General features: G+C 67.5%; 46 protein-coding genes (1 of these 46 running past the window's edge). 17 read left to right on the top strand and 29 right to left on the bottom strand.

The window, feature by feature from the left end:
• Positions 1-446: hypothetical protein (locus ABD231_RS35155; protein WP_344162179.1), on the bottom strand; the 446-nt coding region annotated here is incomplete at its 3' end.
• A gap of 167 nt (positions 447-613) precedes the next feature.
• On the opposite strand from ABD231_RS35155, the gene ABD231_RS35150 reads away from it, so the two are divergent.
• The 3 genes from ABD231_RS35150 to ABD231_RS35140 all read left to right on the top strand — a co-directional run bounded on the left by ABD231_RS35150 (position 614) and on the right by ABD231_RS35140 (position 6,763).
• Positions 614-3,259, top strand: coding sequence for an ATP-binding protein (locus tag ABD231_RS35150; RefSeq protein WP_344162176.1), 2,646 nt, complete (start codon positions 614-616; stop codon positions 3,257-3,259).
• Positions 3,249-6,512, top strand: coding sequence for an AfsR/SARP family transcriptional regulator (locus tag ABD231_RS35145; RefSeq protein WP_344162173.1), 3,264 nt, complete (start codon positions 3,249-3,251; stop codon positions 6,510-6,512). Before ABD231_RS35150 ends, ABD231_RS35145 begins: the two co-directional genes overlap by 11 nt.
• A 77-nt stretch (positions 6,513-6,589) precedes the next feature.
• Entirely contained in the window at positions 6,590-6,763 is a 174-nt protein-coding gene (locus ABD231_RS35140) for a hypothetical protein (RefSeq protein ID WP_344162170.1), read from the top strand.
• A gap of 363 nt (positions 6,764-7,126) precedes the next feature.
• Here ABD231_RS35140 and ABD231_RS35135 read toward each other — a convergent pair whose 3' ends face one another.
• The gene (locus ABD231_RS35135; RefSeq protein ID WP_344162684.1) at positions 7,127-7,441 is read right to left on the bottom strand and encodes a PhzF family phenazine biosynthesis protein; all 315 of its coding nucleotides are present in this window, start codon (positions 7,439-7,441) and stop codon (positions 7,127-7,129) included.
• A gap of 228 nt (positions 7,442-7,669) precedes the next feature.
• Here ABD231_RS35135 and ABD231_RS35130 point away from each other — a divergent pair, with 228 nt between their 5' ends.
• The 3 genes from ABD231_RS35130 (at position 7,670) to ABD231_RS35120 (ending at position 8,751) form a co-directional block, all read left to right on the top strand.
• A complete protein-coding gene (locus tag ABD231_RS35130) occupies positions 7,670-7,810 on the top strand; it encodes a hypothetical protein (RefSeq protein ID WP_344162167.1) in 141 nt (46 codons plus the stop codon).
• Between the two features lie 8 nt (positions 7,811-7,818).
• Positions 7,819-8,130: an AfsR/SARP family transcriptional regulator gene (locus ABD231_RS35125; protein ID WP_344162164.1), complete on the top strand. Its 312-nt coding sequence runs from the start codon at positions 7,819-7,821 to the stop codon at positions 8,128-8,130.
• 204 nt (positions 8,131-8,334) lie between these two features.
• Positions 8,335-8,751 carry a hypothetical protein gene (locus tag ABD231_RS35120; protein WP_344162161.1) on the top strand — a complete coding sequence of 139 codons (417 nt, stop codon included), beginning with the start codon at positions 8,335-8,337 and terminating at the stop codon, positions 8,749-8,751.
• Positions 8,752-8,797: 46 nt separating this feature from the next.
• Here ABD231_RS35120 and ABD231_RS35115 read toward each other — a convergent pair whose 3' ends face one another.
• Both ABD231_RS35115 and ABD231_RS35110 read right to left on the bottom strand, forming a co-directional pair.
• Positions 8,798-9,628, bottom strand: coding sequence for an SAM-dependent methyltransferase (locus tag ABD231_RS35115; RefSeq protein ID WP_344162158.1), 831 nt, complete (start codon positions 9,626-9,628; stop codon positions 8,798-8,800).
• A 573-nt stretch (positions 9,629-10,201) separates the two neighbouring features.
• Positions 10,202-11,179, bottom strand: coding sequence for a hypothetical protein (locus ABD231_RS35110; protein WP_344162155.1), 978 nt, complete (start codon positions 11,177-11,179; stop codon positions 10,202-10,204).
• A gap of 1,211 nt (positions 11,180-12,390) precedes the next feature.
• On the opposite strand from ABD231_RS35110, the gene ABD231_RS35105 reads away from it, so the two are divergent.
• Positions 12,391-13,188, top strand: coding sequence for a tyrosine-type recombinase/integrase (locus tag ABD231_RS35105; protein WP_344162152.1), 798 nt, complete (start codon positions 12,391-12,393; stop codon positions 13,186-13,188).
• A gap of 39 nt (positions 13,189-13,227) precedes the next feature.
• On the opposite strand, the gene ABD231_RS35100 is transcribed toward ABD231_RS35105, so the two are convergent.
• Both ABD231_RS35100 and ABD231_RS35095 read right to left on the bottom strand, forming a co-directional pair.
• Complete coding sequence (locus tag ABD231_RS35100) at positions 13,228-14,439, bottom strand: acyl-CoA dehydrogenase family protein (RefSeq protein ID WP_344162149.1); 1,212 nt, start codon at positions 14,437-14,439, stop codon at positions 13,228-13,230.
• Positions 14,439-15,755: an acyl-CoA dehydrogenase family protein gene (locus ABD231_RS35095; RefSeq protein WP_344162146.1), complete on the bottom strand. Its 1,317-nt coding sequence runs from the start codon at positions 15,753-15,755 to the stop codon at positions 14,439-14,441. Before ABD231_RS35095 ends, ABD231_RS35100 begins: the two co-directional genes overlap by 1 nt.
• Before the next feature lie 171 nt (positions 15,756-15,926).
• Between ABD231_RS35095 and ABD231_RS35090 the strand changes: the two genes are divergently transcribed.
• Positions 15,927-16,859 (top strand): bacteriocin fulvocin C-related protein, encoded by a 933-nt coding sequence (locus ABD231_RS35090; protein WP_344162143.1) that lies wholly within the window; start codon positions 15,927-15,929, stop codon positions 16,857-16,859.
• Entirely contained in the window at positions 16,860-18,128 is a 1,269-nt protein-coding gene (locus ABD231_RS35085) for a peroxidase family protein (protein WP_344162140.1), read from the top strand.
• Here the strand turns inward: ABD231_RS35085 and ABD231_RS35080 are convergent.
• The 14 genes from ABD231_RS35080 to ABD231_RS35015 form a co-directional block, all read right to left on the bottom strand.
• Entirely contained in the window at positions 18,096-19,322 is a 1,227-nt protein-coding gene (locus tag ABD231_RS35080; protein WP_344162681.1) for an RNA polymerase sigma factor, read from the bottom strand. The genes ABD231_RS35085 and ABD231_RS35080 overlap by 33 nt on opposite strands.
• A gap of 2 nt (positions 19,323-19,324) precedes the next feature.
• A complete protein-coding gene (locus tag ABD231_RS35075; RefSeq protein WP_344162137.1) occupies positions 19,325-20,359 on the bottom strand; it encodes a DUF4037 domain-containing protein in 1,035 nt (344 codons plus the stop codon).
• A 53-nt stretch (positions 20,360-20,412) separates the two neighbouring features.
• Complete coding sequence (locus tag ABD231_RS35070; protein ID WP_344162134.1) at positions 20,413-20,814, bottom strand: TIGR03668 family PPOX class F420-dependent oxidoreductase; 402 nt, start codon at positions 20,812-20,814, stop codon at positions 20,413-20,415.
• Positions 20,811-22,406, bottom strand: a complete 1,596-nt coding sequence (locus ABD231_RS35065) for a phytoene desaturase family protein (RefSeq protein WP_344162132.1) — start codon at positions 22,404-22,406, stop codon at positions 20,811-20,813. The genes ABD231_RS35070 and ABD231_RS35065 overlap by 4 nt, the downstream gene beginning before the upstream one ends.
• A 785-nt stretch (positions 22,407-23,191) precedes the next feature.
• A complete protein-coding gene (locus ABD231_RS35060) occupies positions 23,192-24,013 on the bottom strand; it encodes an HpcH/HpaI aldolase/citrate lyase family protein (RefSeq protein WP_344162129.1) in 822 nt (273 codons plus the stop codon).
• Between the two features lie 17 nt (positions 24,014-24,030).
• Positions 24,031-25,218: a CaiB/BaiF CoA transferase family protein gene (locus ABD231_RS35055; RefSeq protein WP_344162125.1), complete on the bottom strand. Its 1,188-nt coding sequence runs from the start codon at positions 25,216-25,218 to the stop codon at positions 24,031-24,033.
• Positions 25,215-27,203 (bottom strand): SUMF1/EgtB/PvdO family nonheme iron enzyme, encoded by a 1,989-nt coding sequence (locus ABD231_RS35050; protein WP_344162121.1) that lies wholly within the window; start codon positions 27,201-27,203, stop codon positions 25,215-25,217. Before ABD231_RS35050 ends, ABD231_RS35055 begins: the two co-directional genes overlap by 4 nt.
• Complete coding sequence (locus tag ABD231_RS35045; protein ID WP_344162118.1) at positions 27,200-28,099, bottom strand: ribokinase; 900 nt, start codon at positions 28,097-28,099, stop codon at positions 27,200-27,202. The genes ABD231_RS35050 and ABD231_RS35045 overlap by 4 nt, the downstream gene beginning before the upstream one ends.
• Positions 28,089-29,378 (bottom strand): ADP-ribosylglycohydrolase family protein, encoded by a 1,290-nt coding sequence (locus ABD231_RS35040; protein WP_344162115.1) that lies wholly within the window; start codon positions 29,376-29,378, stop codon positions 28,089-28,091. Before ABD231_RS35040 ends, ABD231_RS35045 begins: the two co-directional genes overlap by 11 nt.
• Positions 29,378-30,505: an ADP-ribosylglycohydrolase family protein gene (locus tag ABD231_RS35035; RefSeq protein WP_344162112.1), complete on the bottom strand. Its 1,128-nt coding sequence runs from the start codon at positions 30,503-30,505 to the stop codon at positions 29,378-29,380. Before ABD231_RS35035 ends, ABD231_RS35040 begins: the two co-directional genes overlap by 1 nt.
• Positions 30,505-31,782 carry an ABC transporter substrate-binding protein gene (locus tag ABD231_RS35030; RefSeq protein ID WP_344162109.1) on the bottom strand — a complete coding sequence of 426 codons (1,278 nt, stop codon included), beginning with the start codon at positions 31,780-31,782 and terminating at the stop codon, positions 30,505-30,507. Before ABD231_RS35030 ends, ABD231_RS35035 begins: the two co-directional genes overlap by 1 nt.
• 22 nt (positions 31,783-31,804) lie before the next feature.
• A complete protein-coding gene (locus tag ABD231_RS35025) occupies positions 31,805-32,638 on the bottom strand; it encodes a carbohydrate ABC transporter permease (RefSeq protein WP_344162106.1) in 834 nt (277 codons plus the stop codon).
• On the bottom strand, positions 32,635-33,528 hold the full coding sequence (locus ABD231_RS35020; RefSeq protein WP_344162103.1) for a carbohydrate ABC transporter permease: 894 nt from the start codon (positions 33,526-33,528) through the stop codon (positions 32,635-32,637). Before ABD231_RS35020 ends, ABD231_RS35025 begins: the two co-directional genes overlap by 4 nt.
• The gene (locus tag ABD231_RS35015; protein ID WP_344162100.1) at positions 33,525-34,574 is read right to left on the bottom strand and encodes a LacI family DNA-binding transcriptional regulator; all 1,050 of its coding nucleotides are present in this window, start codon (positions 34,572-34,574) and stop codon (positions 33,525-33,527) included. Before ABD231_RS35015 ends, ABD231_RS35020 begins: the two co-directional genes overlap by 4 nt.
• A 160-nt stretch (positions 34,575-34,734) precedes the next feature.
• Between ABD231_RS35015 and ABD231_RS35010 the strand changes: the two genes are divergently transcribed.
• Positions 34,735-36,051 (top strand): MFS transporter, encoded by a 1,317-nt coding sequence (locus ABD231_RS35010; RefSeq protein WP_344162097.1) that lies wholly within the window; start codon positions 34,735-34,737, stop codon positions 36,049-36,051.
• Complete coding sequence (locus tag ABD231_RS35005) at positions 36,048-37,187, top strand: LLM class flavin-dependent oxidoreductase (protein WP_344162094.1); 1,140 nt, start codon at positions 36,048-36,050, stop codon at positions 37,185-37,187. The genes ABD231_RS35010 and ABD231_RS35005 overlap by 4 nt, the downstream gene beginning before the upstream one ends.
• Here the strand turns inward: ABD231_RS35005 and ABD231_RS35000 are convergent.
• The 4 genes from ABD231_RS35000 to ABD231_RS34985 form a co-directional block, all read right to left on the bottom strand.
• On the bottom strand, positions 37,184-38,134 hold the full coding sequence (locus ABD231_RS35000; RefSeq protein WP_380158394.1) for a potassium channel family protein: 951 nt from the start codon (positions 38,132-38,134) through the stop codon (positions 37,184-37,186). The genes ABD231_RS35005 and ABD231_RS35000 overlap by 4 nt on opposite strands.
• Positions 38,106-39,218, bottom strand: coding sequence for a GNAT family N-acetyltransferase (locus ABD231_RS34995; RefSeq protein ID WP_344162088.1), 1,113 nt, complete (start codon positions 39,216-39,218; stop codon positions 38,106-38,108). Before ABD231_RS34995 ends, ABD231_RS35000 begins: the two co-directional genes overlap by 29 nt.
• A 110-nt stretch (positions 39,219-39,328) precedes the next feature.
• A complete protein-coding gene (locus ABD231_RS34990; RefSeq protein WP_344162085.1) occupies positions 39,329-39,733 on the bottom strand; it encodes a hypothetical protein in 405 nt (134 codons plus the stop codon).
• Positions 39,734-39,749: 16 nt separating this feature from the next.
• Positions 39,750-40,244 carry a MarR family winged helix-turn-helix transcriptional regulator gene (locus tag ABD231_RS34985; protein WP_344162082.1) on the bottom strand — a complete coding sequence of 165 codons (495 nt, stop codon included), beginning with the start codon at positions 40,242-40,244 and terminating at the stop codon, positions 39,750-39,752.
• A gap of 81 nt (positions 40,245-40,325) precedes the next feature.
• On the opposite strand from ABD231_RS34985, the gene ABD231_RS34980 reads away from it, so the two are divergent.
• The 4 genes from ABD231_RS34980 to ABD231_RS34965 all read left to right on the top strand — a co-directional run bounded on the left by ABD231_RS34980 (position 40,326) and on the right by ABD231_RS34965 (position 44,296).
• On the top strand, positions 40,326-40,775 hold the full coding sequence (locus tag ABD231_RS34980) for a pyridoxamine 5'-phosphate oxidase family protein (RefSeq protein WP_344162079.1): 450 nt from the start codon (positions 40,326-40,328) through the stop codon (positions 40,773-40,775).
• A gap of 37 nt (positions 40,776-40,812) precedes the next feature.
• Positions 40,813-41,418: a hypothetical protein gene (locus tag ABD231_RS34975; RefSeq protein ID WP_344162075.1), complete on the top strand. Its 606-nt coding sequence runs from the start codon at positions 40,813-40,815 to the stop codon at positions 41,416-41,418.
• A gap of 276 nt (positions 41,419-41,694) precedes the next feature.
• On the top strand, positions 41,695-42,423 hold the full coding sequence (locus ABD231_RS34970; RefSeq protein ID WP_344162072.1) for a hypothetical protein: 729 nt from the start codon (positions 41,695-41,697) through the stop codon (positions 42,421-42,423).
• 91 nt (positions 42,424-42,514) lie between these two features.
• Entirely contained in the window at positions 42,515-44,296 is a 1,782-nt protein-coding gene (locus ABD231_RS34965) for a glycerophosphodiester phosphodiesterase family protein (protein ID WP_344162069.1), read from the top strand.
• Here ABD231_RS34965 and ABD231_RS34960 read toward each other — a convergent pair whose 3' ends face one another.
• Positions 44,297-45,349 carry a carboxylate-amine ligase gene (locus ABD231_RS34960; RefSeq protein WP_344162066.1) on the bottom strand — a complete coding sequence of 351 codons (1,053 nt, stop codon included), beginning with the start codon at positions 45,347-45,349 and terminating at the stop codon, positions 44,297-44,299.
• 43 nt (positions 45,350-45,392) lie between these two features.
• Between ABD231_RS34960 and ABD231_RS34955 the strand changes: the two genes are divergently transcribed.
• Both ABD231_RS34955 and ABD231_RS34950 read left to right on the top strand, forming a co-directional pair.
• Positions 45,393-46,130 (top strand): HipA family kinase, encoded by a 738-nt coding sequence (locus ABD231_RS34955; protein ID WP_344162063.1) that lies wholly within the window; start codon positions 45,393-45,395, stop codon positions 46,128-46,130.
• Entirely contained in the window at positions 46,127-46,510 is a 384-nt protein-coding gene (locus ABD231_RS34950; RefSeq protein ID WP_344162060.1) for a DUF3037 domain-containing protein, read from the top strand. The genes ABD231_RS34955 and ABD231_RS34950 overlap by 4 nt, the downstream gene beginning before the upstream one ends.
• Here ABD231_RS34950 and pgm read toward each other — a convergent pair.
• The 4 genes in view from pgm to ABD231_RS34930 are tightly spaced (at most 50 nt apart) and all read right to left on the bottom strand, a layout consistent with a single transcriptional unit that may run on beyond the window.
• Positions 46,507-48,129, bottom strand: a complete 1,623-nt coding sequence (gene pgm / locus ABD231_RS34945) for a phosphoglucomutase (alpha-D-glucose-1,6-bisphosphate-dependent) (RefSeq protein ID WP_425554236.1) — start codon at positions 48,127-48,129, stop codon at positions 46,507-46,509. The genes ABD231_RS34950 and pgm overlap by 4 nt on opposite strands.
• Positions 48,130-48,179: 50 nt before the next feature.
• Positions 48,180-48,536 (bottom strand): MmcQ/YjbR family DNA-binding protein, encoded by a 357-nt coding sequence (locus ABD231_RS34940; protein WP_344162054.1) that lies wholly within the window; start codon positions 48,534-48,536, stop codon positions 48,180-48,182.
• Between the two features lie 4 nt (positions 48,537-48,540).
• Complete coding sequence (locus tag ABD231_RS34935) at positions 48,541-49,197, bottom strand: response regulator (RefSeq protein ID WP_344162051.1); 657 nt, start codon at positions 49,195-49,197, stop codon at positions 48,541-48,543.
• On the bottom strand, positions 49,172-49,490 hold the final stretch of the coding sequence (locus ABD231_RS34930) for a sensor histidine kinase (RefSeq protein ID WP_344162048.1). 923 nt of this gene lie beyond the right edge of the window; 319 of the gene's 1,242 nt are visible here — the last part of the coding sequence; its start codon lies beyond the right edge, outside the window; its stop codon occupies positions 49,172-49,174. The genes ABD231_RS34935 and ABD231_RS34930 overlap by 26 nt, the downstream gene beginning before the upstream one ends.

Below are 49,490 nucleotides of genomic sequence, written 5' to 3'. Positions count from 1 at the left end.
TTGACGTTGGCTCCTGCGGCGCCGATGGTGATCCGGTCTTTGCCGGCCGTCCCACGCAGTACGACGACCTGGCCGTTGCCGGGCTTGGAGTTCGCGCCGAGATCGATCTTGACCTCGATCTCGTCGTCACCGGCCTCAGCTGTCTTGCCGGGCGCGAGCCCGGGAGCGAGATCGACTGTCTCGTACCCCGGCGTTCCCTTGATGTCGATCGTGTCGGTCGAGGTCACGGTGGCCAAGCCGCACGGGACGCCGTTGACGGTCAGGTTGTTGCCTGACCTACCGATGGCTGCCGTCCCGTCAGTGACCTTGACAGTCATGGTGCTGCCACCGAACATGCAGGTCACGTCGGCCGAAGCCGACGGTGCCAGCACTGCTGTTGCGGTCCCCAGCATCCCCAGCGTTGCGAGACTCGCGGCGAGCCGCCGCCAAGTTGTTGCGTGTTTCATCTTTCCCCCTGGACGGTCACGTTCGCCGCGGTCGGCAATATCGGTGATGACCGTATTGTTGGAAGGATGCGGCCAGGATTTCCGTAGGCTTAAAGTCCGGCCGAGCAGAATGCCGCTGGCCAGATCGGGCGTCCGCTGCCACTCTTGGCCTGAGGAGGACTGCTCTGATGGCTGACCTGGGGGTACGCCGATCAGGCGCCGACATCTTCGTCGGCCGCCGGTCGGAGCAAGCGCAGCTGCACACCGCCCTGCTCGACGTCCGGTCCGGGCGGGGCCGGGTGTGTCTGCTGAGTGGACAGGCGGGAATCGGCAAGACCGGCCTCGCAACACTGCTGTCCACCGCCGCCCGGGAGAGCGGTGCGCGAGTGCTGTGGGGCCGGTGCTGGGAGGACGGCGGAGCGCCGGCGTACTGGCCGTGGGTGCAGATCCTGCGCGGTCTGGTCACCGAGACAGACGAACGGGACCTGGCGGAGTTCGCCGGGACTGCGGTGCCTCTCGCCCGGCTATTGCCCGAGCTGGCCGACTACCTGCCGAGCTCCGATCCCGGACGGAAGGACTCGATCCGTACCGACGACGAGCGCTTTCAGCTATTCGACTCGATCACGAGGTTCATGGCCAGGGCCGCGGCCGGCCAGCCGGTTGTCATCGTCATCGACGACGCGCACGCCGCCGACGAGCCGTCGCTGCTCCTGTTGCGGTTCGTTGCCCGCGACATCTGGAGCGTGCCGATCCTGCTCCTGGTCGCCTACCGCGACGATGCCACGACACCTGACGACCGCCTCGGCCTGCTGTCCACGCTCGAGAAGGAGTGCACGAGTCTGCAGCTCGGCGGTCTCTCCCCCGATGAGGTGCACGAGTATCTGGCAGATACCGGACCCGGTACGCCGTCCGTCGAGCTGGCCGGCGCCGTCCACGAGGCCACCGGCGGCAACCCGTTCCTGCTCGGGCGGATCGCACGGCGGCTGGCCGAAACGGCGGACGAGCGGACATCCGCCGTACCGTTGCCGGACGATCTTCGCGACCTACTCCGTGGTCAGCTACGGCCGCTGCCCAGCGACACGAGGCGCATCCTGGGATACGCCTCGGTCCTCGGGCGGGTCTTCGAGTTGACTACGTTGCGGTATCTGGTCCACCGCTCGGATCATGAGCTCGCCTCCGAACTCCAGTCCGCGGTTGGGGCCGGCATCGTCCACACGGACGGTTCGGGAACCTATCGGTTCGCCCATGGGCTGCTGCAACAGACGGCGTACGCCGATCTGCCCCTGGACCTGCGCGGCAGCCTGCACCGCAGGGTTGGCGAAGTGCTTGAAGGCCGCTATTCCGCTGAGCCCGAGATGCACGCGACCGCGCTGGCGCACCACTTCGTGGCCGCGATCCGTTGCGGGCAACCGACCGAGGCGCTCGCACACAGGGCGTTGGACTACTCGGTGCGCGCCGCCCGGCGGGCCAGTCAACTGCTGGCCTACGAAGAGGCCGAGACACACTATGAACAGGCCCTCGCCGTACTCGACCGCACTCTCTCGGGGACGCCTGATCAGCGCTGCGATCTGCTACTCGCTCTCGGCAGCGCACGGCGCAGAGCCGGTCGGCTGTCGACCGCGCAGCAGGCGTACCGCGAGGCCGCCGTACTCGCCCGCTCGCTCGGATCCGCCGATCGGCTCGTCCGGGCAGCACTCGGATTCGGCGGCGGCCGGTTCGAGTTCGGCACCGTCGACCGGGAGCAGATCGACCTGCTGGAGGAGGCGTTGGCCACGACCCCGGCGCCGGTCGCACGGGTGCGTCTGCTGGCCCGGCTGGCCGTCGCGCTCTACTTCACCACCGAGCAGGAGCGTCGTATCGCTCTCGCCCACGAAGCAGTCCTCTGTGCGGCAGAGCTCAGCGATCCAGCCGTACTAGGCATCGCTCTGTCCGCCCGGCATTTCGCATCGTGGGGTCCGGACACGGCGACGGAACGGCTCGCGGACACCGAACAGCTGATCGCGATCGCGCGGCGCGCTGAGAACCAGCCGCTGATACTGGAGGGCCGAGTCTGGCGGATCGTCGACCTGCTGGAACTGGGCGAGATCCGCAGCGCATTCGCCGAGATGACGTCGTTCGACCGGCTCGCCACCGAGCTACGCATGCCGATCTACCGGTGGTATGCGGACCTGTTCGCGGCACAGCGGGCGCTGCTCGCGAGCGAGAACGCCGAGGCCGAAGGCCTGGCCGCACAGGCGAGGCAGTCTGGCCATCGCGCCGGAGCACGCAGTGCCGACCTGTTCTTCAGCACTCAGATCTATCTGCTGCGCCGCGAGCAAGGCAGGTTGGCCGAGTTGGAGGACGTGGTCGTCCGGATGGTCGACCAGTTCCCCGCAATGGCGAACTGGCGAGCCGCACTGACCCTCCTGTACGCCGAACTCGGCAAGACCGACCAGGCCCTTCGTGAACTCGATGCGTTGTTCACGCGGGAGCTCCAGGACTTGCCGAGAGACGCCAACTGGCCAGTCGTGACGGCACTTCTCGCCGAGGTCTGCACGATCCTCGGGGACGAGGCACGCGCCCGACTGCTGTACGACGCTCTGCTCCCCTTCGCCCACCGGATCGTCGTCGTGGCCTCGGCCGTGGCATGCCTCGGCCCGGTCGCGTACTACCTGGGACGCCTTGCGACCGTGCTCGGGGAGCACGAGAGCGCGGTCGCTCATTTCACGGAAGCCCTCGAGGTTGCGAACGCTGCGGACGCCGGGCCATGGCGCACCGACACACTCCGCGAGCTTGCTGCCTTGAGCCACCCGGCTCCGCCGTACGACGGGTCGGCAGGTCAGCATGTCCGATGAGACGACCGTGGCCATGCTTTCTCGGCCCCGGCTGACGAAGGCCTTGACACACGTGCTGACGCGGAGAATGACCTGCGTCGTGGCCGGAGCTGGTTTCGGCAAGACCACAGCATTGCGGTCCTGGTCCGCAGATGCTCGATGCGCCTGGCACTCGCTGACCGCAGCCGACCGGAACGTCGGTGTGCTTGCGCGCGGCATACTCGACGAACTGACCGAATGCATCCCCGGTCTGAGCGCCTGGCTGGCCGGCACGATCGGCGAAGCCGGCTTACCGGACAACGACGACGACGGACGCGCCGGTGCGATCGCGGCGTTGGTGTGCGACGCCTTGCACACACGCCTTCGAGACGACGTAGTGATCGTTCTCGACGACACCCAACTCCTCGCGCCGGGAAGCGGCTCGGCGCGGTTCGTCGAGTTCCTGTGCCGCCAAGCGCCCGACCGACTGCACGTGGTGCTGTCGGGTCGGGAGGAACCGCCGTTCCACCTCGAGCGACTGCGGGCACATGGCGACGTACTCGATCTCTCGGCGAACGATCTGGCCTTCACCGTGGACGAGACCGCAGAGCTCCTCGCCTCGGTCGTACGACGAGAGCCGGGCGAGCTGGCGCCCACGCTCTGGGACGCGACCCGGGGCTGGCCGGTCGCCGTACGCCTGGCCGCGGACATGATGGCCGAGGCGTCGCCGGCGGATCAGGAGCGAATTGTCGAGGGTGTCCGCCTGGCCGAGGGACCACTGTTCGACTATCTGGCCCGCGATGTGTTCGACCGCGAACCGTTCGTGGTGCGCGAACTGGTGCGGACCGCGGCGGCCTGCGGGCAGATCAGCGCACAACTGTGCGAGGCGCTCGGGCAGCCGGAGACAGCAGGCCACATCAACTCACTCCTGCGTCGAGGTCTGCTCGTCGAGCATCGCGCGGCGGGCCGACGGGCAGGCAGCGCTTTCGCTCGCTATTCCCTGGTCCCGCTGGCCCGTGAGTTCGCACTGCGGCATTTCCCACTCGATCAATGGGAACTGCGTGAGCTGAGCGAGCGAGCAGCCGCATGGTTCGTCGAGCAGAACGACCTGGAGGTAGCGCTGAACCTGCTGCTCGATGCCGACTTGCCGAACCGCGTCGTCGACCTACTTGCCGACCATGGGTCCGAGCTGCTCGGACGAGGTGCAGTCGCTGCGGTGATCCGCGCCGCGGACTCGGTGCCCGCGGACGCGCTCAGGCCGGCTCACTGGCGTCTGCTCGGGGAGGCGCTGCAGGTGCGCGGCGATTGGGAGCGTGCGCTGTCCTGCTTCCGCAGGGTGGAGACCTCGCTCGGCGAACTCGACACCGGGCTGGCCTGGCGGATGGGTGTCATTCACTACCTGCGCGGCGATCTCGACGATGCACTTGAGGTCTACCGACGGGGTCTGGTCACAACGTCCGGCGACTCATCCAGTAGCGCCGAGGATGCACGACTACTGGCATGGATGGCCACCGCCTATTGGGCCAAGGGCGACGCATCGACCTGCCGCGAGCTGACAGACCGCGCAATGCGGGTCGCCACGAACGCAGCCGACGACCGCGCCCTCGCCGCCGTACACACGACCATCGCCATGCTCGCTGTGCTCGAAGGAGACCGGGCGGCCAACGACCAGCACTACGCCACTGCGTTGGAGCACGCCGAACGCGCCGGCGACGTACTGCAGATCATCCGGATCCGCGTCAACCACGCATCGCACTGCCAGGACGAAGGGAACTACGAGGACGCCCTGGCCGAACTGGAGGCTGCGATCCCGCTGGCCGACCTCGCCGGCTTCGCCACGTTCCAGGCACTCGGCCGGAACAACCGCGGTGACGCCTACCGTTGCCTGGGGCGATTCGAGGAGGCGATCGTCGACTTCGAGGCCGCCAAGCTGTACTTCCAGCGAACCGGATCGCGGGATGTGTGCTACCCGATCTGCGGACTCGGTGACGTCTACCTCGCCCGGGGCGATCTCGCGCTCGCCCGGTCAGCCTACGAACAAGCAGTCACGCTGGCCGAGGACGGACCAGAGCTGCAGAACCTGGTGCCCGCCCTGTCAGGGCTGGCGCGCGTGCTGGCCTCGGACGATCCAGCCGCAGCCGGAAAGGCAGCCGAACGCGCACTGTCGTTCGGACCGGTCTTCGGGCACGTCGGAGCCTTACTCGCGGCGGCTCGGGTCGCGCTGCTCTCAGCTGAGCTCACGCGCGCCGACGACCTCGCTACGCAGGCTGCCTCCGAAGCCCGCCGCCAGCGAGATCGCGCCAGCCTCGCCGAGGCGCTCGAGATACAGGCCCACTGTGCAGACTCGCCGTACCTCCTGGAACAGGCCGCAGGATCTTGGCGCGACCTGCGCGATCCGATCGGCACACTGCGCGTCAGTCTCCTGCTCGCGGGGCAACTCGGGGGCACCTCCGGGCGTGAGCTGGCCGAGGATGTCGCACGCCAGGCGGCCCAACTCGGCGCGCACGGCTACAGCCGGGCCGCGGCCGACCTGCTCGCGTCGTTCGAATGCAAGCCGCAGCCCAAACTGGCCATCCGCGTACTCGGCACCTTCACGGTGCTTCGCAACGGCGTATCCGTCACCGCAGCCACGTGGCAGAGCAAGAAGGCACGCGACCTGCTGAAGATCCTCGTCTCCCGACGCGGCCGGCCCGTCGCCCGGCTGGCGCTGATGGCAGCGCTCTGGCCCGACCAGCCACCGGAACGCCTGTCGAACCGGCTCTCGGTCGCACTCTCGACTGTCCGCGGCGTACTCGACCCGGACAAAGAACTCGGGCCGGCCCCGCTGATCGATGCCGATCTGGAGAATGTGCGCCTCGACATCAGTCAGCTCACGATCGACGTGGAGAGTTTCCTTGCCGACGCCAGTACAGGTTTGGCTCACTGGCGGGCCGGACGGACGTCAGAAGCCGGCCGCCTGCTGGCAGCAGCGGAAACCACCTACACCGGCGACTTCCTCGACGAGAATCCGTACGACGACTGGGCTACTGCCCTCCGCGAGGAAGCCAAAGCCGCCTATCTGGAGGTACTGCGCGCACTGGCAGACGAAGCCGCCGCCGCAGGCGACAACGGAACCGTCGCCCGCTACCAATTGCGCATCCTCGAGCACGACCCGTACGACGAGCGCGCCCACCTCGACCTCGTACATGTCCTCGAACGCACCGGCAGTCACGGCGAAGCCAGACGTCGCTACCAGGCCTACCTGGAACGAATGGCAGAAATCGACGCAGAGGCTGCCCCGTTCCCCAAGCCTTAAGACCACCGAAACCCCGCCAGGCACCATGAACCTGCACGTCAGCCGCCCCGCTCATCCACGCAGCCGAGGGGTGATCCATGCAGACCTTCGTCGTACGAGTCTGGTCACCGGCCGACGGCCCACCCGGCGACGAACTGCGCGGCATCGTCCAGCACATCGCAACCGGCCAGTCGATCCCGTTCCGCACCCGCCTCGAACTGATCCACGTCATCCGCACCTGCATGACCGACCGAACCCCTCCAGCGACGTAGCCAACGGCGTGCAGCCTCGAGCAAGCCTGAGCCCGGTTCCGCCCGGCGGCGCGACCATCAGGCGGCCTGATGCAACTGGCTCAGCGGACAGCCGTGTCCCAGTTGCTCCGCAACGCCCTACCTACCGGGCCCATCGACCCCGACGCCCTGTCCGACCCCGTCTTCGTCACTTTCGAAGGCACCTTCCTCCTCTGCCGTTCCGCCAACACGCCCACCTACACGCGCGCCCAGCTAACCGTCCTCCGCCAACTCCTCGAGTCCCTACTCGACACCAACCCCGCATCCGGCCCGCGCTCGCCCGGCCGGGCGACTGCCGGGTCATCCTCTGCTGGCGGTGATTGGGTCCAATTAACACCTAACGGCTCATAAGGCTCTGGTCACAGGCCGGGGCCTGTCAGACGATGGCCGTGCTGCGGAACAGGGTGTTCGTTGCTCCACCGACCCAGACGCTGCCATCGGTCGCCGCGGTGATCCTGATGTCACCAGCCCTGCCCAGCCGTTGGCCTTGCGAGACGCGGTAGCTGCCCGGCACCGCGCGGTGCGGGTGAGCCACTGGCCGACCGAGGCGTTCATGCTGCCGCAGACCGGATCCTCCGCCACTCCAATGCCCGGTGCGAACGTGCGCATCTCGAAAGCGTGCTCCGGCCCCTCGGGATAGGCGCCGATCGCGCCGACCATCGCAGTCGGCATCCGCGGAGGCGGGCGTCAGCACGAACGTCGTCTCGGACAGATTCGTCCACCGGGCGACCCGCTGCATCGCGTCGGTGTCCAAGTCATCCGCGTCAAGGATCACCGCGACGGGATTGCCGAGGTAGGGGGCGGCGAGAACACATCGACCTGCGCGAACGGACGTGAGCGTGCCATGACGCGAACCATTCATTCCGTCGTCGTCTTGCGCGGCGTCAGGTGACGATTCGCTCGGCGGCCGGTACGACGCCGATGACCACCATCGCAGCACCGGAGATCGCGCAACTGCAGGGGTGGGGGACGGCCAGGCCCGTGCAGACCTCCCGCGACGGGCCTGGCGCTGCTCCGTCTGTGAGTTAGTCCGCCTGATGGAGATCCGGCTGCTGGGTAAGGTCGAGGTCAGGGTCGGCGACTCGGTGCTGGATGTCGATTCGTCGAAGCAGCGTCTGGTGTTTGCGGTGCTGGCGGCGACACCGGGTCAGGTCGTGCCGCTCGAGGTGTTGATCGATCGGGTCTGGGGTGAGGATCTTCCCGCCCGTCCGGCGGCGACGCTCTACGCCTACTTGAGTCAGCTTCGCGGCGTGCTGAGCACGGTTGGTGGCTCGGTCGTACGGCGCTCCGGCGGCTATGCCTGTGAGGTTCCACCGGAGTGCGTGGACGTCTCTCGCTCCGCCAACTAGTCGCCATCGTTCGTCGGCGTGGAGCAGGCTGATTGCGGCGATCCAGGATGACTTGCCAGCGCTGTTGGAGTCGCTCGGTCCTTGGCCAGCGACGGTGATGAGCCCGCGGTGCGCGGTCGGCGCGGGGTGGGTGGACGGAAGCGAGATGTCGATGACTTGTACTCCGACCAGCACTCGGTGACCGATGGTATCTCGGCTCGGGCAATGGCTGGGCCACGCCGCGACCTTCTGGCCGGCCTTACTGTTGCGATCGTCGCGCTCCCGCTCGCGCCGGCGGTTCGGTATCTTGTCCGGGCTCGGCGCCGCCGCGGGCCTCACCACGGCAGTGGTGGCTGGCATAGTGGCTACGGCGTACGACGGGCCGACCTGCAGGTGTCGGGACCGACCGGTGCGATGGCTGTCGTCCTGGTACCGATCATCCACGCATACGGCGCCGGTGGAATGTTGACCGTCGGGCTGCCGGCCGGGCTGATGCTGATCGGCCAGGCGGTCGCGAGAGCCTGCCGCTACATGGCGTTCGTTCCCGCCTCCGTAGTCGAAGAGTTCACCCTTGGCATCGCCAGGCGTCATCGGCCTGCAACAGTTGCCGCCCGCTCTCGGCGTCGCGCCGCCCGAAATTGACGCCCGGAACCACGTTCGGGGATCCGGGCGCCTCGACGGACCGGGCTCAGAGCTTGTGACCGACGCCGCCGACAATGCACTCCTCGACCTGGTTCAGCGGCATGACCCGGGGGCCGTCCGGCCACCACTCGTCGCACAGGACCAGGCCCGGCGTGACCAGCTCCTGGTCGGGGAACAGCTCGAGCAGCTGCTTGCGGGTCCGGAAGACGCCACTGCCCATCGGGCTGTGGGTGAACTTCTCCTCCATCTTCCGGGCGATCTCGGAGTGCTCCGGGGTCTCCGGGTCGAAGAAGTGCGCGATCACCGTGTAGGAGCCCGAGACCACCGCGTCGACATACTTCTGCATGATCTGCGGGCCGTCGTCACCGATGTAGTGGTGCAGGGTGCCGTTCTGGATGACCGCGATCGGCTGCGTGAAGTCGAGGAAGTCGACCGCCTTTACCTGTGCCAGCACCTCTTCGGGCTCGAAGATGTCGGCAGCGACGAACAGCGTGTTCTCGTTCTCCTCGAGCAGCGCGCGGCCGTGCGCGAGCACCACCGGGTCGTTGTCGATGTAGAGCACCTTCGCGTCCGGCCGCAGCCGCTGCACGACCTGGTGGGTGTTCTCGGCGGTCGGCAGACCGGAACCACAGTCCAGGTACTGCGTGATTCCGGCCTGGCCCGCAAGGAAGCGGCAGGCCCGGATCAGGAAGTTCCGGTTCGACCAGGCCAGGTCGTTGACCTGCGGCGCGACAGTGGCCACCTGCCGCAGCACCTCGCGGTCGACCTCGAAGTTGTCCTTACCGTTCAGCGCGGCGTCGTACACCCGGGCGATACTGGCCCTGGTGGTGTCCACCCCGACCGGAACCGAACTGGGAGCCTTGCTGATGTCAGGCATACGCGAACCTCTCACCATCTGTCGGGCAGCTATAAGGAAACACTACTGAGAGTAGACCCAGGTTGAACACGTCGTGCACGCCACCCGGACTTCCCCGCCGTTCGAGTTCATCGGCTATCGATCCCTACCGGCCGGCGCCAAACGAGGTCGCCGGCTACCTACGCACCATCACCAGGCCCTGTTCCGCTGCCCAACCGGCAGACCGCACTCGATCGCTGCACCAACGCAACGCAGCCCGACCCTCGCCGTGAGCCAGCCTCCTCAGCCGAAGCGGCGTAGGGGCGGAAGAGACCACGGCGATCGTTGCCGACGTGCGCCGGAGAGCTGCCCGGCTTCGCTGCGGTAGATGAAGAAACCCGACGGACCATTGCTGCGCCGTTCTTCGAGGACGTCGCACACTACCGGCCGCACGAGGCACCGCCGTTCATGAAGGCTGCCGTTGCTGTGACCGCGCGAAACAGCCTGCTCGTGCAGGTCCAAGACCACTCGATCATAGATTCGACCCTCCAGAGACTCGGCCACGATGCACCGCTCGCACCCTCGACCATGGCCGGGCCTTACCCCCTGGAGACGTTAGCGGCGCTTCTTCCGCTTCGCTGCTTTGGCTGCGCGGCGCTTGGCCTCCTTTGCGCGCTCCTTCACACGCAGCGATCTGCGAAGGACCTGCAGTCTTGACCGCTCGTCGGCGATCCATTTCCCGAGCGCGACCGGCAGTTCTGAACGACTCGCGAACCATCGACTCGCAGCGGCAGTGGCAGAGTCTACGGACTCACCGAAGTCCGCCAACTTGTCGGGCTCACGCAGCAAACCCGTAGCGATAGCTCGATAGGGACTGTCCCCCTTGAAGAACCGTCCGAGCCCGACCACCTGCTCGACCCCCGGACAGAAAGCCGCTCCGATCATCAACGCGCCGCCGGCCACCACTCCTCCGGAGTCCTCGCCTTCCTTGGTCTTCGCGGCCAACAGATCGAAGACCCGCTGCTCGTGTTCGTCCAGGACGAGCTCCGGCTCCTCTGTCAGACACCGTGCGTACGCTGTCCGGGCATCCTCCGCGTTCTCCAGGACGTGGGCGCGTGCCGCCCCGGCAACAGTAAACTCGAGCACCCGTTTGCCAGGCTGAAGCTCGCTGGCAGCGGCTTTGACCTCGACCACTCGCTCGAAGCCGATCAGCGCGAGCACATCGGGACGCCGTTGCCCACGACGGTGATCGTCACCGAGCCGCGCGAACGGTGAGGAGACGAAGGGGCAGACCTGCGCCGCGTAGAGCGCGCACACCTCGTGCACTGGAGCCTCGGTCGAATCGATCGCAGACGCCCCGAATGACTCCCAGTCCCGGTTCCCGGTTACCAGCCAGCGCAGCTCATCGCGGAACGGCCGGGCGCACACCCCGCACAAGTCGTAGGTCGCGATCGCGAGTTTGCGATCCTCCCCGATCCGACCGAAATTGATGCCCTCCGCGTCTTGTGGCACCGTCGCGATCACCGGATATCCCCGCACATCGCGCGTCAGTCCATCGAATCGCTTCGGAACCACGACTTCACTCGGCCGCATCCAACCCTCCTTCGCCGGGCCACAGGTTCAGCGGTGGAATGGTTCGGCTGCCACCGTGTTACTGCCGCCCGTTGTCTTGACAGCGTCCAACCTAGCCCAATCGTCGTGGCCACTTACCGACCGAGCAGACCAAGCGATGGGCTTGGTGCCCCCGCGTGCGCGGCTTCACCGCGGCCACGTCATCGGCCGGCGTAACAGTCATCGTTGCCCGGGGACGCGCAGTATGGCGGCCGAGCAACTTTCTCGATGGTGTGGGCCGCCCTTGGTGTCGGCAGATCTGCTGACGCCGACCCTGTAGACGCTCGGCGAGACACACCCTCTTTACACACCTCAATCAGCGCGAGCGGATGACCAGCGATGGCAAACCTATGCACGCCAAGAAAGCATCGAACCCCTTGCCAGTAAGGGACTTCACTCAGATGACGGCAACGGTCAGCCTCGGGTACAAATCAGCCGTTCAGGGTTCAGTCGACAGCCCTTGCCTAGTCTTCGCGGTGCCGCGGCATTGACGAGTGACCTGACCTGACTGGGACCGTCGTCGGTTCCGCGGCGCAATCCAGGCAGATCGCGCTGCTCCGGTATCCCGATTACGTCGCCACGCAGCGCGTAGCTATGTCTCCCGCTAGGTCTCCGGCGTTCGTGCTTCAAAGTTCCTTCTCTCAGGCGTTGAGCGTTGTCGGCTCGATGACCTGGAGGTAGTCGGTGGCGTATGCGAGAGATCAGTGGACTCGGGCGGTTAAGCAGGCGGACGGGACGGTGACGCGGGAGCGGAATGAGAAGCGGTGGGGCGGGAGAAGCGGTGGTTGGGGGTTTGGATCGATCCGCAGGGCGACGAGAAGTCGAGGGCATTTGCGACGAAAGCTGAGGCGCTGCGGTTTGCGACCGGGAAGGAGACCGATCGGGATCGGGGGACTACCTCGATCCGAATGCGGGGAAGGTGCGGCTCGAGGAGATCTGGGAGCGGTGGATCAGGTCACGAACAATCGACCCTGCCAGCGAGATCCAGTACGAGTCTAAGTGGCGCCTTCATGTGGGGCCGACGTTCGGCAAGCGGATGGTCAAGAGCATTCTGCCGTCGGAGATTGCGGTGTGGCTGACTGAGTTGATGGGACGGGCCCTCGACCGCTCGGGGTGCGTTCCTGGTGCTGAACGGGTGTCTTGAGTTGGCCGTTGCCGATGAGCTGATCAAGCGGAATCCGGGGCAGACGAAGGTGGTGAAGAAGCCGCCTCGGCGGTTCTCGCAGGTGGTTGCCTGGGCGGACGAGACGGTTGAGCAGGTCATTGAGGCGCATCCGGAGGAGTACAGGCTGATACCCACCATTGGGTCGGCGGCGGGACTGCGGCAGGGAGAGCTGTTCGGGCTGGCGCTCGAGGATCTCGACTTCGACGAAGGCGTGATCAGGGTCCGGCACCAGATCAAGCGACTGGGACAGACGTGGATCTATGGGCTGCCGAAGAACGACAAAGAGCGGATCGTGCCGATGCCATCACGTCTGGCCGAGCTCGCCAAGGAACACATCGCCACCTTCGGCACGCAGAACATCAGGCTGCCGTGGGAGCGAGTCGACGGTGAACTACGGCCGTATGAGCTCCTCTTCACGTGGGGAGACGACCGAGCGATGCGCGCCGATCTCTACAACCTTGTCATCTGGAAGCCTGCCATCGCTGCCGCAGGTGTCATTCCACCTCCGGTGAAGGATCAACGAGGCCGTAAGCGCTACGTGTCCGACTACACGGCCGGCATGCACGCGCTGCGCCACTACTTCGCCAGCATCACTCTCGCGGATGGAGTCAACATCAAAGAGCTCTCCGAGTACCTCGGTCACTACGATCCGGGGTTCACTCTGCGGATGTACACGCATATGCTCCCTTCGTCCCACGACCGGGAGAGTCAGGCCGTGAATCGCCGGCTCGAGCGACTTGGTTTGCGGCTGACGGAGCAGCGACGGAGCAGGGCCGAAAACAGCCCTGGATACGACGATCCCGACTTGGGCCCGGGGCTGGCCTGATGCCCGCACAGGCAGCCCCGATTCCCCTTACCTACAAGGCTATTTCAGCTCCGCTGACGTCTTCCCCAGAAGCCTTCGCGCAACGATCAGTTGCTGGATCTGTTGCGTACCCTCAAAGATGTCGAGGATTTTGCTGTCTCGGGACCACTTTTCGAGCAGGTGGTTTTCTGAGTACCCGAGGGTGCCGGTGAGTTCTACGCAGCGGAGGGTGATGTCGTTGGCGGTGCGGCCGGCTTTGGCTTTGGCTATGGAGGCTTCGAGGGAGTTGGGGCGGGCGTTGTCGGCCATCCAGGCGGCTTGGAGGGCCAGGAGGTGGGCGGCTTCCCAGTCGGCTTCCAGTTGGAGGTAGGTGGCTGCGGCGGCTGGTTGGCGGTGGGTGGGGCGGTCGTAGTCGATGTCGACGCCGGCCTCGGCCAGGAGGTCCTTGGTGAGTTCCAGGGAGGCTCGGGCCACGCCTACCGCCATGGCGGCGACCAGAGGGCGGGTGTTGTCGAAGGTCTGCATGACGCCGGCGAAGCCTTTGCCGGGGTCGATGTCGGGTGAGCCGAGGAGGTTGGCGGCGGGGACGCGGCAATTGTCGAAGCGGATGGTGGCGGTGTCGGAGGCGCGGATGCCGAGTTTGTGTTCGAGGCGCTCGACTGTGACGCCGGGGGTGTCCTTGGGGACGACGAAGGACTTGATGGCGGCGCGGCCGGCCGACTTGTCCAGCGTGGCCCAGACGACGACGGCGTCGCAGCGGCCGCCGGCGGTGACGAAGATCTTCTCGCCGTCGATGATGTAGTCGTCGCCGTCGCGGCGGGCGGTGGTGCGGATGCTGGCGGAGTCCGAACCGCACTCGGGTTCGGTGATGGCCATGGCCGCCCAGACGCCTTCGAAGCGGCGGAGTTGTTCGTCGGAGGCGACCGAGGCGATCGCGGAGTTGCCGAGGCCCTGGCGCGGCATCGAGAGCAGCAGCCCGACGTCGCCCCACGACATCTCCATGATGGAGAGGACCGAGGAGAGGTTCGAACCGTTCTTGACGCCGGTGTCTTCAGTGCCTTCGGTACGGCGGACGCCCGCCGCGCCGGCGCCGGAACCGGTGCCCGAGGCCCCCAACCCGTCGACCATCGCGGCGAGCATGTCGAGTTCGACCGGGTACTCGTGCTCGGCGAGGTCGTAGCGGCGCGAGTTCGGCCGGAGCATCTCGGCGGCGACCTGGTGAGCTTGGTTGACGAAGGCCCGGAACTTGCGGGGCGTCTCGAGGTTGATCATCAGACCAGCACCGTGCCTTCCATGATGCCGATGGCGCGCAGGTCGCGGTACCAGCGTTCGACCGGATGTTCCTTCACGAACCCGTGCCCACCCAGGAGTTGTACGCCGTCGGTGCCGATCTGCATGCCCTTGTCGGTGCACAGCCGGCGGGCGAGCGCGACCTCGCGGGCGAACGGGAGTCCTTGCTCCGCACGGGATCCGGCTCGGTAGGTCACCAGGCGCATCCCTTCGAGCTCGATCGCGATATTCGCGACCATGAAGGCAACGGACTGGCGATGACTGATCGGTTCACCGAAGGCGATGCGCTCATTCACGTACGGCGTGACGTAGTCGAGCACGGCCTTCGCCGTACCGAGGGAGAGCGCGCACCAGCCGAGTCGCGAGAGCCGGACGCACTCGACGTAGTCGTCGAAGGTACCGAGCTGAACCGCCGGTACGTCGTCGAAGATCACCCGACTGAGTGAGGCGGCCCGCAGACCCATCGACGGCTCGGCCTCGATCGTGACACCGGGGTGACCGGATTCGACCAGGAAAAGCGCCGGGCCGCGGTCGTCGAGCTGGGCGGCGATGACGAAGAGCTCGGCCTCGGCTCCGCGCGGCACGAGCGACTTCACGCCGGTCAGCTTGCCGCCGGTCACTCGGGTGCGGAGGTCGAACGGGTCGAACAGCGGTCGCGGCTCCAGGATCGCGAGCGCGGCAGCCGGGGCCGACTCGCCAGTGAAGGCCGGGAGGTAGGTCGCCTGCTGGGTCTCGTCTCCCCACAAGGAGATCGCCGTACTCACGGCGGCCGGTGCCAGGCACGCGACGGCCTGCCCCATGTCCCCGTGAGAGAGCGCTTCCGCGACGAGTACGCCGGTCATCGCGGATCGCTCGGTGACGATGCCGCCGAGCTCCTCCGGGACCTCGATCAGGCTCAGCCCGAGATCCGCCGAGGCGGACAGCACCTTGGGTTCGGTCGCGCAGTCGCTGTCCGCGACCGCGGCGGCCGGGCGCAGCACCTCGGCCGCGAACTCGCGCACCACCTCGACGACCGTCTGCTGGTCCTCGGTCGGCGTCAGGTCGAACTTCCCGGTCCCCCGCGCCGCCGGCAACCGCGACGGTTTCGCGAGCTTCGAGGCGGCCGAGAAACTCCGGGAGAGCGCTCCCGCCGTTCTGAAACCGCTCTTCGTCGCCTCGAACACCACGCGCTCGGTCTGCTTGCGCCACCCGAACCGGTCGATCGTGCGCGACTTCGCCAGCCGGTTCAGCCAGGCGACCCCGACCCCGATGACATCCCGCCGCCGCTCCCGACCACGCGTCCGCTCCAGAAGGCTCATACCCGCCACTGTAAACCGAAGTTACAACCGGAGTCACGTGACCCAGACCACAGTCCACTTCGGGACTCCCCGAAGCCGGGGTTCGGCGTTCGTCGAACGCCTTGCCGCCTCCCCGGCCGGTCCGCCACGGTGATCTGGTCTACTCCACAATGAGATCGGATGGAGCTCTCGATGCCCGACGAACGCTGGATCCTCGCCTTCGACGCGTCCTGCGGAAACTGCCGAGCCATCGCCACTGCCACCCAAGAAGCCTCGGCCGGCCGGCTCGACGTACTGCCGCTGCAGAACGACGACGTGACCCGCTGGCGGAACGAGACGCTGGGCGCGGATGCGCCGTGGCGGCCGACGCTGCTCCGAGTGCGGACGGCAGCCGGCCGGGAGTCCGCCACCGCCTGGACCGGACCTGCCCTGGTCAGGCCACTGGTTCGCGCGCTCGGCGTCCGGGCGACGCTCGCCGTACTCCGCGGTCTCGGTCAACTGCAGCAGTCGTCGCGGCCTGCCGCGGGGTTGAACCGCAAGCAGTTCCTGCGGCTCGGGGCCGGTGCCGGAATGGCTGCCGGCATCGTGCTCACCGGCCGTGCCCCCGCGTTCGCGACCGGCCGCGCCGCCGACATTCCCGCCTGGATCGCGGCGAACAAGGACAAACTTCCGCGCAGCTACGACAAGTTCACGAGCTTGCCGATGGCCTATCGGAAGGCCGTGTACGGCGAGCTGCCGGTGTCCGTCCGCCAAGACCTCTGGCTGGAGCAGATCCGCCGCCACCGCGCGGCCGCCCGAGTCGTCTCGCGCGACCAAGCGACAGCTCTGGACGAGTTCGAGGCGTTCGTACGGCGTGGTTTCGAGTACCCCGCCGAGGACTTCGCCGGCCGGGACCGCTTCGGCGAGCTGGTCAACTCGGCGTACGAGAAGCGCGAGGCCGGCAAGCTGTTCCGCACCCTCGGTCCGTCCGACAACGCCGGGATGGCTCCCGCCGGCGACTGCTCGTGCTCAACCTGGGACGACTGGTGCGACGGTACGTGCTGGTTCCGGGCGAACAACTGCACGCGGACGAGGTTCGGTTGCGGGGACGCCTGGTCGTACCACTGCGACGGGCACTGCGGCTGAATGACGCCGTACAAGAGAGCGTTTGCTCTGCCGCCGTTCGCAGAGAACACGCCCGAAGTCGTCGCGGCGCTGCTCGAGCTCGGCCGTCCGAACGGCCCGCTGGACGCCCGCGACGACCTCACCCTGAGCGCGGAGGTCCTCGCCGACCAGCCGGGAACGGGCGTTCAGAACGCAGAGAGCGCTTTCTTCGGACAGTTCATCAGCCACGATCTGTCCCTCGATCCGCGCTCACGGCTCGGCCGCCCCGCCGATCCGCGAGTGGTCACCAACCAGCGCACGCCGGGATTGGATCTCGACTCGGTCTACTCCGACGGCCCGCCCGGACTGCACTTCGACCCAGCCGACCCCGACAAACTGCTGGTTGGGCACGGCGGTCGGTACGAAGACGTGCCGCGCGCCCCGGACGGCACGACGATGACCGTGGACCTGCGGAACGACGACACCGTGATCCTCGCTGGACTGCATGCCGCGGTGCTGCGCTTTCACAACCACGTCGTCGATCGACTCCGGTCCGCCGGTGTCAGGAGTTTCGGCGAGTACCGCCGCGAGGTCGTCTGGCATTACCAGTGGATCGTCCGGCACGAGTACCTGCCGGCGCTGACCCAGCCCGGCAGCTGGGCCCGGGTGTCGCGGCGACCGGCCGATGCGTTGCCGATCGAACTCCAGATCGCGCTCCGCATCGGCCACGCCCAGCTGCGGCCGGCCTATCGAGTGAATGACGACCTGGCCTGCTATCTCTTCCACCCTGACGGGTCAGACCTGCGCGGCGGCCGCAGCGATCCGCAACGCTTCGTCGATTGGCGACAACTGCAGGCCGCACGAGGGCAGAGGCTGGATCGCTCCATCTGCACCCCGCTGTTCCAGCTTCCGCGAGAGGCGTTGCCGAGCGGCGATGCGCCCGTCTCGCTGCCACAGCGGGATCTGTTGCGCCACCTCACCTGGCAGGTACCGTCCGGCCAGGCGATCGCCGAGACAATCGGCGTACCGGTCCTCGCGCCCGCTGACCTCGCAGAGCTCCAGCCTTACGGCCTCGATCGCTCCACTCCCCTGTGGTACTACCTGCTCGCCGAAGCCGAGGTCGTGACCGCCGGTGCCACGCTCGGGCCGCTGGGCAGCCGTCTGCTCGGCGAAGCCCTGCTCGCACAGCTCACCATGCCGGACGACTGGCGTCCCGCCCTGCCCAGCCACGAGTCGGGGTCGTTCACACTGACCGACCTGTTCGATCTTGCCGGCGTACTAGATCGTGCAGGCGTCAGCCTTGGCGGTTAGGTAGCGCTGCTCGGGGAGGCTGGTGGTACGGCGGGCAGCGGCGAGGTAGAGGTCTCGGGCCTCGGTGAGGTTGCCGGCGCGCTCGTGCAGGTGGGCGCGGACGGCGTCCAGGCGGTGCGATTCGGTGAGGCTCTTGTTGCCGTCCAGGGTGGACAGCAGATCCAGACCGGCTTGCGGTCCTTCGACCTGGGACAAGGCGATCGCTCGGTTGAGCGTGATCATCGGGTTCGGCGTCAGCTGCTCGAGGATCAGATAGAGAGCGTGGATCTGCGGCCAGTCGGTCTCTTCGGCGCTCGGCGCCTCGGCATGCACGGCGGCGATCGCGGCCTGCACCTGGTACGGGCCGACTCCCCCACGCGCCATCGTGGACAGGATGAGCGTGGTGCCCTCGTCGATCTGAGCGCGATCCCAGAGAGCGCGATCTTGTTCGTCAATAGGGATCAGCGAACCGTCGGCCGTGCTTCGCGCCGTACGGCGGGAGTCGGTGAGCAGCATCAGCGCGAGCAGACCCGCGACCTCGCCGTCGTCGGGCAACGCCGTTCGCAGCATCCGGGTCAGGCGGATCGCCTCGGCGGTCAGCTCGACGCGTTGCAGCGACTCACCGGAGCTCGCCGTGTAGCCCTCGTTGAAGATCAGGTAGAGCACCTGCCGTACGACGCGCACCCGGTCTGCGAGTTCGTCCGCCGGTGGCATTTCGAAGGAACTCCCGGCCTCCTTGATGCTCTTCTTCGCGCGGCTGATCCGCGGCGCCATCGTTGCCTCAGGCACCATAAACGCGTGGGCGATCTCGGCGGTGGAGAGGCCGCCGACCGCGCGCAGCGTGAGCGCGACCTGTGACGCCGGCGTGACGGCCGGGTGGCAACACAGGAGGAGCAACGTGAGCGTGTCGTCCTCATCCGGAGCCTCGACGGAGTCTGCACCGGGCGAGACGAGCTCTTCCGTCCCAGCCATCGCGGCGACCGAGTCCTCGCGCCGCCGCCGTGCGCTCTCACTGCGGAATTGATCAGTCAGTCGCCGCGTAGCGACCGTGATCAGCCAGCCGCGCGGATTCGCCGGTACGCCGTCGGTCGGCCACTGCGTCGCCGCAGCCAGCAACGCCTCCTGGACAGCGTCCTCACACAGATCGAACTGCCCGTAACGCCGAGTCAGGAACCCAAGCACCTGTGGCGTCAGCTCACGCAGCAACTCCTCCATGCTCACTCAGCCGATTCTGCCACCCGGTCGTAAGCCCCGATCAGCCGCCGGTACGCCGATGGGTTGCTCAGCAGATCGGTGTTGTCAGCGAACTGATCCACCGTCCCGATCGACGGCAACTCCAGCAACGCCGTGTCAGTCACCGTCGCCAGGCAGGCGGCCGCGAACCGGCCGGCGTCGAGTACCAGCGCCGGCCGCTCATGGAACGGCCGCCGCGCCGGATCGATCGGTGGTGTGATCGCCAGCGCGTTGTGCCGCTCACCCAGCAAGCGATACGCGGTCGTCAGCGCCCGCTCCCGGGCCGGATAGTTGTCAGCGGCAAGTACATCAGCCAGCACGCGATCCAGCCCATCCGCATGGCTTAGCTGGGCGAACGCCGTACCCAACCATTTCGAGTACGGCGCGTACACCCGCGACTGGAGTAGCGCCAGCCGCATCAAGTCCCGGGTCAGCCGGGCCGCGAGCACGCGTGAGCCCAGTTCATCACCAACCTCGCTGGTGCGCTGGACGAACGTCTCCTCCTGCCCGATTCGCGACCACTGACACGCCATCGACCAGCGCCAGATCTCGTCGGGGTACCACTGCAGCTGCGCCCGAACCGCGTCGAGCCGCCCGTCGTCGGCGTACACCGGTCCGGCGATGACGCCCAGCAACATCTGCTGCGGCGTGATCAGCCAGTCCGAGGTACCAACTCCAGCCGACGCATCGAATCCGAGGAGATCGGTGAGCCAGGAGCTGATCGTCGTCACCGTGATGTGGTGGATCGGCTCCTGCGTATCCCACCCGAACCGCACCGGATGCCCGTCGTACTCGTCGGGCAGCGCCTTCTCGATCGCGTCGCGCACCGGGGCCGGTTCGTCCACGAACACGTGCAGCCGCGGTCCCCACCCGTGGTCCATCGACCGCTCAGTGTCGTACCCGAGGACATCCGATCCCCACCCGAGCAACCCGGCAGCATGCGGTACGTCGACCACCGGCCGAATCACGTCCTCATAGAACGCCGCGCTGAGCTCCCGAGCCGATCTGAATCCAGTCACCCGACTCATCATTCAAGGTCCGATCGCCGGATGTATAGGCAATTTCCGCCTGCTCAGGCGAACGCCCAGCCGCTCCAGCGATCGACCCGTACGACGATCACCGGTCCCCGCGGCGGATCGTCGGCGTACTGCGGATACTTCGCGACCAGCAACTCGACCGCCTCGTCCTGCACGTGGGCGGTTCCGTCGGCACGGACCCACCACAGTCGGGTCCAGTCGTCATCGTCGTACTCGTCGACCAGCAGCGTGACCGCGGGGTTGGCGGCGATGTTCCGCAGCCGCCGCAGATTCAGCGTGGTCTTTGGCTTCTGGTCGATCGCGATGAAGACCTCGTCACCGGCGACCGCGAACGTGACAGGAACCAGGTGCGGTACGCCGTCCGCCCCGACCGTCGCGAGCCGAGCCACCCGCGCGGCGGCGAACCGAGTACGGCAGGTCGACTCGGGCAGTTTCACTTCTGCAGGCGACGCAGCGCGGCAGCCGGGATCGACCGGGTGACCGGGCCGAGCAGGGACGCGTCGCGCAACGCCGTACGGGCCGCGAGGTGACCGCAGGCACCGTGGACTCCGCCACCTGGGTGGATCGCCGAGCTGCCGAGGTACAGACCGGTGACGAAGGTGCGCGGGCTGCCGAGTCCGATGGTCGGCCGGAAGATCAGCTGCTGTTGAAGCTGCATCGTGCCGCCGCCGAGCGCACCGAACCCCAGCGCCGCGTTCCCCTCCTCGAGAGCACTCGGCCGCTGCAACTCCCGATCGATGATCAGTTCACCGAAGCCCGGCGCGAACCGCTCGATCGCGCGTTCCATCCGCCCGGCCAGCTTCCCGGCAGCCTCATCGTCGGCGATCCCGCGTGGCAGATGCGCATACGCCCAGACCGCCTCGGTACCCGCGGGCGATCGCGACGGATCCGACTTCGTGGTCTGCCCAACGAGCAGGAACGGCTGTGTCGGCACCCGCCCGGTATCCAGGTCGGCCGCCAGATGCACCAGCTCGTCCGCCGTCCCACCGAGATGGACGACCCCGGCCGAGTGTGCCTCGGCGGCCTTCCACGGGACCGGCCCGCTGAGCCGGAAGTTCAGCTTCACGGTCGGGTAGTCCCACTCGAACCGCTCATCCAGATCCCGCCGCAACCCGGCCGGAATACTTGCCCCCGACAACAATACGTCGTACAGCGCAGGTGCCGACGTGTCCGCGATCACCGCCCGCTCGACCGCAACCCGCTCCCCCGAAGCAGTCAGTACGGCGGTCGCCCGCCCACCGCTCACCTCGACGGACGTCACCGGCATCGACGCGGCGAACAACACACCCGCCCGCTCAGCCCGAGCCACCAGCGCACCGGAGAACGCACTCGATCCGCCGACCGCCACCGGATACCCGACGTCCTGCGCGAGCATCGCCAGCAACCAGCCCATCGTCCCGCTGACACTGCCCGACAAGGGCGCGTCGGCGTGCAGCGCATTCCCGGCCAGCAATGCAGCACCGCGCGGACCGGCGAACAACTCCTTGCCCATCCGATGCATCGGCATCGCCATGAACCGCGCGAAGCGCAACAACTCACCGGCCGACCCGAGCTTGCGAACCAACTTGATCGCCGGCGACACCGGCGGCCAGGTCGTGAGCAACGACCTCAGCAGCGGCTCGCGAATGGCGACGTACTGCTGGTACAGCCGCAACCACGCTTCGCCATCACCCGGATGCTCAGCGCCAACCGACTTCGCCGTGTCCTCAGGATCAGGGTGGATCGCCACCGCCGTCCCCTCATCCGCATCCAGCAGATGCGCCAACGGCAACGGCGCATGCCCCCACTTCAACCCGAACCGCTCAAGCTCCAGCGCCCGAATCACCGGCGACGCAACACCCAGCGGATAGTTCGAACTGAACCGGTCGCTCACCCACCCGTCACTGGCCGTAGACCGAACAGCACCCCCAAAGGTGTCCGCAGCCTCCAGCACCAGCACATCCCAACCGGCATCAGCCAGCCCGATCGCGCTCACCAGCCCATTAGGCCCCGAACCGATCACCACAGCATCAACACTGCGCGGCAACATGCCTACGACCTTAACTCGCTCCCCACCGGATACAGGTGATCCCCCACCCCTGCACGTGATCGAGCCGTACATGTGGTGTCGCCCACCCGTGAACGCGGTCGACCAGTCGAGTGCGATTACCCCACCCGCCAGCGAGGTCGACGGCGCAGGCGGTTCGCCCACCCGTGCACGTGATCGAGGCGTGGTCTGGCGTCACCCACCCGAGGACTTGGCCGAACCAGACGCATGTGATCGCCCCACCCACCCCTGCACGTCGTCGATGGCTGCCTACCAGGCGACGGCAGCCGACCTACCCAGCCACAGCCCGGGACCACCCGACCGACAGGACGTAGGTGCCTACGTACACGCCGACTCACGCCGGCCGTCAGCTCCGCTAGCCGCGATTCGGCAGACACCTCCTGTCGGTCGTGCAGCTCTTGCCGATCCGGTTTGGGTCGGGCGGCGCGCCGGGTCGAAGTCCTGCCGTCACCCGGGTTGGGGAGCAAATTGAGCGAGGCAGGGCGACTATTGACCCCAACCTGGCGGTCACGTGTCAGGCGACGGCAGTCACCACCCGACCGACAGGACGTGTGCGCCGAACTGCAGCGGCCGGCGCTCGCGCTGAGCGTGCCGGTATCGCCTGGTACACCTATACGTCCTGTCGTTGCGCAGATTGCGCATCCGGCATCGCTCCCCGGGCGCCAACCCAGCCGTGGCTGTGGGCGGGCAACGCCACTCCTGCCGCTCAACCACACCCGCGGGCGGGGTCGACCGCACTCGCCCCTCAACCGCGGTCGCGGGTGGGGTTAACCGCGGCGCTTGATTTCGGTGGCGAGGGTTTTGAGTTCTTGGGCTCGGCCGATCATGGCGGGGTCGGCCATTCGGCCGTCTGGGAGGACTGTTACGCCGCCTGTGGTGACTCCTGCTTTTTCGACTGCGGTTAGCAGTTCGAGGGCTTCGGTGAGCTGTACGGCGGTTGGGGTGAAGGACTCGACGATTGTCGCGAGTTGCCGCGGGTGGATGGCCATTCGGCCGACGAAGCCGAGGGCTCGGCCTTCGAGGCTTGTGCGGCGGAGGCCGTCGAGGTCGTCGACGCGGGGGTGGACCGACATCATGGGGGCGCCGAGGCCGGCGGCTCGGGATGCTGACACGAGGCGTCCGCGGGCCCAGGCCAGGCCCTCCGGACCGTCTACACCGAGAGAGCTGCGTAGGTCGGCCTCGCCTAGGGCGACCGCGACCACCCGGGGATCAGCCGTGGCGATCTCGAAGGCACGCTCCAAGCCTAGGGGTGACTCGATCAGGGCGGTGATTCTTGCCGACGGCACCTGTTCGAGGACGCGCAGGACGTCTGCGGCGCTCTCCACCTTGGGCACGCGCAAACGGATCTCCGGTACGGCGGCCACCGCGGCCAGGTCGTCCGCAAGCCATGGGGTACCCGGCGCGTTCACCCTCAGCTCTGAGCTCGCCTGATGCGCCGCGACCCACGCGACCGCCCACTCCCGCGCCGAGGCCTTCGCGTCGACCGGTACGGCGTCCTCCAGGTCGAACACGACCAGATCGGGGCCAGCGGCAACGGCCTTCGCGAATCGATCCGGCCGATTGGCCGGCACGTACAACCCTGTCAGCACAACATCCCCCAAGAAACCTAGACCACGCCGGCTGCCCTCAGCGCAGCAAGCTGTTCCGGCGAGACCCCGATCTCGGCCAGCACTTCATCGGTGTTCGCCCCATGCCGCCGCCCCGCCCAGCGAATCGCCCCCGGTGATTCCGACAGCCGGAACAGTACGTTCTGCATCTGTACCGGCCCGCCCAGCTCATCGTCGTCAACGGCAACGATCGTCTCCAGAGCGGCGTACTGCGGATCCGCCATGATCCCCCGGATGTCATGCACCGGACCGACCGCGGCCTCGGCCTTCTCAAAGGCATCCATCACCGCAGAAAGCGGTCGCGCAGCAATCCACGACCCGACAGCCTCATCCAGCTCGTCCGCATGCTCAGCACGCTCACGCCCGGTCGCGAACCACGGCTCGGCGACCAGATCCGGACGCCCCACCAAAGTAAGCACCCGCTCGGCAATGCTCTGCGAGCTCGTCGACACAGCCACCCACCGACCATCCAGGGTCCGGTAGACATTCCGCGGCGCGTTGTTCGACGACCGATTCCCCAGCCGCGGCTGCACGTACCCCGTCTGCTGGTACGCCGTGATCCCGCCACCGAGCATCATCAAAATCGGCTCAATGATCGCCATGTCGATCACCTGACCCGCACCCGACCGATCCCGCTCCCGCAAAGCCACCAGTACGGCGTACGCGGTCGCCAGCGCGGTGATCCCGTCCGCGAGCCCGAACGGCGGCAACGTCGGCGGCCCGTCCGGCTCACCGGTCACCGCGGCGAACCCACTCATTGCCTCGGCCAACGATCCGAACCCAGGCCGACCAGACCAAGGCCCGACCTGACCAAACGCCGTCACCCGCGCGATCACCAACCGCGGATTCGCCGCCAGCAACACATCAGGCCCGAGCCCCCAGCGCTCCAACGTCCCCGGCCGGAAGTTCTCCACCAGTACGTCGTTCCGCCGCACCAACTCGAGGAAGACCTCAGCGCCCGACGACAGGTCAAGGGTCGCGAGCCGCTTGTTCCGGCCGAGCGTCTTGAACCACAACCCGACACCGTCTTTCGACGCACCATGGGTCCGCGCCGCATCCGGTCGCAACGGGTGCTCGATCTTGGTGACGTCCGCCCCGAAGTCACCCAGGAACGTCGCCGCCAGCGGGCCCGCGAACAGCGTCGCCGCCTCCAGCACCTTCACCCCGTCGAGAGGAGCAGGCCTCATCCCGCACACCTGAAACCGATGGTCTCCGACCGGTCGAGTCCGCCACCGGTCAAGACCAGCTTGAAGCTCACTTCCGGTTCCTGCGGTCCACCATCGGCGTACCAATCGGAGCCCTGGGCAACATAGTGCGAGCCGCCCTTCAGGATGCAGAACCGGCTGCGGCCGTCGCGGTGTTCGCTCTCGGTCAGGTTCCACACCAACGGCGAGGCGCGAACGAAACCGTCCAGCCCGGCCGCGACCTGCCACTCGTCCTCGGTCGGCAACCGCCCGCCCCGCCACGCCGCATAGGCCCGCGCATCCGGCAGATCGACGTACGTCACCGGCTGATCGAGAGTCCCGGCCACCGGCGCACCATCAACCCAATGCGCAAGGAACCGGTTCGCGATCATTGGTCGATAGGCAGTTGCAGTCACGAACTCGAAGTACTGCGCGTTCGTCACCTCGGACACCGCCACCGAGATCCCAGGCAAGGAGACCTCGCGCGTCACCGTGCGGATGTCATGCAGGCGAGGCGGCAGCGGCTTCCACTCCTCCACGTACGGCGCCTGGTCGTACAGACCGGTCTCGCGCCGCCGGTGCCGCACGGTCAGCACCTGCGGCCCAGCCGGTACGTCGACCACCGGCCCGATCGACGCCGTACCGGGAACCGCGGAAACGGGCAACCGTTCCGCCGGCCGAAGCGGGAAGGCGGAGTCGGAGACGTGCGGTCGCGGCCGAGTGCCGAGCATGCGCGCGGTCGTCCGGCAACTTGCTCCCGCGGTCGCGCCGACTCGGACGATGCCGGTCACGCCACGACCCGGTACGACGAGGTGCACGCCGTCGTCGTTCGCCGTGATCGGCACGCCGGACGTCACGTCGTACCAGTCACCAACCTGATCCTCCGACCGCAGCACGATGCCCTCGAAGTCGTCCTCGTGCCGGTTGATCAGCGTCCAGAACGTGATGTCCTGCAGGTCGAATCGCGAACCGTAGATGCCGTGCACCCGGGCCTTGTCCGGGATCTCCGGGGTCAGCTGGATCCAGTCGCCGTCGATCAGTACCGGCGCGAACGCGCGCTGGGCGGCGACCATCCGGCGCAGGGTCGCGCGGTCGCGGGCGTTCCAGCCGACCCAGCTGGAGAACACCGATTCCCAGACCAGGATGCCGACGCCGTTGATCCACGCGGACTGCAACTCGGCGCTGTGATCGCGGTTCCAGCGGCGCGTGTGGTGCATCATGTGCCGGCGCTCGAACAGATGCGCCCGCAGCACACCAGGCGCCGGTGTGTCGGCGAACCACTGCGCCCAGGACAACGCGTGGTCGCTGACCCTTGCCATCGGCAACCGCGACTCGCCCTCGAGCGCGATCGCCGGATTGGCTGCCCGCAACGCCCGCGTCAACACCGGGTCGCCTTCCTTCAACGTATCCAGGAAGACCCCGTCGACGGCATAGTCCGTCACGAGCGAAGCGAACTCGTCGGCGTCCGAGCGCGCGGCTCGCCGGGTCCCGACATCCCACGGGTTGTAGTCGAAGAACACCTTCAGCCCGAGCCGGTGCAGGTCGTCGATCAGTTGCCGAAGGCCCGGAACGTCGCGATAGAAGTCGAACTGGTTCCGCGAGTCGATCCCGATCACCGGGTACGCGTGCCACAACACGATCGCGTCGTGTCCGCCGAACTGTTCCACTCCGTGCCGGATGAATTTCTCCGGGGTGAACCGCCCGGTCGACACGTCGTACAGCAGGTCGTCCCAGAGCCAGACGAGCGCCACCGAGTACGCCGTCTGGGTCCACTCCCGGCCCGGAGTTTCGTACTGCGAACCGTCGTACGGCGTCCGGTCGTACGCCCCGATCAGCCACTCGGCCAGCTTGGCGCGCCAGCGCGGCAGATCGGCCGGGTCGTCGGGCGCACCAATGATCTTCGCATCGTCGAGGAAGGACAGGTCGGCCCGGAGCCCCAGATCCACCCGGGCGGGCAGGTCGATGGGCCTCGGTTCGTGCGGACTCACAGATACACCTCCGCATAACGCGCGTCGATCGCATCCCCGTGAGGCACCGAGGCAATAGCTCCCGCGGTTTGAACACTCAGTGAAGCAGCAACGTTAGCGCGTCGGACCGCGTTCGTCAGGTCGCGGGGGGTGATCGGCTCGATCGCTGACCCGGCAGACAAAGTTGCCGCGAGCACCCCGCAGAAGGTGTCCCCCGCGGCGGTGGTGTCGACCACGTCGACCGGTACGCCGGGGACCGTGATCTCGTCGTTGCCGCGGGTCAGGATCACCGCGCCATCCCCGCCAAGCGTGACCACCGCAGCGGGAACGAGCTTCAGCAACGCGCTCCGGTCCGGACCAGCGATCACCTCGGCCTCACTCTCGTTCACCACGAGCAGGTCGATATCGGCGAGTAGCGCACCCGGCAGCTCGGCCGCCGGGGCGGCGTTCAGGATGAAGTACGAGCTGGTCGCCGCAGCCTCCTGGACGGTCTCCATCGGGATCTCCAGCTGGGCGAGCACAATCTTGGCGCCGCCGATGGCATGGGCGGCCTCCGGCGTCAGTGCGAGCTCGCCGTTGGCACCCGGGGCGACCACGATCGAGTTCTCACCACTCTCCTCGACCGTGATGATCGCCGTACCGGTCGGGGCGTCTGAGGTCGTCGCCAGCGACAGGTCGACTCCGGCGCGGGTCAGCGTGTCGCGCAGCAGCGCGCCACCGTCGTCGGCGCCGAGCGACACGACCATGGTCGTCTGCGCGCCGGCTCGCGCGCTGGCAGCGGCCTGGTTGGCACCTTTGCCGCCGGGGCCTCGGGTCAGCACGCCCGCGAGCACGGTCTCACCGGGGCGCGGGATGCGCTGCACCGGGAGTACCAGGTCCACGTTCGCACTGCCCACGACGACAACGTCAGGCTCCACCCCGGGCCACCTCCACAGTCCTGTCCGCCAACTCGTCGAATGCGATTCGGTCCATCCCCGGCAGGCTGGTGGCCAACCGGTTCTTCAGTGGTACAGACCACTCTGCCGGAACTCCCCGGATGGCACCAACTACGGCACCGACCGTCGCACCCACGGAGTCCGTGTCCCACCCTGCCATGACCGAGCGGCCAATCGCGGTCGTGAAGTCGGGCGCCGTGAGCGCATATCCGGTCAGTGCCGAATTGTTCACAGCATGTACCCAGTGCAGACCGCCGTATTCCTCGTGCAGGGCATCGAGTGCGTCGTCCAGCGGGTGATCCCCCAGGGCCAGGCCGAAGCGGACCGCGCGCGAGATCGCACCGTCGACCGGGATCACCTCGAGACCGGCCAGCGCCGCCTCGATCGGCGAGTCGAGCACCATCGCCGCGGCCGACATCGCGGCCACCCACAACGCGCCGTCCACACCCGCCCCGGTATGGCTCAGCCGGGCGTCGACCAGCGCGAGCCGGGCGGCCGCCGTACGGTCGCCTGGGTGCGTCCAGCCGTAGACGTCGGTCCGGATCTGCGCGCCGATCCACTCGCGGAACGGGTTGCCGACCACGGCGGCCCGGGCCGGCTCGACACCGTTCAGAAGATTGCGGTAGGCAACGCGCTCGGCGGTGAAGACGCGGGCGGCCGGGAGATCGCGTAACCAGGTTTGAGCGACATCTTCGGTGGTCAGCGCATCGCCGTACTGCTCGAGCATCCGCAGCGCGAGCAGGGCGAAGTTGAGGTCGTCGTCCTCCGGCATCCCGTCGATGACCTCGCGGAGGCTGGTCGGCGCGGAGGTCCGGTTCCAGGGCCAGCGCCGGAGTACGTCGTCCGGTACGCCGACGGCCGTCACGTACCGGGTCAGCGGCCACTGGCCGGACGACTGGAGGATCTCGCGGATCCCCTCGCGCGGGATCTTCTCGACCGGTTTGCCGAGGAGATTCCCGGCGGCTCGGCCGAGCCAGGCGTTCGCGACGCGATCCGTCGACCCGCCGAGCTGCGGCAGCTCCGGGATCGTGGGCTCGATCCACTCCGGAGTCCGCGCGTCCAGCTCGGCCAGGAGGTCTCGCGCCAAGGCGCGTAGTTCCGAACCGGCCGGCTTGTCGGATGCGCCCGAGACCGGCGCCTCGGTCGCCCCACCAGCTTTGCGCCAGCGGGCCTCGACATCTGCGATCTCGATGCCCTCCGACCTCGACTGAACCAGCTGATGCGGCAGCAGGTCCTCCGGCTGCACCCAGGTCAATCTCATCAGGTCAGATTCTCCAGTACTTCGGCCCGTCGCGCCCACCGACGCGTATCGGCTTCATGCAGCTCGCGAGCCACCGACGCCATCAGGACGCCCGGTCGCACGAGGTCGGTTCGGCTCGCCTCGGCGATCTCGCTCGCCCACTCCTCCGGTACGCCGCTCAGTCCGCCGAGGGCACCCGTGATCGCGCCGGCCATCGACGCGATCGAGTCGGCGTCCCTGCCGTAGTTCGTGCCGCCGAGGACAGCCCGCCGTACGTCGCCCTCGGCAACCATCACGAACCCGAGCGCGACCGGAAGTTCCTCGATCGCCATCGTCCGGCTCGGCCGACGGGCATCCAGGGACTGGTCGCGATAGTCCGGACCGACACTGTCGAAGGGCTCGATCGCCTTGCGTAGCAAGGGAATCGCCGCTTCCCAATCGGTCACACCACTTGCCGCTTCGGCCACGGCCTGGATGGCTTTCCGGGTACCGTCCTTGGCCAGTGCCAGCGTTGCTTCGATCACGGTGGCAGTTGTTGCCCCGGGCACCATCGCGGCCGCGACGGCGGCCGCGAACACGCCCGCCGCTTCCCGACCGTAGCTCGACTGATGTGCACCCGCGATGTCGATCGCCTCGGCATACGCACCCTCGGGATCGCCGGCGTTGGCGATCCCGACCGGCGCCATGTACATCGCGGCACCACAGTTGACGATGTTGCCGACACCGGCCTCGCGTGGGTCGACATGTCCGTAATGCAGCCGGGCGACGAGCCACTTCTCGGCGAGGAAGACGCGCTGCAGCAGCAACGCGTCCGCCTCCAGCTCCGGTACCCAGCGGCGACCGGTGATCATCTTCGGCACCAGCGACTCGGCGATCGCGTACGCATCCAGGTGGGTACGGCGTTCGTCGTACACCTCGACCAGTGCGTGCGTCATCAAGGTGTCGTCGGTGATGTGCCCATCGCCCTTGTGGTACGGCGCAATCGGGCGCGCGGTGCGCCAGTCGTCGTACCAGGGACCGACGATCCCGGTCACCCAGCCGCCGTGCCGCTCCCGGATCGCCGCCGGAGTCCAGCCCTCGACGGCACCGCCGATCGCGTCACCGACGGCGGAACCGACAAGGGCACCTGTCGACTTATCTTCGAGCATCAGCTGTTGACCTGACCCCATCCGTCATTCAGTTTCTTGCCCAGGGCACTCAAATCGGTCTTGTCCGCCAGGTATTCCTGCAGCGCCGGAGTCGCGATCTGATCCTTCCACTTCGGGTAGTTCTCCACGCTCTGGAACGGCGCCTTGGTCAGCTCGGCTCCGCTCGCGAGCGTCTGCTGCCAACCGTCCTTGCCGCCGGTCGTCTTCAGGATCGCGTCCCGCGCCGCCTGCGTGGTCGGGATCAGCCAGTCGCCCTGCCCGACAGCGGCCAGGTTCTCCGCCTTCATGAAGTAGTCGATGAACTGCGCCGCCTGCTTGACGTTCTTGCTCTCCGCCGGAACTGACAGCGTCTGCGGATTGGCGGCCTGCTTGGCGGACGTGCCCTTCAGCGGCGGGAGTACCTCCCACTGGAAGCCCTTGGGGGCTTCGGCAACGATCTGCTGCGCGGCGTAGTTGCCACCGACAACCATCGCGTATTTGCCGGCGTAGAACCCCGGCAGCACATCCGATCCGCTCTGCGTCAGCGAGGTCGGGTCGATCGATTTGTCGGTATAAGCCATCGCGTGGATCCGCTTCGGCACCTCCAGCTCGGCGTCCCCGATCGATGCCTTGGCGTCGCGCCCGGTACCGTCGAAGAACTTACCGTCGAAGTTCATCCCGAGGTTGAGCACGGTCGCCGTCGGGCTCTTCAAACCCCACCCAAGGCCGTACTTCCCACTGGCGGTGAGCTTCTTCGCGTTGGCCGCCAGGTCGTCCCAGCTGAGCGAGTCCCCGGTCGCCGTGATCCCGGCCTGCTTGAGCGCCGCGGTGTTCGCGAAAACGACGTACGACTGCAGGAGCGTCGGAGCGGCGTACACCTTGCCGTCGCTGGAGACGGTGTCCCAAACCCCTTGCGGCACGGCGTCCTTGGTCGCCTGACTCAGGTACGGCGAGAGGTCCGCGAGGTAGCCCTGATTGATGAACCCGGTGATGTCGGCGGACTCGTCGTGGATGATGTCCGGCGCGGTCCCGCCCTGGAACTGGGTCACGAGCTGATCGTGCACCGAGTCCCAGCTGCCCTGGACGTACTCGACCTGGATGTTCGGGTTGGCGGCGTTCCAGTCCGCGACGATCTTCTTGGTCGCGGCGACCGTGGTCTTCTGGAAGGCGAGACTCTGGAACTTCAGCGTCACCTTCTCGTTCGAGTCACCGCCATCGCCGCTGTCGCTGTTGCCGCCACAAGCCGCAAGCGCCACCAGAGCGGTTGCCGCGAGCAACGTGGTTACTACTTTCCTCATCTGTTTCTCCTCAGGGGAATCGTCAGCCCTTGACCGCACCGCTCATCAGGCCGGAGGTCAACCGGCGCTGCAGGAAGGCGAAGAAGACCAGGCTGGGCACCGTCGCCAGCACCGACGCGGCGGCAAGCGGGCCGAACTGCACCTGTCCCTCGGCGCCGACGAAGCGGGCGAGGACCAGCGGCAGGGTTTTGAGCTCCGGGTCCTGCAACAGGACCAGAGCGAAGAAGAACTCGTTCCACGCCGAGATGAACGTGAACATGGCGGTCGCGATCAGACCTGGCCGCAGCAGCGGCATCACGATCGCGATGATGGTCCGGATCCGGCTCGCGCCGTCCACCGAGGCCGCTTCTTCCAGCTCGCGCGGGACAGCGGCGACGTACCCCTGGAGCATCCACAGCGCGAACGGCAGGGACCAGACCAGGTAGACCAGCACCACACCGGGGATCGTGTTCGTGAGATGCAGCGGTCGCAGGATCATGAAGAGCGGGATCACGATCAGGATCACCGGGAACACCTGGCTGACCAGGATCCAGCCGTTGGTGATCGGCCGGAGCCGGCTGCGGAACCGGGCCAGCGCATAGGACACCGGGAGCGCGACGATCAGCACCAGGATGGTGGTCAGGATCGAGATCTGCAGGCTGTTGCCGAGCGATCGGACCAGGCCTTGCTCCTCAAGAGCGTTGGTGTAGTTCGAGAAGTCGATGTTCTTCGGGAGCAGGGTCGGGGTGATCGCCGCGAACTCGCGCGGCGACTTCAGCGAGCTGGAGATCAACCACAGCAGGGGGAACGCGAGAAACACCAGGTACGCGAGTACGGCGACGTACTGGAGGACTCGGGCGAACGGTCGCGTCCTCATGCTTGGCTCCGGAGGCGGTTGCGCAGGTAGAAGGCGAGGAACACGATGATCACCACGACCATCACGTCACCCATCGCCGCGGCCATACCGAAGTTCCCGTAGCGGAACGCCTCGTTGTAGGCGAACAGCATCGGCAGCATGGTCTTGCCGCCCGGCCCGCCGGCGGTGAGCACGTAGACGAGGCCGAACGAGTTGAAGTTCCAGATCAGGTCCAGGCTGGTGATCGCGACGATGACGGTCTTGAGCTGCGGCAGCGTGATGTGCCGGAACTGGTGCCAGGTGCTGGCACCGTCGACCGCGGCCGCCTCGTAGAGAGAGCGGTCTATCCCTTGTAGCCCGGCCAGCAGAGTCACGGTCGTCATCGGCATCCCGACCCAGATTCCGACCACGATCACCGCCGGGAGCGCCGTACTGAAGTCGCCGAGGAAGTTGATCGGGTGATCGGTGAGGTGCAGGTCCTGGAGGATCTTGTTCACGGGGCCGTTGGTCGGGTGCAGCAACAGCCGCCACATGATCGCGACCACGACCGGCGGCATCGCCCAGGGGATCAGCGCGAGCGTCCGGGCGACGCCGCGGAACCTCAGGTTGGTGTTCAGGAGCAACGCGAGCCCGAGTGCGGCGACGAACTGCAGGATCGTCACCGAGAGAGTCCAGATCACGCCGATCCGGAACGACTCCCAGAACAGGTCGTTGTGCAGCAGTTTCCCGAAGTTGCCGAAGCCGATGAAGTCGGTGTCGACGCGGAGCCCGGCGCGGGCGTTGGTGAACCCGAGAGCGATTCCCCGGATCAGCGGGTAGACGCTCAGCAGCAGAACCGGCAGCAGCGCGGGCAGGAAGAGGAAGATCGCCTCCCTGTTCTGCTTCGGTCTCGTGACCGTGGTTGTGCTCACGTCGACCGCCGAACGCTCAGCGAAGGGTGCACGATGATCCGCTTCGGGGAGCGCTCTCCGTCCTCGATCCGAGCCAGCAGTAACTCAGCCGCCCGCCGACCACGCTCAGCCGACCCCAGATTCACACTCGTCAACGGCGGGAAGCACTGCTCAGCCAACTCGCTGTCATCCATCCCCACCAAAGCAACATCCCCCGGTACGTCGAGCCCGGCGGCAGCCAGCTCGTGCATCAGCCCCACGGCCAGCAGGTCGTTGGCCGCAATCACCGCGTCAAACGCCGGCCGAGCAGCCGCCGCACCGCGGTCGGCCCTGGCCGCCACCTCGTGAGCGACAGTCCCGCGCCCCAACTCCAGCAGCGCCCGCCCACCCTCGCGTCCTGCTGCGAAGGTGAAGTCCTCCGCCTCCACCTGCGCAACTGCCTGCAGCTTGTGTGCTCGCAGCGCGTCTGCGAAACCTTTCGCGCGCGCCTCGCCGGGAACCGTGTCGGCCGGGCCGTTCAGGAAGGCGATTCGGCGCCGACCCCGCGACACCAGGTGTTCGACCGCCAGCGCCATGCCCTTCGGCGAGTTGGCGCGCACGGTGTCGACCCCGGCCTTCGCCGGGACGTTACCGGCGACGACCACCGGTACGTCGCACTCCTGGATCGACTTGATCAGGTCGTCGTCGACCCGCAGCGGGCTGATCACCAGACCGTCGGCGTACCCACGCGCCATCCCGCGCACCAACGCGACCTCGTCGACGATCTCCGGCCCGGTCGTCGTCACGACCAACCGATAGCCCGCCGCCGAGACGACCTCCTCGACGGCTCGCATCATCGTGACGTAGACGGGGTTACCGACGTCCGCCACCGCCAGGGTCAGCTGGAACGTCCGCCCCACCTTGAGCGACCGGGCCCGCGCGTCCGGGACATACCCGAGCTCGTCGACAGCCCGCCGTACTCGCTCGGCCATCTCCTCGGTCGCCGGCAAGCCGTTCAGCACCCGGGACACCGACGCCACCGAAACCCCGGCCGCCCGAGCGACCGCGGCAATCGTAGGACGGCTCACCAGGGACTCCTGTAATCGTTCTTGTAATCGTTTACAGGCCGACCATAAAGCGCCGCGGCGACGCCGTCAACAGCTCACATGCTGGGATCGCCACCTCACGGAGCGAAACCCGACTAACCTCATCGACTTAGTACCTCTTGCCCACCGCCCGGGAGACGCGATGACCGACCGACCACCGCCCTCGCCGCGCAAGGTCGCGATCGCGGCCTGCGTCGGCGCGACCATCGAGTGGTACGACTTCTTCCTGTACGGCACCGCCGCCGGACTCGTCTTCAACAAACTGTTCTTCACCGGACTGAGCGGTTCGGCCGCCACCTTCGCGTCGTTCGCGACCTTCGCGGTCGGGTTCCTGGCCCGGCCGATCGGTGGGCTGGTGTTCGGGCACTTCGGCGATCGGATCGGCCGCAAGCAGATGTTGCTGCTGACGCTGGTGATCATGGGCGTCGGCACCACCCTGATCGGCGTCCTGCCGAGCTACGACAGCATCGGCGTCTGGGCCCCGATCCTGCTGGTGGTGCTGCGGATCCTGCAAGGCATCGGCGTCGGCGGCGAGTACGGCGGCGCGGTCCTGCTCGCGGTCGAGTACGCGCCACCCGGCCGGCGCGGATTCTTCGGCAGCTTCGCGCATATCGGCGTACCGGCGGGGTTGTTCCTGGCATCGGCCGCATTCTCGCTGGTCGGTCTGCTGCCCGAGGACGCGTTCCTGGCCTGGGGCTGGCGGATCTGCTTCCTGGTCAGCGCCGGATTGCTTGCCATCGGCGCCTATATCCGGTTGTCGGTGCTCGAAACTCCGGCGTTCGCGAAGGTGCGCGAACGCAAGGAGGTGTCGAGTGTCCCGCTGGTCGACCTGCTGAAGCAGCACCCGCGCTCACTGCTGCTCGGGATGGGCACGCGCTACATCGAGGGCTTCACCTTCAACCTGTTCTCGGTCTACCTGCTCTCGTACGTCGCCAACGATCTGAAGCTGCCTCGCAGTTATGCACTCAACGGCATCGTGGTCGGCGCGTTGATCGGCGTCGCGCTGATCCCGATCGCGGGAGCGCTCTCTGACCGCGTCGGCCGCAAACCCGTGTACCGGGCCGGGACCTGGGCCGCGTTGCTGTTCGCGTTCCCGGCGGCAGCGCTCGTCCAGCACGGTACGTCGGTCACCGTGTTCATCGCGCTCGCGGTCGGCGTCGGCGTACTGGACGGGGTGATCTACGGACCGCTCGCGGCGTTCTGGGCCGAGCTGTTCAGCACTCGGGTCCGGTACACGGCGCTGGGAGCGCTCTATCAGCTCTCCGGGATCGTCGCGTCCGGGCTGACGCCGTTGATCGCGGCCTGGCTGGTGAGCCTCGGCGACGGCGATCTGTGGTGGCTGGCGACGTACAACGTGCTGATCGCGATCGTCAGCCTGCTCTCCGCGAGAGCGCTCCCCGAGACTCTCGGCCGTTCTCTCGACTCCGACAACCGCGCACTGGATGGAGCAGTTCGATGACTCTCACCTTCCACTGGTTCCTGCCGACCTCGGGCGACTCGCGCAACATCGTCGGCGGTGGGCACGGGGCGGACGTCGTACACCGGGATCGTCGGGTGACGACGCGGTACCTGCGGCAGATCGTCACGGCGGCCGAGGATCTCGGGTTCGTCGGCGCACTGACACCGACTGGGCTGTGGTGTGACGACGCGTGGTTGTCGACGGCATCGTTGCTCGACTCGACCGATCGGCTGAAATTCCTGGTCGCGTTCCGGCCGGGGCTGCTCTCCCCCACTCTTGCTGCGCAGATGGCGACGACGTTCCAGAACCAGTCCGGTGGGCGGCTGCTGCTCAATGTGGTGACGGGTGGTGAGCCGACCGAGCAGAAGGCGTTCGGCGACTTCCTCAGTAAGGACGAGCGCTATGCGCGGACGGACGAGTTCCTGGCGATCGTGCGCAAGCTGTGGGAGCACGGCGACCCGTTTGACTATGCAGGCAAGCATTTGCGAGTCGAGCAGGCACGACTGGTATCAGTCCCCGACCCGACGCCACCCATCTACTTCGGCGGTTCGTCCGCGGCTGCGGGACCAGTGGCTGCCGCCCACAGCGACGTCTACCTGACCTGGGGCGAACCACCGGCCGCCGTCGCGGAGAAGCTCACCTGGATCCGCAAGCTCGCCGCGGATGCCGGTCGGACAGTCCGCTTCGGTATCCGCCTGCACGTCATCACACGCGACACCTCCGAAGACGCGTGGCGCGAGGCGCGGCGGTTGCTCGACGCTCTGCCGCCGGAGACGATCGCCCGCGTCCAGGAAGGCCTGCGCCGCAGCGAATCCGAGGGGCAGAAGCGCATGCTCGCCCTGCACGAAGGCCGCCCCGAAGACCTCGAGATCTACCCGAACCTCTGGGCCGGCGTCGGCCTCGCCCGCGGCGGCGCCGGTACGGCGCTCGTCGGCAGCCACCGCGAAGTCGCCGACCGCATCAAGGAGTACGCCGACCTAGGCATCGACGAATTCATCCTCTCCGGCTACCCCCACCTGGAAGAGGCCTACTGGTTCGGCGAATCAGTCCTCCCCCTCCTGGCCCGCGAAAACCGCTGGCACCACCCCGCGGGAGACCGGTCGACCCGCCAGAACGCCGTACCGTTTGCGACTTAGTCGTCGTCTTCGTCGGCGCCGGGGCGTTCGGCCCAGGGGGTTTCCTTGGCGGGGCGGACGACGATGAGTTTGTCGCCGGCGGCCAGGACGGAGACGTTGGCGTCGTAGTAGCGGTGGACCTTGCCGTCGCGGACGACCGAGACGACGCGGTCGGGCAATGCGGACGGCGGCTTGCCGACCTCGCGGCCGAGGACCGGGCGTTCGGCGACCTCGAGGCCCTCGCCGTACGTGAGCAGGTCCTCCATCACCTCGCCGAGGTTCGGGCTGACCGCGGACAGACCGAGCAGGCGACCGACTGCCTCGGACGAGGTGACGACCGCGTCGGCGCCGCTCTGGCGCAGCAGCGGGACGTTGTCCTCCTCGCGGACCGCGACCACGATGTGTGCGGTCGGGTTCAGCTGCCGTACGGCGAGGGTGACCAGTACCGCGGAGTCGTCGCGGTCCGTGGTCACGATCACCTCGCGGGCCGTCATCACCTCGGCCCGGCGCAGCACCGTGCGGTTCGTGGCGTCGCCGTGGAACGCGGCCATCTGGTCGTTGCCCGCGTCACCGACCGCCTGCGCGCGCGGGTCGATCACGACGATGGCATCGCGTTTGACCCCGTTGCTGAGCAGGGTTTGCACCGCTGCCCGTCCCTTGGTGCCGTAGCCGACGACAACGACGTGGTCCTTCATGCGCTTCCTCCATCGGGTGTCGCGCATGATGCGGCGACCTTCGTTGGCCAGGACTTCCAGTGTCGTGCCGACCAGTACCACCAGGAAGGAGATCCGCAGCGGCGTGACCACGAAGGCGTTCACCAGCCGGGCCGTCGGCGTCACCGGGGTGATGTCGCCGTACCCGGTGGTGGTGAGGGTGACGGTGGCGTAGTAGATGCTGTCGATCAGGTTGACAGAGCCGTCGTAACTGTCCTTGTAGCCGTCACGGTCGACCACCACGATCAGCACCATCAACGTCAGCAGCCCGAGCGCGATCAGCAATCGGCTGAAGAGCTGAAAGAGCGGCGAGCGTGTGCTCGCGGGCAGGTTGACCAGTAGGCCGTGCGGATTGCGACCGGGCAGGGATGGCACGGGATCGACCATATTGCACCGACGGCCGATCCACTGCATGCGACAGGCTTTCGGGCGACAGCGCGACGGTGACAGTCAGGTTGTCGCCGTCGTTGACGACCCTGGTTCGCATCCGCAGTCCTTCGATCGTGCGCAGCATCGCCGCGTTCTCCGGCTGCACCACGCAGACCGCTCGATCGGCGCCGAGATCCCGCGCCGCGCCGATCAACTGCCGCAACAGCTGGGCTCCCAGACCACGACCCTGCCATCCGTCCTCGACCAGTACGGCGACCTCCATCGTCGTACCGCCGAGCTCCTCCCACGGCGCAGCCGTCGCCATCCCGACCACGGCGTCACCGACCCCCGCGATGATCGAGACACCACCGGCCGGGGCCGACAAGTGCCTCGCCGTACGAGTGGTCAGCCTCGGCATCGGCACGTGATAGCGCCGGGTGCGGCTCTCGTGCGAGCACCGCTCGTGCATCGCTACTACAGCTTCGGCGTCCTCGACGGATGCGCGACGCAACTCCGGTACGCCGCTCCCCGGCCGCGGGCCGTCGACCACCGGCTCCTGCAACCGCTCGGCCAGCCGGCCCGCGATCTCGACCAGGACATCGGCCCGGGCCCACTCGGCCGGCGTGTATTCGCCGAACCCCTGCAGCGCGCCGAGCTCGTCGTCTACCGACAGCGGGTCCTCGACGAGCCGCAGTACGGCGCGCAGGTACCGCGTCGGGGCATCACTCAGTACGTCGGCCTGACACGGCTGCACCGTGGTTCGAACGCAGCCCGCCTCGGCGACCAGTGCGGTCAGGTCCTCGGCGGACCAGCCCACTCCGGTGGACACGACCAGCTCGTCGACAGCACCGGTTTCGGCGGTGAAGACTTCCAGGCTCAGGATGTTGATGTCGTCCGCACCACACCGTGCAGCGAGTTCGGCCAAGGCACCGGGCCGGTCGGCGAGTTCGGTCCTGATCTTCCAGAGCATGCGGACGCCCTCCCTCGTGGAGCTTCGTCCTTCTACTCTGCGGTCGGCCTGTTGCCTCGCCGGGTCGCGAATGTTACGCCCGCGTCAACCTTCCGCGTGACTCCTTGCCTCTACTTGCGGCGGATCAGCTTCGGCAGCCGGGCGCCGATCCGCGGCCGGCGGGCCGCGCGAGCGGCGGCCAACTGCTCGGCCGACTCCCGCTTGTCCAGGTCCGCGTGCCGCAGCAACTCCGGATAGGTCGCCTGCGGCACCGACGGGTACGTCGTCACGATCGCGTCGCCGGAGAAGACGAAGAAGATCGACTGGCCGTCCTTGATCACCTTCAGCAGTGACCCCTCGCGCACGGTCAGCGCGTGCTCGAGCGCCTTCTTGCGGGCGGTCCGCCGGGCCACCGCCGCCTGAACCGCCTGCTGGGCCGGTTCGCGGCCGTGCTTGACCGCTTCGGCGACGAGCGGTCCGTAGCGCACGCCGTACTTGATCAAGTTCTTGGCCAATTGGCCTCGCCCAGCCACCATGTGTCGAGCCTACTGGTCACGTGGTGGCCTCCACATGCGTCAGCAGGCGGCGGAGGAGGTCGTTGAGGGTCTCGCGGTCCTCGGCGGGGAGTGCGCCGGCGAACATCTGCTGGTGGATCTCGACCATCTGGTCGGCGAACCGGTGGTGCAGCACCTTCCCCTTGCCGGTCAGGTCGACCTGGATCTGGGCGCGATTCCCCGGCTGGACCGTCCGGGTCAGGTAGCCGCCGGCCTCCAGCCGGCCGAGGCGGGCGGTCATGCTGCCCGCGGTGATGTGGAAGATCCGGGCCAGCTGGCTCGGCGTCCTCTCCGGAGCCTCGAGATGAGCCAGCCGCAGGATCACCTCACAGTCGGCCAGCGACAGGCCCGCCTCCGCGGCGACCGCCCGCTGCCACTCCCGATGCAGACGCGCGAGCTCGACGATCCGGTAGAGCGCGGCCTCGATCACCCGATCGGCCGCATCGTGCCCGGCCAGGTGGTGATCGAGCTCGACCTCGACGGAATCCGCCACGATCCCTCCTTGACAATCATAGACTTTGAGAGTCAAACTCTTGGACAAGCAAAGTGTATGCCAAGCGTGAGGAGTAGTCGAATGCCCGGACCGATGAGCAGCGCCGGCCGCGAGGCCTTCCTGGCCGCGTCCCATGTCGCGATCCTGTCGATCGCCCAGCCGCACGGGCGGCCGCCGCTGGCGTCGCCGGTTTTCTACCACTACGAGCCCGGTGGCGAGCTGACCTTCTTCACCAACACCCTCGGCCGCAAGACCCGGAAGGCCGATCTGCTCGCCACCGCGAATGCGCTGTCGGTGACCGTGCAGACCGAGGAGATGCCGTACAAGTACGTCACCATCGAAGGCGCGGTCGTGAAGTCGGGCCCGGCCACTCCGGACGAGATGGAGAAGATCGCCGAGCGGTACATGCCGGCCGAGTACGCGCAGGGTTTCGTGCAGAACGAGTTCGCCCATCCCGAGTCCGCACCCGTGCTCTACACAGTCGAGCCGAAGCGGTGGTTCAGTAGCGATCTATCTGACGAGCCTGCTTGAGATGCGAGGGCTTCCGGCGTCAGGCACCATGGAGGCCGTGAGCTCTCCCAATCCGCGCCGACCGATCATGCCGGGCAACAAGCTGTTCGAGTCGTTGCCGGGTGCTGCCGACCCGGCGGCCGTGACCGAAGTCGCGCACCGGACCGCCGAGCTGCTGGTCCGCGGGGTGCGGTCGTCCGAGGACGCCGAGGTGCACGCGCGGGTCGTGAAGCTGGCCGATGACTACGGTCTCGACGAGCTCGCCGAGCTGTGGTCCGACGCGCCGTCGGATTCGTTGCCCGGTGCACTGTGGCGGCTGTACCTGTTGCGTTCCTGGGTGCACGGGAATGCGGACCAGGTGTCGCGCGAGTTCAGTACCGGCCGCAAGTATGCAGAGGTGCACGCGGTCGTCGCCGGAGTCGCCGAGCCACCCGGACCGGCCGAGGTGCGCGACATGGTGGACGCCGTACTGCGGGGTGTCGCGACTGGAGACTTCGCCACCACGCTGGATCGGGCGGCCGCGTTCGCGCGGATCATCGCGACCGGCCGGGCACATCTGGCCGATGACGGTCACGACGAGGTGCTGTCGGCGTCGAAGCTGGTCGAGATGGCAGACCAGTTGCAGACCTCGGCGCGCGCCGAACGCGCCGGCCAACTCTGGTAGTTACCCACGGGTCGTTGCCCCGACGGTGGTTGCATAGTGCGGCGCAAGATGTTATGGCGTCCAGCGCCCCGAGAACTCAACAGGACAAGGGATTTGGGCACCGGTTACACTGTTCGAGGTGTCGGGCCGGTGCAAGCCCCGGGTCCCAAATAAAGCCGCTACGAGCGGCCACGCGCCGTGAGGCGCTTCCCGGTCCGGCACCCCTACTTTTCACCCTGCTGGAATGCTGCTCGGGTGCTCGGGCGGGTGAGCCCCTGCGGTGCTAGCTTCCGGCGAGTGAGGCTTATCGCAGGTGTGGTCGCCGCCGGTCTGATCGTGACCGGCTGTTCGACGGCCGATTCCAAGGACATCCGCACGAGCGGAATCAAGGCCGGTCTGCACGTGACGGTCAAGGACCACGAGCAGCGTGCCGACGTGCTCGCGACTCTGCGCGCCGGCACCTTGACCTTCGTCAAGCTCAACGACGGCGAATCGATCAGCGCGTCCGGCGGCGGTGGGTCGGTCAAGCTCGAGCGCCACAAGTCTCTCGGGGTCACCAACTACTCCGGCCGGCTCGACGGCACCCTGAACGCCGGTACCGAGGTCACCTTCGACCTGCAGCGGAACAGCGAGAACGAACCCGCTCCGCGCTCGGTCGTCTCGCTCCCCGAGCGGGTCCTCCTGACCGCACCGGCCAACGGGACGACGTACTCGCGCCGCGCAGCGATCCCGGTGCGTTTCGAGACCGTGCCGACCGATCAGCAGACGAAGGTGAAGTGGGACGGTCTCTGCATCCAAGGCGGCGAGATGCAGGTGCCGTCCGGGGCCGGCTCAGTAGTCGTTCCGGGCGGCAAGATCACGGTCGCGCCGCCACCCACCGCGACACCGGCCGGTCAGAGTGCGACCACCTGCAACGTCCGCATCACCGTGATCCGGACGACCACCGGTTCGCTGGACCCGGCGTACAAGGAGGGCTCGGTGATCGGCGAGGCGCAGTCCGCCCGCGACATCGTGTCGACTCCGTGAATGCTTGACGGTTACCTCCTGGCCTTTTGTCGGATACCTTCCCCAGAGACTCTCGGGGCACCCGCCCACCCTCCCCCGGAAGGAATCCCTCATGCACCGCCTTCCCCGTGCGCTGCTGCCGCTTGCCCTCGTCGGCGGCCTGCTGCTGCCGGCCGCGCCTGCGGCAGCTCATCGCGGCAGCTTCGACATCCAGGGACACCGCGGCGGCCTCGGCCTGACCGTCGAGAGCACGATCGCGTCGTTCGCCCACGGTCTCGAGGTCGGTGTCAGCACCCTCGAGCTCGATGTGCAGATCACCCAGGACGGCCACGCCGTGGTCACCCACGACCGCAAGATCGGCGCGAACAAGTGCCGCGACACCGCGCCGTACACGCCGAACGACCCGGAGTACCCGTATGTCGGCAAGTACATCAACACGCTCAGCCTGAACCAGGTCAAGCAGCTCGACTGCGGTTCGCTGACGCAGCCGGAACACCCGGCCCAGCAGCCCGACCCCGGCGCCCGGATGCCCGAGCTGCGGGAGGTCTTCGCGCTCGTGCACCGCTATCACGCCAACGACGTGAAGCTGAACATCGAGACCAAGGTCGAGGCCGGCGCGCCGAGCGAGACCGCGCCGCGCGAGGAGTTCGTCCAGGTCGTCGCGCAGGAGATCCGCAAGGCGCGGATCGCTCGCCAGGTGACGATCCAGAGCTTCGACTGGGGCGCACTGATGCGGATGCGCCAGGTCGCGCCCGAGCTGCCGCTGGTCGCGCTGACGAACTACGACTTCCTGCAGACCGGTCAGCCCGGCAAGTCGCCGTGGCTCGGCGGGATCGACATCGACGACTTCGGCGGTGACCTGGTCAAGGCGACCAAGTCGTTCGGCGCGTCGGCGATCTCGCCGGTGCACGGGTTCCCGCAGAACGGCAAGATCACCGACCCGAACTACAAGCCGTACGTGACCGCGGACATGGTGAAGTCGGCACACCAGGCCGGGATGAAGGTGGTCCCGTGGACGATCGACGACCCGGCGACCATGCAGTCGCTGATCGACAAGGGCGTCGACGGGATCATCACCGACTACCCCGATCGGCTGCGTTCCGTCGTACGGGACAACGGGTTCCGGTTGCCGCGCACGTACGACGCGCCGGCCGTCCGCGCGTTGCCGTCGGCGCATGCGCACAACGACTACGAGCACCGGCGGCCGTTGCAGGACGCGTTGGACCGTGGGTTCAACAGTGTCGAGGCGGATGTCTGGCTGGTCGACGGCGAACTGCTGGTCGCGCATGATCTGGAGGACGCCAAGCCGGGTCGCACGCTGGAGAGCCTGTACCTGAAGCCGCTGGCCGATCGGGTTCGCGCGAACCACGGCCAGGTCTACCGGCACGGCCGCGACTTCCAGTTGCTGATCGACATCAAGAGCGACGGACCATCGACGTACGCGGCTGTCGATGCGGCGCTGCGGAAGTACCGCGGGATCAGCACGATCTTCGCCAACGGCCGCGTCCTGAAGGGTGCGGTCACCTCGGTGATCAGCGGCAACCGTCCGCTCGACGTACTGAGGGCCCAGAAGATCCGGTACGCCGGGTACGACGGCCGCCTGAGCGACCTCCGCTCGGGGATGCCGGCGTCGCTGATGCCGCTGGTCAGCGACAACTGGACGAACAACTTCACCTGGGTCGGTGTCGGCCCGATGCCGGCCGCCGAGCAGGCGAAGCTGCGTGAGATCGTCCAGACCGCCCACCACGCCGGATATCGCGTCCGGTTCTGGGCTACCCCGGATACCCGCGGTGCGGCGCGCGAAGCGCTCTGGTCCGAACTGACCGCGGCCGGTGTCGACCACCTCAACACCGACGACCTGCACGGCCTGGAAGATTTCCTCCGCAAGAACTAGCTAGGTGACTTCCGTGAGGGCGATGACATCACCGCCCTCACGGAACATCCGCTGCTGCCGCAACGCGCCGTTCCCGTCGGAGAGCGCTCGCGCAATCCCGTCGGCGACCAGGTCTTCATCGCCAAGCTGCTGCAGCGCGGGACCGACGTGTTGCAGCAACCGCTTGAGCACCTCCGCCACTGGCAGCAACTCCCCCGTCGTCACCTCCAGACCACCTGCCGTAAGACCGTCGCGAGCAGCCAGCCAGTACGCCGCTCGCAGGATCTCCGGCTGCAGTGTCGGGCCCAGGTCCCCCGCGTCCAAGGCGGTCATCACCAGCGCCCGGCTCAGCGTCGCAAGCAGTACGGTCTCGTCGACGGTCAACGGAACGTCGCTGACCCGCACCTCGATCGTGGGTAGATGGGAACACGGGCGGACGTCCCAATAGATCATCTGCTCGTCCATGGCCGTGCCGACCGCGACATGCATCGCGACGAGCGCCTCGTAGTGCTCGACGGACTCGAGGTACGGCGGCGGTCCGGCACTCGGCCAGCGCGACCACATCAGCCACCGCCAGCTTGCGAACCCGGTGTCCTGCCCGAGGTAGATCGGTGAGTTGGCCGTGAGCGCCAGCAGCGCGGGCAACCACGGCCGCAGGTGGTTGGAAACCCGGATCGCCGCCTCCTGATCCGGCACATCCACATGCACATGACACCCGCAGATGCCCTGCTCCCGCGCGAGCAGACCGAACTTCTCGGCCATCTCGCGGTACCGCGGTTTCTTGGTCACCAACTGGGCGGCCTTCCCGGCCGGCGGTACGGCGATCGCGAGCAGGCGGGCACCCTCGCTGTGCGCCGCACCGGCGAGCTCGGAACGCATGCTGATCAGGTGCTGATGCAGTTCGGCCGCGGAGTTGCAGACCGGGCTGTTGATCTCGACCTGGGCGCGGGTGAGTTCGAGCGTGACATCGAGATCGGGCAGGTCGTCGACGACGGCTTGGCTACGGGGCAACGGGTTACCGGTGGCGGAGACCAGAAGAAGCTCTTCTTCGACACCGATGGACGGATGCTTCACCCCTTGCCGGTACCCCTGGGAGAAACGGGTTACCCTCGTCCGCGTGAGTCTGCCGATCGTCACTGCCACCCGGTACGTGCTGCCGTTGCGTGAGGGAGGGTCACTGCCCGGAGTTGTCGAGGGCAACGACCTTGGCACCTACGTGATCAAGTTCCACGGCGCCGGGCAAGGACCGAAGGCGCTGGTCGCCGAGGTGATCGTCGGCGAACTGTTCCGGCGGCTCGGCCTGCGGGTGCCCGAGCTGAAGCGGATCATGCTCGATCCGGTGATCGGCAAGTCGGAACCCGACTACGAAGTGCAGACGCTGCTCACGAACAGCGCCGGCCTGAACCTCGCGGTCGACTTCCTCCCCGGCTCCTTCGGGTACGACGGCTCGGCCGGCAACCCCGGTGATGCGGGGATGGCCAAGATCCTCTGGCTGGACGCATTCGTTGCGAACGTCGACCGCTCTTGGCGCAACACCAATCTGCTGGTCTGGCACAAGAACCTCTGGCTGATCGACCACGGTGCCGCGTTGTACTTCCACCACTCCTGGATGTCGGCGGAGAAGTTCGCCACGCTCGCGTACGACGCCGATGACCACGTGTTCTCGATCGCAGCACCCGGCGTACCGGCGGTGGCGGATGAGCTGGCCGCGGCGATCACGCCCGAGTTGCTCACCGAGGTGATCGCGCTGGTACCGGACGAGTGGCTTGGCGAAGGGGATCGTGAGCGCTATCTCGGGCATCTGCTGGCGCGGTTGGAACATCGGTCCGCGTGGCAGCCGGGTGGTGCATCGTGACTGACCTGGTTCCGTTCGACTACGTGATTCTGCGCGCTGCGCCGCGCATCCATCGTGGCGAGTTCGTCAACGTCGGCGCGGTGCTCTACTGCCGCGCGCTCGACTTCCTCGGCGCTGCCTGGGACGTCGAGCCGACGCGACTCCGCGCACTCGATCCGGCCGTCGACGTGGACGTGGTGTGCGCGTCACTGGAGCACATTCGAGCGATCTGCGCCGGTGATCCCGCGGGCGGTCCCGCGGCGGCGACCCGGATCGGCGAGCGCTTCCGCTGGCTCGCCGCGCCGCGCAGTACCGTCGTACATCCGAGTCCGATCCACAGCGGGCTCACCAACGCGCCCGCCGCGGATCTGGATCGTTTGCTTGAAGCGTTCGTCCGTTAGCCGAGGGCCTTCGACACCACGTCGCGGGCCTCGACGAAGACCTCTTCGAGGTGCTCGGCACCCTTGAAGGACTCGCCGTAGATCTTGTACAGGTCCTCGGTCCCGGACGGCCGCGCCGCGAACCACGCCGACTCGGTCGTCACCTTCAACCCACCGATCGCGGCGCCGTTCCCCGGCGCACTGGTCAGCCGGTCGACGATCGGCTCACCGGCCAGCTCGGTCGCGGTGACCGCATCGGCCGACAGCCCGGACAGCCGCGCCTTCTGATCGCGGGTCGCCGGAGCGTCCACCCGCGAGTACGCCGATGCTCCGAATCGCTCGACGAGTTTCGCGTGCGCCTGGGACGGGGTTTCGCCGGTGACCGCGGTGATCTCGCTGGCCAGCAACGCGAGCAGGATGCCGTCCTTGTCCGTCGTCCACACCGTGCCGTCGAACCGCAGGAAACTCGCGCCCGCCGACTCCTCACCGCCGAAGCCGACCGACCCGTCGATGAGGCCCGGCACGAACCACTTGAAGCCGACCGGAACCTCCCACAACCGCCGGCCGAGATCCGCGACCACACGGTCGATCAGCGAGGACGACACCAGCGTCTTGCCGACAGCGACCTCCGGACCCCACTTGCGGTTCGCGAACAGATACGAGATCGCGACCGCGAGATAGTGGTTCGGGTTCATCAGCCCGGCGTCCGGCGTGACAATGCCGTGCCGGTCCGAATCCGCGTCGTTCCCGGTGGCGACGTCGTACCGGTCCTTCTGGGCGACCAGGGACGCCATCGCGTACGGCGAGGAGCAGTCCATCCGGATCTTGCCGTCGTGGTCCAGCGTCATGAACGACCACGCCGGGTCGAGCCGCGGGTTGACCACGGTCAGGTCGAGCCCGTGCCGCTCGGCGATCGCGGCCCAGTAGTCGACGCTCGCACCGCCGAGCGGGTCGGCGCCGATCTTGACCCCGGCGTTGCGGATGGCATCCAGGTTGAGCACCGACGGCAGGTCGTCGACGTAGTGGCCGAGGAAGTCGTAGGAACTCGCGTGCTGCCGCGCCTCCCCGAAGGGCTTGCGGCGGACCTCACGGTTGCCGCCGGCGATCAGTTCGTTCGCCCGGTTCGCGATCCAGCCGGTCGCGTCGGAGTCGGCCGGTCCGCCGTGCGGCGGGTTGTACTTGATGCCGCCGTCCCTCGGCGGGTTGTGCGACGGGGTGATGACGATGCCGTCCGCACCTGCACGCTCGACGCGGTTCAGCCGCAGGATCGCGTGCGAGACACCCGGCGTCGGCGTCAGCCGATCGTCGCTGTCGACCAGCGTCTGAACGTCGTTCCCCGCGAGCACCTCGAGAACCGTCCGCCAGGCCGGCTCGGACAATCCGTGGCTGTCCCGACCGACCAGGAGCGGACCGTTGGTCCCCTCACCGGCCCGGTACTCGCAGATCGCCTGGGTGATGGCCAGGATGTGCGCCTCGTTGAAGGCGCCGTCCAGACTCGAGCCGCGGTGGCCCGACGTACCGAAGACGACCTTCTGAGCGGGGTTCTCGACATCCGGCGTGATGCTGTCGTACGCCGTGAGCAGTGCGTCGACGTCGACGAGATCGCCGGGCTGGGCGGGCTGGCCTGCGCGTGGGTGCATGACCACATGCAAGCACAACATCCCCCTGGTGTGTGTCGATCTCTCATTGATTAAAGGTCGAGCTGGGCGACCAGGGTCTTCGGGGCGATCTGGCGGAAGGCGTTCTCGACCAGGTCGGCCAGGTGGTCCCAGTCGACGTCCTCGACGTCCAGGTAGACCCCGAGCCAGCCGCGGTGACCGACGTACGGCGGTCGGTAGAAGTGCTCGGGGTCGGCGGCGACCAGCGACTCCTGCACGCCCGGCGGCGCCGCGCACCACAAACCGATGCGGTCGTCGTGATGCTGGTTGGCGAACATCCCGAACACCTTCTTGTCCCGCACGAACCAGGTCGGTTCGCCATGGCTCAGTCGCTCGGTCGCCTCCGGCATCGCCAGGCACAGGGCTCTGAGTCGCTCGAGTACGTCCATGACCTCAGTGTCGCGGACCCGGGACCACAACGCCCGCCTCGTAGGCGTAGACGACCGCCTGCGCGCGGTCCCGCAAATCGAGCTTGGTCAGGATGTTGCTCACGTGCGACTTGACCGTCTGCTCCGCGACGCTCAGCTCGGCCGCGATCTGCCGGTTGGCGAGTCCGCGCGCGACCAGCCGCAGTACGTCGGCCTCCCGTGGCGTGAGCTTGTCCGGAGGGGTTGTGGCGACCGGCTGGGCCCGCGTGAAGTCCTCCACCAGCCGACGCGTCACCGACGGCGCCAGCAAGGCATCACCGGCCGCAACGACCCGCACCGCACCGGCCAGCTCATCCGGCGTCGAGTGCTTCAGCAGGAAGCCACTCGCGCCCGCCCGCAATGCGGCGTACACGTAGTCGTCCAGGTCGAACGTGGTCAGCATGATGACGCGCGGCGCCTCCGGACCCGCCAGGATCTCGCGGGCCGCGGCGAGTCCGTCCATGACCGGCATCCGCACGTCCATCAGGATCACGTCCGGGCTGAGTTCGGCGGCTGCGGTGATCGCCTGCGCGCCATCACCTACCTGACCGACCACCTCTATGTCGGGCTGCGCATTCAGCAGTGCGCCGAACCCAGCGCGCACCATCTCCTGATCGTCAACGACCAGTACGCGAATCGGCACCAGCCACCTCCTCTCCGACCGGTATGGCGACGTACACCAGGTAACCGCCATCAGGGGTCGGCCCGGCCGACACCGCGCCGTCTACCAGCTCGACCCGCTCGCGCATCCCCATCAGACCGTGCCCCCCACCGCCAGTGGACACGGGAGTCGCGCTGGGTCCGTTCCGCACCTTCACCTGCAGGTGCGCGTCAGCACGCCGTACCTCAACCCGTACGGCGGACCGGGGCGCGTGGCGGACCGCATTGCTCAGCGCCTCCTGCACGACTCGGTATGCGGTGAGCTGGACGGCTGGG

The organism is Kribbella yunnanensis (assembly GCF_039529655.1).
In the GTDB taxonomy this organism is placed as follows: domain Bacteria; phylum Actinomycetota; class Actinomycetes; order Propionibacteriales; family Kribbellaceae; genus Kribbella; species Kribbella yunnanensis.
Note: the sequence above shows the minus strand (reverse complement) of the source record. Positions and strands in the feature narration are given on the sequence as shown.

Bases quoted from the DNA above. Each gene is read 5' to 3' on its own strand.
- ABD231_RS35095 (WP_344162146.1), bottom strand. From the start codon at position 15,755: ATGAGCCTTCTGGAGCGGACGCGTGGTCGGGAGCGGCGGCGGGATGTC.
- ABD231_RS35000 (WP_380158394.1), bottom strand. From the start codon at position 38,134: ATGGTGCTGATCGTGGTGGTCGACCGTGACGGCTACAAGGACAGTTAC.
- ABD231_RS35120 (WP_344162161.1), top strand. From the start codon at position 8,335: ATGGCTGGGCCACGCCGCGACCTTCTGGCCGGCCTTACTGTTGCGATC.
- pgm (WP_425554236.1), bottom strand. From the start codon at position 48,129: ATGCACCCACGCGCAGGCCAGCCCGCCCAGCCCGGCGATCTCGTCGAC.
- ABD231_RS35065 (WP_344162132.1), bottom strand. From the start codon at position 22,406: ATGTTGCCGCGCAGTGTTGATGCTGTGGTGATCGGTTCGGGGCCTAAT.
- ABD231_RS35040 (WP_344162115.1), bottom strand. From the start codon at position 29,378: ATGAGATTGACCTGGGTGCAGCCGGAGGACCTGCTGCCGCATCAGCTG.
- ABD231_RS35150 (WP_344162176.1), top strand. From the start codon at position 614: ATGGCTGACCTGGGGGTACGCCGATCAGGCGCCGACATCTTCGTCGGC.
- ABD231_RS35010 (WP_344162097.1), top strand. From the start codon at position 34,735: ATGACCGACCGACCACCGCCCTCGCCGCGCAAGGTCGCGATCGCGGCC.
- ABD231_RS35090 (WP_344162143.1), top strand. From the start codon at position 15,927: ATGCCCGACGAACGCTGGATCCTCGCCTTCGACGCGTCCTGCGGAAAC.
- ABD231_RS35100 (WP_344162149.1), bottom strand. From the start codon at position 14,439: ATGATCAACCTCGAGACGCCCCGCAAGTTCCGGGCCTTCGTCAACCAA.
- ABD231_RS34980 (WP_344162079.1), top strand. From the start codon at position 40,326: ATGCCCGGACCGATGAGCAGCGCCGGCCGCGAGGCCTTCCTGGCCGCG.
- ABD231_RS35145 (WP_344162173.1), top strand. From the start codon at position 3,249: ATGTCCGATGAGACGACCGTGGCCATGCTTTCTCGGCCCCGGCTGACG.
- ABD231_RS35115 (WP_344162158.1), bottom strand. From the start codon at position 9,628: ATGCCTGACATCAGCAAGGCTCCCAGTTCGGTTCCGGTCGGGGTGGAC.
- ABD231_RS35035 (WP_344162112.1), bottom strand. From the start codon at position 30,505: ATGCTCGAAGATAAGTCGACAGGTGCCCTTGTCGGTTCCGCCGTCGGT.
- ABD231_RS34965 (WP_344162069.1), top strand. From the start codon at position 42,515: ATGCACCGCCTTCCCCGTGCGCTGCTGCCGCTTGCCCTCGTCGGCGGC.
- ABD231_RS34990 (WP_344162085.1), bottom strand. From the start codon at position 39,733: ATGGTGGCTGGGCGAGGCCAATTGGCCAAGAACTTGATCAAGTACGGC.
- ABD231_RS35055 (WP_344162125.1), bottom strand. From the start codon at position 25,218: ATGAGGCCTGCTCCTCTCGACGGGGTGAAGGTGCTGGAGGCGGCGACG.
- ABD231_RS35140 (WP_344162170.1), top strand. From the start codon at position 6,590: ATGCAGACCTTCGTCGTACGAGTCTGGTCACCGGCCGACGGCCCACCC.
- ABD231_RS35135 (WP_344162684.1), bottom strand. From the start codon at position 7,441: ATGGTCGGCGCGATCGGCGCCTATCCCGAGGGGCCGGAGCACGCTTTC.
- ABD231_RS35110 (WP_344162155.1), bottom strand. From the start codon at position 11,179: ATGCGGCCGAGTGAAGTCGTGGTTCCGAAGCGATTCGATGGACTGACG.
- ABD231_RS35080 (WP_344162681.1), bottom strand. From the start codon at position 19,322: ATGGAGGAGTTGCTGCGTGAGCTGACGCCACAGGTGCTTGGGTTCCTG.
- ABD231_RS35005 (WP_344162094.1), top strand. From the start codon at position 36,048: ATGACTCTCACCTTCCACTGGTTCCTGCCGACCTCGGGCGACTCGCGC.
- ABD231_RS35025 (WP_344162106.1), bottom strand. From the start codon at position 32,638: ATGAGGACGCGACCGTTCGCCCGAGTCCTCCAGTACGTCGCCGTACTC.
- ABD231_RS35125 (WP_344162164.1), top strand. From the start codon at position 7,819: ATGGAGATCCGGCTGCTGGGTAAGGTCGAGGTCAGGGTCGGCGACTCG.
- ABD231_RS34995 (WP_344162088.1), bottom strand. From the start codon at position 39,218: ATGCTCTGGAAGATCAGGACCGAACTCGCCGACCGGCCCGGTGCCTTG.
- ABD231_RS35030 (WP_344162109.1), bottom strand. From the start codon at position 31,782: ATGAGGAAAGTAGTAACCACGTTGCTCGCGGCAACCGCTCTGGTGGCG.
- ABD231_RS34940 (WP_344162054.1), bottom strand. From the start codon at position 48,536: ATGGACGTACTCGAGCGACTCAGAGCCCTGTGCCTGGCGATGCCGGAG.
- ABD231_RS35085 (WP_344162140.1), top strand. From the start codon at position 16,860: ATGACGCCGTACAAGAGAGCGTTTGCTCTGCCGCCGTTCGCAGAGAAC.